The following is a 56,963-nucleotide window of genomic DNA, read 5'->3' as shown; positions in this document are numbered from 1 at the left end:
CTGACAGGGATTGATATGCGCGCGTTCTTCTGGGCTGCCTGGCTGGGCCTCTGCTCTACGCCCCTGCTGGCGGCTCCCCTGCAAGGTTTTTCCTTTGCACAAAAAGACTGGGAGCTCGCCTGCGATAATACCGGCGCCTGCCGGGCGGCGGGTTACGGCGTCCGCATGGGTGAGGTCAGCGTGCTGTTGACCCGCAACGCGGGCAGCGAACAGCACCTCACCGCCACGGTAACCTTTGCGCAAATCGAGCACGATATCCCCGCCGACTCCACCGCCAGCCTGCTGATCGACGACCGGGATTTTGGCGCGCTGGACGCTCTCGACGACAGCCACTTTCGCCTCGACAGCGATCAGACCACCGCCCTGCTACAGGCGTTAACGAATCAGCGCAAAATCGAATTCACCCTTAACGGCCAGCACCTGCCGCTTTCCAGCGCCGGCAGCCGCGAGGTGCTGGGTAAAATGGATGCGTTTCAGCGACGCACCGGCACCGCCGATGCGCTGCTGGATAAAGGCGATGCCGGCGACGATGCCATTTTGCCAGCCACTCCCGCCCCGGAAATTATCGCCGCCCCGGTTCTCCATAACGCGCAGCCAGTGCCGTTGAGTATGCTTCAGCGCCAGAAACTGCTGCCCATCCTGACGCCGCTGCTGAACCAGCGCTGCGACGACTGGCAGAATCAGGCCATTCCGGCGGCAGATCGCCAGATCACGCTGACCGCGCTGGATAAAACCCATTCTCTGGCGCAGGCGCTCTGCTGGCGAGCGCCCTATAACGACGGTTACGCTCTGTGGCTGGTCGATAACGCCCAGTTGAGCAAACCGCGGCTGCTCACTACCGAGGCCTCCAGCTACGCCGACGGCGCTATCGTCTTTTTGCACAAAGAACGGGGCATGGCCGACTGCGTCACCGGCGAGACGCGCGTTTGGGATGGTAAAACCTTTACCCCCAGCCTGAAGTACAGCACCGGTATGTGTCGGGAAATCACCCCGGGTGGCACCTGGATGCTGCCGACCTTTGTCAGCCAGGTGATCCCCAGGCAGCAGAAAGAGGCGGATAACCTGGCTCTGCGCACGTTGTATAACACAGTGTTGAAAGCGCAAAAAAGCGATCCAGAATTGTCGCTGAATAAGATCGCCGAGCAGTTTCCGTTAACCGGCCATATTACCGACTTCACGCTCACTTACGCCGACGATACGCTGATCACGACCAGTAAACCGTCCCCGGATATCAGCGATGATGAGTGGCAGGCGTTTCTGCGCTCCTCGATTAGCGCGGATTCAGAAAACGGCAAAGTCAGCTTTACCCTTATCGACCTCGACGGCGACGGCAAACGCGACCTGATCATCGACAGCTACGTGGGCGGCACCGGGCTCTTCAGCTACACCGGGGTGCTCAAGCGAGGTGATGATGATTTTGCCGCCGTCAACGGCAGCGACAGTGATAATGGTGATGATTTCGATGCCGGGGTGCCCGGCGCCCTCTTTTCCATTAATGGCCGCGGGGCTAACCAGTGGAACCACTGGGTCAAAATCAACGGCCAGGTGTATGCCCTGTGGTACAACGGCCAGTTTGGCGAAGATAACCTCTACCTGCTACGCCCGTTCAGCACCACCAGCCAGACGCCCGCGGTGACGGTTCGCTATCGCTATACGCTGAACAGCATCCGCTCCCCGGAGAAAGACCAGCCGCTGACCCCCAGCCTGAGCGACGGCGATAAAGCGGACCTGCTGCGCTCGCTGGAGGTAATGCAGGGCAGCCTGCTGAAAGACAGACCCGCCAGCGACAACGACGCGCCGATCTGCCCCATCCCGCCGGGCACCTCCGCTGACGAGGCGGATAACTACTACAGCGGCGTCGCCGTTAACTATATCTATGAGACGGTGGCCTATATTCCGGTCTGGCTGAACGGGAAGTGTTATATCGGCACCATTTTCAGCCATCATGGCGCCTATCGCCACGGCGTGGATGCGGAAATTACCCTGAGCTCGCCGCGTGAGGACGAGGAGGTCATTGGCGATTATCTCATCTCCGGACTACGCCACGTTATCGCCATTACCAGCGGCTGGAAAACCCGCGAGGGCGATAACGGCATGCAGTGAAGTTAAGCCAAAACGCGCCTTTGAACGCAGAATTGCCGCAAAGATAAGCAATCGATAAGTAATTTAAGAAATTTGGTTGACGGGGTGGGCGGATTACGGTTTAATGCGCCCCGTTGCCCGGATAGCTCAGTCGGTAGAGCAGGGGATTGAAAATCCCCGTGTCCTTGGTTCGATTCCGAGTCCGGGCACCACTATTTAAAGAACCCGCCCAAAAGGCGGGTTTTTGCTTTTCTTCATCCGGACTCTTCATCGCACTCCGTTCGATTATTCGCCGCACAGCGGCTCACCCCTTCGGGGCCAGCGCGGCAAGCGCGCTGTTCAACGCCTGCGGCGTTAGTCCGAGTCCGGGCACCACTATTTAAAGAACCCGCCCAAAAGGCGGGTTTTTGCTTTTCTGCATCCGGACTCTTCATCGAACTCCGTTCTATCACCCGCTGCCCGGCGGCGCTGCGCTTGCGCGGGCCTACGCTGTTTGAATCAGCAGAGGACTCGTAGGCCGGATAAGGCATTTATGCCGCCATCCGGCACAACCGCGGGTACGGTGTCTGATGTGTATCGCCCGGCGGCGCTGCGCTTGCACGGGCCTGCGCTGTTTGAATCAGCAGAGGACTCGTAGGCCGGATAAGGCATTTATGCCGCCATCCGGCACAACCGCGGGTACGGTATCTGATGTGTATCGCCCGGCGGCGCTGCGCTTGCGCGGGCCTACGCTGTTTGAACCTCTGGAGGACCCGTAGGCCGGATAAGGCATTTATGCCGCCATCCGCCACAACCGCGGGTACGGTGTCTGATGTGTATCGCCCGGCGGCGCTGCGCTTGCGCGGGCCGGCGCTGTTTGAATCAGCAGAGGACCCGTAGGCCGGATAAGGAATTTATGCCGCCATCCGGCACAACCGCGGGTACGGTGTCTGATGTGTATCGCCCGGCGGCGCTGCGCTTGCGCGGGCCTACGCTGTTTGAACCTGTGGAGGACCCGCAGGCCGGATAAGGCATTTATGCCGCCATCCGGCACAACCGCGGGTACGGCGTCTGATGTGTATCGCCCGGCGGCGCTGCGCTTGCGCGGGCCTACGCTGTTTGAACCAGCAGAGGACTCGTAGGCCGGATAAGGCGAAGCCGTCAGGCAAACGTCGTGAAGAAAGGCATTACTCGGCGGCCGTTTTCCCTTTGCCGGGCAGTCTGAATGCTTCGCCATAGGGCTTCGCAATGCCCATACGATATTGAGTCTCTTTCGCCGCCTGGTGGAGGTCGGCAAACTCCTCTTTCGGCGCCGGCGGACGTTGCGCCTTTTTCAGACACTGATTGCGATGGTGACGGATCCACTCTCGGTCCTCATCGTCCAGACAACGCTGCATCACCTCAATCCATCTGGATGCCGCCCGACGGTAGAGCCCGCATGCCTCTAACCGCTCAGCAATACTGTCCCTTATTCTCATCCACCTCGCTCCTCTGATGCTTTCACGATATCTCATGGTATTCCGACGCGTGAGTCGGAATACCATGGTAGTGTTAATTTATGACAAAACTATTCCTGTGCGGCGCAAGGAATATATTCATTATAATAATCGCTGTGCATAGCAAACCGCATTGGCGGTAAATACTTCCAAAGAGCTCCGGAATTATATGCCGAATGCCATCATCGATACCGCCGGGTATCGACGGTTGTACCTATCAATATCTATTTAATTTATTAGATTTTCGTCAACAAATACCTTGCGATAACATCCATTCTCTGTACAGCGAAGCTTCATAACGAACGTTCGGTCTGCTCCAGCAGCTTATTTCGAAAGATAAATAAGCAAGCTTCATTAAAATTATCTAACCCCAAACGCTCATAAAGCGCAGTACGCTTGCGGTAAAGGCTTTTTAGTGACGTATTGAGATTGACGGCCACCTCCTCCATGGTCATCCCCGCCATGAGTAAACGTAACATTAACTGTTCAGACAAACTTAAGCGCAGATCGTCAAACCACTCTTTGGTCAGACGCTTGCTATTCATCTCCAGAAAAAGGCCAAATAATGTCGCCATATCCGCGGGTGATAATGACATGTTTAAAAACGATTTCAGGCTCAGTAAATGCTCTTCCCGATGGCGCATATCGAGGACGATACAACATATTCGCTTTCTGGATTTCGCCGCTGCCAGCACGAGATAATCGTAATGGCAAAGCGGCGAGCGGCTATCAACCAGCAGAGAGACTTCATCAACCTCATTATCTAAAATCGCTTTTCCGCTAGAATCTAACTGAATGATATCAGGAAAAAAATTCTTAACACCTTGAAAAAGATAGTAATCTTGGGTAACCAATATCATTAAAGTTGCCACAAATCGTCCCTTTAACATTTAATCAACAAATTCTCGTCAACCAGACGTTTTCCCTCCCCCTATGGAACGCTTCGCATGGCGGTGAAAATAACGAGACCTGTGATTTATCATTAGCGCGGCATCTGAATCTGGCTGTGAAAACCCTCCTTGCGTTCTGACAGGAAATAAACAGATTGATTATAAATAAAAAAAATCCACAGAAAAGATGCTTTTTTTGCTATTGAGAATTTTTGTCAGAAATCATCTTAAATATTGCCTAAAAAACTCTAACCCCAACTAAATATAAGTCACACCGCCATTTTGAAACAAAATTCCACCTGACTTTCTTTTTTATTTATATCAGTAGGTTAAAGAAATCAACTTGAACACTTCCGTTCGAATGAAGTCGATTTTACAGAATTATCTTAAAACGCAGACCATAATTTATCCATATTTATCGGTTGCCGTATCGGGTATAAATTACCCATTCATTTATCAACAGGAGATATGTTTATTAGTTTGCAATAGGTCATTCACCTGCAGTGCCAGTCAGCTAAAGGGACCATCCTCATCCTTTAACTCACCGTCAAAGGACGGTCGTGTTGTGCAATGGATTCTTGATGAACATATGGCAAATAGAAATGGAAAGATCACCTTATTCAAATACGTTATTGTTTAATCGCAACACGAAACTCTCGCTATCAATCGGCTTGCTTTTGCTCTTCCCGGCGCTGGTTCAGGGAGCGGATTCGCTCTATGACCAGCAAATCTTGCAAGCGCGCCAAGGTCAGTACGCCCCCTTTCTCAGTTACCTTCAGCAGTACCAGCTGCGGCATGCCTTAACCCCTTCTCAGGTGGCGGACTGGCTGCAGGTGGCCCTCTGGGCCGGTCAGGACGATGAAGTGGTGAAAGTCTGGCGACGCTACCAGGTCTATATGCCGCTTCCCGCACGGGGCACCGCCGCCGCGGCGCAGGCCCTGCGCAACCAGAAGCAGTGGCAAACCTCGCTCACCCTCTGGCAGCAGGCGCTCAGCCAGGCCCCTGGCAGCGACGACTATCGTATCGGCTATATCAAAACGCTCGCCGATGCCCGCAAGGACGGCGAGGCGCTCAGCGAAGCGCGTCGCCTGGTGGCGGAGCAGGCGAGCGTTGCGCACCTGCAGACGCTCTCCTATGTCTACCTGCGGCTGGGCAAAAGCTGGGACCAGCTGTTGGTGGACACGCAGATCCTCGATCGTGAACCGCAAAACAAAACCGCGCTGGCCAGCCTGATGGCGACCCTGACCCGCAACCGGATTGATTCCCCTGCTCTCGGCCTGGCGAATAGCGTCGAACTGACGCCTGCGGAAAAGCGTAACTTGCAGCTGAACGCCGCCGCCGAACTGGTGCGCCTTGCCGATACCCCTTCCCGCGAAGAAAAGGCGCGTTACGCGCTGGCCCGCACGGCGCTCACGCAGTATGACGCGATGATCGCCGCCTGGCACCCCGACCCACAGGCTGCGCCCGACATCATCCGGGCGCGTATTGATCGTCTGGGCGCACTGTACGCCAGCGCCGAGTACGCGCAGGTCATCCGCGAATACCAAAGCCTGATCGCCCAGCAGCAGACCGTTCCCGACTGGGCCATCGGCTGGGTCATCTCCTCTTTTATCGCCCTTAAGCAAATTGAGCCTGCGCTGACGCTTATCCACCAGCATCCTTCGTGGCTGACAAGCCAACAGAATGAGGAACACGAGCTTTTCTACGCTCTGCTGGACACCGGTCAGTACCCGGCGGCGCAACGGTATGTTGCCCGCCTCACCAGGAATGCGCCCTACATCCGTCGTCTCTACGGCTCGCCAACGCCGCAGCCGAACGACGACTGGCTCACCGCACAGTCGCTTAACGTGCACTATTTAGCGGCTACCAACGACCTGCCGCAGGCCGAAGCCCGAATGCAGCGCCTGGCGGCGACGGCCCCTGGAAACCAGGGCCTGCAGATAGACTATGCCGCCCTTCTGCAGGAGAGAGGATTGCCACGGGCAGCCGAACGCCAGCTAAAAGCGGCGGAATCTCTGGAACCCACCAGCCTGCAGCTGGAGCGCCAGCAGGCCTGGGTCGCCCTCGATCTGCAGGAGTGGCGGCAAATGGATCTGCTGACTGACGACGTCGTCGCCCGCTCGCCACGGGATCTGAACACCCAGCGCCTGGCCAGAGCGCGCGAGCTCCATCATCTCTCCGAGCTGCGCCTGAGCGTTGGCAAAGGGCTGCATTCCGACAACCCGGTGAGCGGCACGCACGACCTCAGTTTTGAGACGGCGATCTACAGCCCGCCGCTAGCCGACAGCTGGCGGTTGTTCGGCGGGCACCGCTTCGCTGAAGGCAATTTTGAAGAGGGGAAAGGCAGCCGTCGCCAGCTGTTTGCCGGTATTGAATGGCGTCCGCGCGACTACTGGGGCGAGCTTGAGCTCTCCAGCGTCAATTTTCACGGCGAGAACAAGCCCGGCGTCCGCCTTTCCGCCGCCCATGACGTTAGCGATCGCTGGCAGCTGGGCGGCGAACTGGAGCGGATTTCGCAGCAGACGCCGCTGCGCGCGTTACGCAACGGCGTCAGCGCCAACCGCGGCGAAGGCTGGCTGCGCTGGTCTCCAAACGAACGCCGGGAGTACCGCTTCAGCGCGGCCGCCAGCCGGTTTACCGATCGCAACCGCCGCCAGGAGTACACCCTCTCCGGTAAAGAACGCCTCTGGCAAACCCCATGGTTAACGCTGGATTTGCAGCCCGGTCTGTCGGCCAGCGCCAATAGCCGCACCGACACCGCCTACTACAGTCCGGCACGGGACCTCGCCGCCACCGCGGCGCTGGCCGTCGATCACACGCTTTACCAGCGCTATGACACCGTCTGGAGCCAGCAGTTACTCGCCGGCGGCGGCAGCTACTGGCAAAAAAATCACGCCGCCGGGGCGATCACGGTGCTGGGTTACGGGCAGCGCCTGCGCTGGAACAACGTCGTCGACACCGGGCTGATGCTGAACTGGGATAAGCGCCCCTACGACGGCAAACGTGAAAACAACCTCGCCATCACTCTTGATGCAAATATACGGTTTTAAGGATGACCATGCTGAACACGACCCTGCGCAACGGCCTGATGCTTCTCATCTGGCTGTGCCTTATCTTCAGCGTGCGTGCTGAGGAAGTCCCCTTCCTCGCCCCGCAGCAGCGCCCCCAACTGGAGGCCAATCAACCCTGGCCGGCGGATCGCTTTCTGGTGCTGGCCTACCATGACGTCGAAGACGATGCCGCCGACCAGCGTTATCTTTCGGTGCGCACCAGCGCACTCAATGAGCAGATCGCCTGGCTGCTGCATAACGGCTACCATGCGATTAGCGTTCAGGACATTCTCGATGCGCATTATGGCTTAAAGTCGCTGCCGCCCAAGGCTTTTCTCCTCAGTTTTGACGATGGTTACAGCAGCTTTTACACCCGCGTATGGCCGCTGCTTAAAGCCTGGAACGTCCCGGCGCTGTGGGCGCCGGTGGGCAGTTGGGTGGACACTCCCGCTGGACAGCCCGTTAATTTTGGCGGCCTGATGACGCCGCGCGAGCGCTTCGCTACCTGGGAGATGGTGCGCGAGCTCAGCCGCTCGCCGCTGGTGGAGATCGGCGCTCACACCTGGGCCTCGCACTACGGTCTGCCGGCCAATCCGCAGGGCAGCCGCGAGCCTGCCGCCGCCAACCGCGGCTGGGATAAAACCACCGGCCGCTATGAAAGCGACGCGCAGTTTACCCGGCGAATGACCGATGACGTGCAGAAAGTGACGGCGAAAATCCATGAGGTTGCCGGGAAAACGCCGCGCGCCTGGGTGTGGCCCTACGGCGCCGCCAGCGGCAGCACCCTGACTATCGCCAAACAGCAAGGGTATCAGCTGGCGTTTACGCTGAACGACGGCCTGGGCAACGTGAAGGATCTGGACAATATTCCACGCCTGCTGATCGCCGGTAACCCGTCGCTCAAGGCCTTTGCCAGCGCCGTGACCCAGATTCAGGAAGCCGATCCTGTTCGGGTGATGCATGTGGATCTGGACTATGTCTATGACCCCAATCCCGTCCAGCAGGCAAAGAATATCGATAAGCTGGTGCAGCGCGTCTATGACATGAAAATCAGCCACGTCTTTCTGCAGGCCTTCTCCGACCCGCAGGGCGACGGCACGGTCAAGTCACTCTATTTCCCCAACCGCTGGCTGCCGATGCGCGCCGACCTGTTTAACTTCGTCTCCTGGCAGTTGCAGACCCGCGGCAATGTGAAGGTTTATGCCTGGATGCCGGTGCTGGCCTTCGATCTTGCCTCAGACCTGCCGCGCGTTCAGCGCTGGGATCCGCAAACCGGGAAGGCGTTACTTGCCCGCCAGCCGTACGTCCGTCTGTCGCCCTGGGATCCCCGGGTTCGCCAGCAGATCACCGACATCTACGAAGATCTGGCCCGACACGCCAGCTTCAGCGGGATCCTGTTTCACGACGACGCCGTGCTGACCGATTTTGAAGACGTGAGCCCGGAGGCGGTCGCCGCCTGGCGGCAGACGGGTATGGCGCACGATGCAGACCCGGTGCCCCAACGTCCGCAAGAGCGCCAGGCATGGATGCGTTTCAAAAGCCAAACCCTGACCCGCTTCACTCTGGATCTACGCCAGGCAGTGCAGGCCATCCGCGGCCCGCAGGTGAAAACGGCGCGTAATCTCTTCGCCCTGCCGATCCTGGAGCCGCAAAGCGAAGCCTGGTTTGCGCAGAATCTGGATGACTTCCTTGCCGCCTATGACTGGACGGTCCCCATGGCGATGCCGCTGATGGAGTCCGTGCCGATCGACGCCAGCCAGGCCTGGCTGACGCGGCTGGTTCAGGCCGTCGCCCGCCACCCGGGCGCGCTGAAGAAAACCATCTTTGAACTGCAGGCCAGAGACTGGAATCGACGCCAGCAAAACGCCATTCCCGACCAGCAGCTGGCGGACTGGATGCGTTTGCTGCGGCTGAACGGCGTCAAAAACTACGGCTACTACCCTGACGATTTTATTAACAACCAGCCTGATATCTCTCGTATCAGGCCGCAATTTTCTTCCTGGTGGTACCCTGACCATGACTGATCGCATTATCGCATTGTGCATTTTATGCCTCGTATTCGGGCTGCCGTTAGGTGTCGCAGCGGTATTTACCGGCGAGCTTATCCTCGACTTTGTCTTTTTCTGGCCGCTGTTTATGTCAGTGTTGTGGATCACCGGGGGTCTCTACTTCTGGTTTCAGCTGGAACGTCACTGGCCGTGGGGGGAGGATACCCCGCCGCCGACGCTGCCGGGCAATCCACTGATCTCGATCCTGATCCCCTGCTTTAACGAGGAGAAAAACGCCCGGGAAACCATCAGCGCAGCGCTGGCCCAGCGTTACGCCAATCTTGAAGTGATCGCGATTAACGACGGCTCTTCGGACAACACCGCCCAGGTGCTCCAGCAGCTGGCGCAGGAGGAGCCGAGGCTGCGGGTGATCCATCTGGCCGCCAATCAGGGAAAAGCGGTGGCGCTCAAAGCGGGCGCCGCCGCCGCCCGCGGCGATCTGCTGGTCTGCATCGATGGCGACGCCCTGCTGGACCGGGATACCGCGGCCTGGCTGGTCGCGCCGTTGATCCATTATCCGCACGTCGGGGCGGTCACCGGCAATCCGCGGATCCGCACCCGATCCACGCTGATCGGCCGCATTCAGGTTGGGGAGTTCTCGTCGATCATTGGGCTTATCAAACGGACGCAGCGGATCTATGGCCGGATCTTTACCGTCTCCGGCGTAATCGCCGCCTTCCGGCGCCAGGCGCTGGCGGACGTCGGCTACTGGAGCCCGGATATGATCACTGAAGATATTGATATCAGCTGGAAGCTTCAGCTCCGCCACTGGGACATCTTTTTCGAGCCGCGAGCGCTGTGCTGGATCCTGATGCCGGAGACCCTCAAAGGGTTATGGAAGCAGCGTCTGCGCTGGGCCCAGGGCGGCGCCGAAGTCTTTCTGGTCAATCTGCGCCGCCTGTTTCACTGGCAGCATCACCGGATGTGGCCGCTGTTTCTGGAGTATGCCTGCTCCACGCTGTGGGCCTTTGCCTACGCGATCACCATTCTGCTGTTTATCCTCAGCCGCCTGATGCCGCTGCCTGACAATCTGGCGGTGCATAGCCTGTTTCCACCGGAATTCACCGGCATGCTGCTCGGCCTGATGTGCCTGCTGCAGTTCGTCGCCAGCCTGTATATCGAGCGGCGCTATGAGAAAAAGGTCGCCAAATCGCTGTTCTGGGTGATCTGGTTCCCGATGGTCTACTGGATGATCGGCCTGCTGACCACGCTGGTCGCTTTTCCGAAAGTGATGGTGAAACGTCAACGTTCCCGCGCGCGCTGGGTGAGTCCGGACCGGGGAAAAGGAAGCCTGTGATGAATGAAAATACGCTCATCTTAACCGAACATCGGGTGCTGCCCCGGCTGGTCGACGCCGGCTTAACGCTGCTGGCCTGGCTCGGTTTTCTGTTCTTTCTGTACGCCAATTTGCTGATGCAGTTCATCGCGCCGCCCTCTCCGCGCTGGGAATCGCTGATGGACTCCCTGAATACGGCGCTGGTGTATCTGCTGATTGCCGCGCTGAACGGCTGGCTGTTGATCCTCTGGTATCACTACAACCGGCGCCGCGCCCATACCCGGCGTCATACCGCGGTGCTCGCTCTGCGCGACGATGAGCTGGCGAGCAGCTTTAACGTCGCGCCGCAGATTATCTCGGAGATGAGCCGCTATAATTTGCTCACCGTTTACCACGATCAAATCGGGCAGATTATTGATTTAAAAAGCCACGCGTTACCGCCGCCGCAGGAAGAGAGCGATGACGCATGAGAGCAAGGCCGCCGTCGGCGGCCTGGACAGGTAATACGCCGGGGATTAGCCGCCGGCTTTTTTGATGGCGGCTTCCAGCGAGGCTTTGTCTGCCAGCCCCGGGAAGACGGTGATGCTGGCTTCCGTGGCGCCGGTGGTCGGCATCACGATCACGCCCGGCGTGCCGCTCAGACCAATCTCCTGCGCCAGATCGTTAATGCTCTGCAGCACCGGTTCGACGTCGGCGGCCTTCTTCGCATCAAAGCCGGCTTTCTTCGCCTGCTGCTGGATATCCGCCGTCGTCAGCTTGCCTTCGTTATGGCCGGTAGCGTAAATCCCGTTATGGTAGGCCAGATAGGCATCCGCCCCTTTCTGTTGATAGATCTGCAGGCCGGTTTTTGCCGCCTCCAGCGAGCTTTCCCAGCGGCCGCCGAAAATCGGCCACTCTTTGAAGGCGAAGCGGGTCTGCGGGTGCGCTTTAATCACCTGCTCCATCACCGGCGCCAGACGGCTGCAGTAGACGCACTGGTAGTCGAAGAATTCGATCACCGTGACTTTGCCGTTGGCCGGGCCGTAGGTCGGGGTATTTTTATCCTGGGTCAACACGGCGGCGTTCTTCAGCACCGCCTGAGTGGCCGCGCTGGCCTGCTGCTCAGCCTGAATTTGCTGCAGTTTCTGGCTCGCCTGCAGCAGGACTTCCGGGTGGGCGACCAGATAGTCGGCGGCGATTTTGCCGATTTTCGCCTCCTGTTCCGGGGTGAAAGTCGCCGGCGCGTCAGCGGCAGAGGCCATCGCCGGCAGTAAGACAGCGCTCAGCAGGGCGACAGAGAGGTATTTCTTGTGGCCAGACATAGTGGGGATCCTTGCGATAAGTGAACGGCAGGTGAGTCTGGGTGACAAAATATCACCCTTTTTCGCCGAAGCCTTGCCCAACGGCACCTTGATTCGTAACTTTATTTTTCAGGCTCTCTCTTTCCCGCGCGATAGCGCAGGTCTGCGCCAGTGGTCAACGCGGCCCAGGCGGAGTACCCTGCGCAGCGGTTTTTCTTGCTCTTTTTTCAGGTGGTTTCTCTCGATATGTATGCATTTCTTCAACAATGGGACATGGCAGTGATTATGCTGCAGATTGTCGCCATCGACTTACTGCTGGGTGGCGACAATGCCGTGGTGATCGCCATGGCCTGCCGCAAACTGCCGCCGCAGAAACGCACCAAAGCGATCATCATCGGTACCGTGGGCGCCATCCTGGCGCGCGTTCTGCTGCTGGCGATCGCTTTGTATCTCCTGTCGCTGCCGTGGCTGAAAATAGTCGGCGCCCTGCTCCTGCTGTGGATTGGCATCAAGCTGGTCAGGAATGAGGAAGAAGAGAGCGAGGTTAGCAGCTCTGGCAGCCTGTGGCGCACCGCGATCACCATCACTGTTGCCGATGTGATTATGTCGCTGGATAACGTACTGGCGGTAGCTGCTGCGGGGAAAGGGCACATTGCGCTGGTCGCCCTCGGCGTGGCGATCAGCATTCCGGTTATTGTCGCCGGCAGCAAGCTGGTGCTGGTCCTGCTCACCCGCTTTCCCGCGGTGGTGCTGCTGGGCGGGATGCTCATCGGCTGGATTGCCGGGTCAATGCTGGTCAGCGACCCTACCATTCGCCAGCTGTTTCCCAGCGCCGGCGAGGGCACCGCGCGCCTGGCTGGCGCCGTCGGCGCGCTGCTGGTGCTATTCACCGGATGGCGCCGCCGCCCACGGCCGCAGGCGAAAGACTAATCTTATCCACGGCGCCGTCTACCCCGACGGCGTCAAGTTTCCGCCACTTTTCTTCCCCGTCAGGGCGCATTTGCCCTACGCTTTATACTGACGCCTGTTCCAGGGAATATGTAACCACCGCACTGAGCATAGATGAGATAAAATCATGGAATTGAAGGATTATTATGCCATTCTCGGGGTGCAGCCAACCGACGATCTGAAAACCATCAAGACCGCCTACCGCCGCCTGGCGCGCAAATATCACCCCGACGTCAGTAAAGAAAACGATGCCGAAGCCAAATTTAAGGATCTCGCCGAAGCCTGGGAAGTCCTGAAAGATGAGCAACGGCGCGCCGAATACGATCAGCTCTGGCAGCATCGCAACGATCCCGGCTTCGGTCGCCAGCGACAGACCCACGAGCAGAGCTACAGTCAGCAAGATTTCGACGACATCTTCTCCTCCATGTTTGGCCAGCAGGCGCATCAGCGTCGTCGTCAACACGCGGCGCGCGGCCACGATCTGGAGATCGAAGTGGCGGTGTTCCTTGAAGAGACGCTGGCCGAGCAGACGCGCACCATCAGCTATAACCTGCCGGTGTACAACGTGTTTGGCATGATCGAAAGCGAAACACCGAAAACGCTGAATGTGAAGATCCCCGCCGGGGTAGTCGATGGTCAGCGTATCCGCCTGAAAGGCCAGGGGACGCCGGGGGAGAATGGCGGCCCGAACGGCGATCTGTGGCTGGTTATCCACATCGCCCCGCATCCGCTATTCGATATTGTCGGTCATAACCTGGAGATCGTCCTGCCGCTGGCGCCATGGGAGGCCGCGCTGGGCGCGAAAGTGACGGTGCCCACCCTGAAAGAGAGCATTCTGCTGACGGTGCCGCCGGGCAGTAAGGCAGGGCAGCGACTGCGTATCAAAGGGAAAGGACTCGTGAGCAAAACCCACACCGGCGATTTGTTCGCCGTTATTAAAATAGTGATGCCGCCAAAACCAGATGAAAAAGCGCGTGAGCTCTGGCAACAATTGGCCGCCGCCGAAGCCAGCTTCGATCCGCGTAAGACATGGGGGAAAGCCTGATGGCTACAGTAACAGTGACGTTTACCATTACCGAATTGTGCCTGCGTACCGGGGTGTCGGAAGAGGAGCTGACGGAGATCGTCGGCTTAGGGATGATTGAGCCACACCAGCCGCAGGCGGACACCTGGCTGTTCGACGACAGCGCGGTGACGATCGTGCATCGCGCGGTACGCCTGCGTAACGAGCTGGAGCTGGACTGGCCGGGAATTGCGGTGGCGCTGACCCTGCTGGATGAGAACGCGCGGCTGACCCGCGAAAATCGCCTGCTGCAGCAGCGCCTGGCGCGCTTCCTCGCCCACGGATAGGGGTGCCATCCCGGGTCGTGGCGTTCCGTCTTCGCGCCGGGTGGCGGCTACGCCTTACCCGGCCTACAAATGACATCGAGCCCACCCATTGCACTGGATTTGTAGGCCCGCGCAAGCGTAGCGCCGCCGGGCATGGCTACAGCCAGGGAGCCGCCTGTTTGCCGAATGGCGGCTACGCCATACCCGGCATACAAACGGCACTGGGCCCACCATTGCACTGGATCCGTAGGCCCGCGCAAGCGTAGCGCCGCCGGGCATGGCCTCAGCCAGGGAGCCGCCTGTATGCCGGGTGGCGGCTACGGCTTACCCGGCCTACAAACGGCACTGGAGCCCACCATTGAACTGGATCCGTAGGCCCGCGCAAGCGTAGCGCCGCCGGGCATGGCTACAGCCAGGGAGCCGCCTGTTTGCCGAATGGCGGCTACGCCATACCCGGCATACAAACGGCACTGGAGCCCACCATTGCACTGGATCCGTAGGCCGCGCAAGCGTAGCGCCGCCGGGCATGGCCCCAGCCTGGGAGCCGTCTGTATGCCGGGTGGCGGCTACGCCTTACCCGGCCTACAAACTAAGCGCAGCGCAAGCCGGGGAGTTTCCCGGGTCGCGCAAACCGGGAATAGCGCTTAATCCGGTAACGAACCGGCGAGATTACGCGCGGAGACGCTCTCGCTCACCGGCGCGGGCGGCTCCGGCGCCTTAGCCGGAGCGGCCGCTGGCTCGGCTACCGGAGCGGGAGAGGCCGGCTGGATCTCAAGGAACGAGGCCAGCATCTTACGCAGCGTTTCCGGTTTAGTATCTTCCGCCAGCAGCGCCGCCAGCATCGACGGTAAGCGGCTATCGACTTCCCCTAACGCCAGCCCCGCCAGCAGCGCGGTACGCGACATATCGCCGCGGTCGCCACGGTGATGGGCCTCAATTTTTGCGTCCGCGAAGCGCTCGCTGGCGCTGATATCCGGGCGCAGGTAAATCAGCACTTTTCTGCGATCCAGAGTCATAGACGCTCCTTAACCAATAATTTTCAGACCACGCACCAGGGCAAACTGCGGCTCTTCAGCCACCACGAAACGATCCTCGCGCAGACCCATCCGTTCACGAATGGCGTCGGCAACCAGCGGCGCGCCGCCGCCAATGACGATCGCGTGCGAATAGCCTTTAAAGCTATCGATGGCCGTCAGGACACGCGTGGTCAGACGTTCGATACTGTTATTGATCACCTTCTTCACCTCAGAAACCGCATCCGGATCGTTGATGTTGTCGGTCAGGTATTCTTCGTCGTGGCGGTTGATGATTATCTGGTCGACGTTATAGCTAGAGGTGTCGGTATTCGCCCGGGCCAGCGCCAGCTTAACGGCGTCGGTCACCAGCGATACGCCCAGCTTCGGGTCGCCGTAAATGCGCGAAACCGAGGTCATCTGCCCGGCGACCATTGAAATATCCAGCGTGGTGCCGCCAAGGTCGATAATCAGCACCGAATGCGACGGTTTCAGCTCATCACACAGGCTAATGCCCGCCGGAATCGATTCCGGGCGCACGGTAACTTTAGTGATATTGAACACCACGCCTTTATTCAGTTTAACTTCGCGCAGCAGGCTCTTTTTCTTGCGCTCAATATTGTCGAGGCGATATTGCGCATCTTCATCATAAAATTCGGTCAGCGGCAGGGTGACCACAATTTCAACATCCTGTGGCTCAAGACCGCTGGTCAGCAGCGCATGATGGACAGCGATGGAGTTCAACGGGCTATATTGCCAGTCAATGTTATTGGTTGGGAGCGCATCGGGAGTGATCAGGTCGAATGAGTACTTTTCATCATCCACCGTGTAGTTAAAAGGCTTCCCCGAACCGAAGGTGGCAGACCAGCCGCGTTTAAAACTGTTGGGGCTGATATGGGTGAAAGTTTCGCCATCTTGCTCCCACAGCATTTTGATATTGGTTGAACCATCATCGATAAAAATGCGCATTGCATTGCTCCATCACTGAGACAAATAAGAGAAAAATGTAAGACCCAAAAAGAGTAGCAAGAGTTAAAAAGCAGCGCAAGAGCACGAAAAAGAGACAATTCTGAGTTTTATTTGAGAACAATCGGAGAAACAAACAGTCCAGAACGCTCAAAAAGAGAAATAATTGAGATAAAATAGAGAACTACAGTTTTCTCTTTCTGTCTTTTTAAGACACTGTTTTTTGCTCAAAAAGAGAGCATCCCTCCCCTCTTTCGTCAGCGGTTTTCGCACGCTTTTTACACCTGATTGGGTACCACAATCGGCCGTTCCGGCTCGACGTCATTTTCCGGTACCCGGCGATATTTATCCAGCAGGTGAATCTGAATCCGTCGCAGCATATCGCCATTCAGTTTGTAATAACGGAAATAGAGAAACAGCGTCAGAGCAAAAAAGAGCGTCGGCAGCGCAATCATAATCGCCTGCATCCCCAGCAGCGTGTGGGACGACTGCACAACATTCGGCACGTAACCGATGATACCCAGCACGATGGCGATAAACCAGGCCGCAAACGCCGAACCGGCTTTGACTACCAGCGTTTGAACGGAATAGGCGATGCTTTCGCAGCGGATATTCATCGTATATTCGCCATAGTCGACGGTATCGGCCACCATAATAACCTGCAGCACCCAGAACAGCGCGGTGCCGATATTCAACAGCACCCCGGCCAGCGAAATCAGCGCGATGTTGTAAACGCCGCCCAGCGCCATCAGCAACAGCACGCCGCAGCCCAGCACCGGCATGATCGAAGCACCCGCCCACAGAATGCGCCGCGATAGCCCTTTTACCAGTCGTGGGAACAGGATCAGCGTCAGCAAATTCGCCGCCCCGGCGTAGGACATGTAATACGGGAACATCTCCGCGCTGCCAATCACGTAGGTAAAGTAGTAAATCGCAAAGCCAGCGATAATGTTCGCCGCCGTGTTATAGGCCAGCGCCATGCCTAACAGGCAGGCCAGCTGATCGTTTTTATAGATCAGCGCCACCATCTGGCGCAGTGAGAGGTGGCTGGAGTCTTCGCTCACACCACTGTCGGAGGAGTAAACCTCATGCACGTTGCGCAGGGTGACGAGGGTGGAAACGACGAAGAAGGCGATCAGCACCAGAGTGAACATCTGAAAACCGAAACCGCGATCGGCGCCGCCGACGGCGTTGACGAACGGCAGCGTGACGCCGGCCGTGACAAATCCCGCCAGACTGGCGAAAAAGCGCGGGTAAGGCACCAGCTGCTCGCGTTCGCGTTTATCGAGGGTAATGGTCGGCACCAACGACCAGAACGGCACATCCATGATGGTGTAGGTGAAGCCCCACAGCAGGTAGGTTAGCCACACCCACGCCAGCAGCGCCCCGCCGCTGAAGTGGTGGGCGCTGAACAGCATATACAGCACCACCGAGTTGGTTATCGTGCCGATCAGGATCCACGGTTTGAACTTCCCCCATCGCGATCGCGTACAGTTAACGATCCATCCCATAATCGGATCGGCTATCGCATCGAGGATCCTTGCCACCAGGAACAAGGTGCCGACCACCCCAACCGATAAGCCAACAATATCGGTGTAGTAATACATCAGGTACATGTAGACGATACCGATAGCGAAATCTTTACCAAAGGCACCAAATCCGTAGCTGAGCTTTGTTGTCATTGAAATACTCATAGGGTCCAGGTCGCTGTCGCCAGCGCCTCCTTCAGCGTTTGATAGAGCGTGACAGGCACCGCCGGGTTCGTTGCCCCCGGCGGCATAAGAGGATTAACGGTGCAGCCAGGCCGGCAGCCAGTCGCCGTGGCTGGCGATCAGATCGTCCACCAGCGCGTAGATCTCTTCGATCCCCAACACCGCGGCGGTGTGCGGATCCATCATCGTGGCGTAATAGACGTAATCGCGATTTTCAGTGAGGATCGCCTCCGTGAGCAGCGTCTGCACGTTGATATTGGTCTGCATCAGCGCCGCCAGATGCGCCGGCAGCGCGCCCACTTTGGTCGGCTGGATGCCGTTGGCGTCCACCAGGCAGGCCACTTCCACACAGCAGCCCTGAGGCAGGTTGTCGATGAGATTATCGTTGCGCACGTTGCCGTACACCACGCTTGGCTCGCCGGTCCAGATGGCGTTCATGATGGTGCTGGCATATTCGCGGGAGGGTTTCACCTCAATGCGCTCCCCGCGCTTATAGCTCTCCAGCTCCTGATGCCAGTTGGCCAGTTGCTCGACGCAGCGTTTAGGGTATTCATCCAGCGGCACTTTATAGCGAGCGAGAAGGTCATCGCGGCCCGGCTTGATAAACCATGGCGTGTATTCCGCGAAATGCTCCGAGGACTCGGTGACGAAGTAGCCCAGCTTTTTGAGCATTTCATAGCGGACGATGTTTTCGCAGCGCGGGTTGCCGTGCAGGTTCGGTTTCGGCGCCCGCCCGTCGGCGTAGGCCTGTAGCAGGTCGGGGTAGATACTGACGTAGCTGCCGTCCGCGAGCTTTTTCTCCAGCGACAGATAGAACGCCATATGGTTAATCCCCGCGCAGCGGTAGCGTAAATCCGCCGGATCGAGATCGAGGTCGCGCGCCAGCTCTTCCGCTGTGCCTTGCACCGAGTGGCACAGGCCAACCTGCTTGATATGCGGGTAGCGGGCGTACATCGCCCAGGTGTTCATCGCCATCGGGTTGACGTAGTTAAGCATGGTGGCGTCCGGGCAGACCTCGCTCATATCGTCGCAGATAGCCCACAGGTGCGGGATGGTGCGCAGCGCGCGCATAATGCCTCCCGGCCCCAGCGTATCGGCAATGGTCTGCTCCAGGCCGTGGCGCTTGCAGACTGCAAAATCGGTGACGGTACAGGGCTCATAGCCGCCAATCTGGAAGGCAACGACGACAAAATCGGCGCCCTGCAGGGCGGTTTTCCGGTCGCGGTGGCAGCTGATTTCGCCGTTCGCGCCCACGGAATCCATCAGCTTGCGCACCACGATATGCGACTCTTCCAGCCGGGTTTCATCGATATCCATCAGCGCGATATGCGCCGATTTCAGCGCCGGGCGCTGGAAAACATCACCGAGAATATTTTTGACGAACACCGTCGAACCGGCGCCGATAAAAGTAATTTTTGGGGCAGACATCACGCACTCTCCATCAGGTCATTGAACACTTGCAGAGTGGCACGCCGCTCCCCGCTGCGCTGCCCTGTTCCCGCCGGAGCATTCCCGAAAGCTCAGATCGGCCATTAAGCGCCACAAAATCTGAGATTTCGGGAACAGATTGAGCAAAAAGGAGAGAAAATGGGCCGATTCTTCCGCTAAGCTGTCGTCAGCTCTGGCGAAAAATGCAGCCACTCTGACAATTCAGGAATACGCTAACGATGGAACACCGCTTCACCTCTCTGCCCCCCGATCCCTTTATGTGCAGCAGCGACGAAAAGCAGAGCCGCAGCCCGCTGGCGCTCTACTCCGAGTATCAGCGTATGGATATCGAACTGCGCCCGCCGCACGCCATGCCCACCAGCCACTGGCACGGCCAGGTAGAGGTTAACGTGCCGTTCGATGGCGACGTGGAGTATTTGATTAATAACGAAGTGGTGCGCATTGAGAAAGGCTATATCACTCTGTTCTGGGCCTGTACGCCGCATCAGCTGACCCGCCCCGGCGATTGCCAGCAGATGGCGATATTCAACCTGCCGATGCATCTGTTTCTCTCATGGCCGCTGGACCGGGAGCTTATCAACCACGTCACCCATGGGATGGTGATTAAATCCCTCGCCGCGCAGCAGTTGAGCGCCTTCGAAGTGCGCCGCTGGCAGCAGGAACTGAGCCACGAGAATGAACAGATACGCCAGCTGGCGATCGATGAAATCGCCCTGATGCTGAAGCGGCTGAGCCTCGCCGGCTGGCAGCCGATTCTGGTCAATAAAACCTCACGCACCCACAAGAACAGCGTCTCGCGCCACGCGCAGTTTTATGTCAGCCAGATGCTGGAGTTTATCGCTGCCCACTACGACCAGGCGCTGACCGTCAATGCCGTTGCCGAGCACGTGAAGCTCAACTCGAACTACGCGATGGGGGTCTTTCAGCGGGTGATGCAGCAGACCATGAAGCAGTACATTACCGCCATGCGTATCAATCATGTGCGGGCGCTGCTGAGCGATACCGACAAGACCATCCTGGATATTGCCCTTACCGCCGGTTTTCGCTCCAGCAGTCGCTTCTACAGCACTTTTACCCGCTACGTGGGCATGCCGCCGCAGCAGTACCGTAAACTCAGCCAGCAGCGGCGTCACGGCCTGGCCTTGCCGAAGGCATAAAAAATGCCGCCGGGGTTTCCCCAGGCGGCATGATTAACAGTGAAAACGGTTAGTCGTTGATACGCGGATGCTGCTGCACCAGACGCGACCGTTTTGCCTGCAGATCGGCGATCTCCTGATCGATATCTTCGATTTTTTGCTCGATGTTATCGTAGTGCTCGCCAAGGATTTCTTTCGCTTCCTGGATATCCGACGCCGCCGGGGTCGCCCCTTTCAGCGGACGGTTAGCCGTCTCTTTCATCGACAGGCCCGTCGCCATACCCACCACCGCGATAACCATCAGGTAGTACGCCGGCATCATCAGGTTTTGGGTGGTCTCCACCAGCCACGCCGCCAGGGTTGGCGTCAGACCGGCAATCAGCACCGAGATGTTAAAGGCGCTGGCCAGGGCGCTGAAGCGGATGTGCGTCGGGAACATCGCCGGCAGCGAGGAGGCCATCACCCCGATAAAGCAGTTCAGCACCACCGCCAGCAGCAGCAGGCCGGCGAAGATCAGGCTAGTCACGTTGCTGTTGATCATAATGAAGGCCGGGATCGACAGGGCAAACAGCGCCACGCTACCAATCAGGATAAACGGGCGACGGCCGAAACGGTCGCTGAGCATACCGATAACCGGCTGTACAAACAGCATCCCGACCATGATAGCGATGATGATCAGCACCCCATGATCTTCCGAGTAGTGCAGGTTATGCGACAGATAGCTCGGCATGTAGGTCAGCAGCATGTAGTAAGTCACGTTGGTGGAAATCACCAGACCGATACAGGTCAGCAGGCTACGCCAGTGCTTGGTGGCAATCTCTTTAAAAGAGACCTTCGGCCCGTCCTGCAGTCCTTCACGGTCGCCCTGCTCCATGGTGTCAACATGCTGCTGGAACGCCGGCGTCTCTTCCAGCGCATGGCGCAGGTAGAGACCAATGATACCTAACGGTAGCGCCAGGAAGAACGGGATACGCCAACCCCAGTCGAGAAAGTTCTGTTCACCCACCACGCTGGAGATGAGAACCACCACGCCGGCCCCCATCACAAACCCGGCGATGGAGCCAAAGTCCAGCCAGCTGCCCATAAAGCCGCGCTTGCGGTCAGGAGAGTATTCCGCGACGAAGATCGACGCCCCGGTATATTCACCGCCAACCGAGAAGCCTTGCGCCATTTTACACAGCAGCAGCAGGATCGGTGCCCAGATACCTATCGTGGCATACGACGGAATAAGGCCGATACAGAAAGTACTTATCGACATGATCACGATAGTTATCGCGAGAATTTTTTGCCGACCATATTTATCGCCCAGCATCCCGAAGAACAGGCCGCCTAACGGACGAATTAAAAATGGTACGGAGAAGGTACCCAGCGCGGCAATCATCTGCACGCTTGGGTTGGCATCGGGGAAGAAGACTTTACCTAAGGCGTAGGCCACAAAGCCGTAGACGCCGAAATCGAACCACTCCATCGCGTTGCCCAGGGAGGCCGCGGTGATCGCCTTTTTCAGTTTACCATCATCGATGATGGTCACATCCTTAAGGGTGATGGGCTTTATTTTTTTCCTTTTAAGCATATTTTTCCTCTGCTACTCCGCCTTGAGTGCACGCCTCTTCGCCGAATGGCAAGGCCATTCGCATCGTGCGTCAGGAGCGGTGAATTGCTGTGCTCCTCATTTCAAGCGTAGCAGGTTTGCCTGCACTGTCTGCTGACAGAATGTACAACCGAACCTGTTGACGCCTGCTCTGGCTACTGGTGAATAAATGGAGCGGCTCATCGTGATGCTTGATGAAATTGACCTGCTCCCCTTTTTTACCCTAACAGTGTTTATATCTGCGATCAACTTCACAGAAATTTACCGCCTCATTACAGAGTGTCGGAAAATAAATAAGTTCATTTCCTGCCGATCGCGCGGAAATTATTTCGTCGATTTTGCTCCACTTCGGGCGGTTAATTTCAGCGTTTATTCGCTTTTTCCCGGAATAATACCACGGCTACTTTTTAGCAAAAAAACACCCGACAAAAGTGGGTGATTGCGCTATAATCATACCCACTTTCGGCTCTCAGCCGCTGTTTAAAGGACCAACGTCCTGTTTTTCGACGACATCATGAGGAGCGTCATGCAACTGCCACACTGCCCAAAATGCGATTCGACTTACACTTATGAAGATAGCGGCATGTACATCTGCCCGGAATGTGCCCATGAGTGGAACCCTGCCGAGGCGACGGAAGAGAGCGACATTCTGATCGTTAAAGATGCCAATGGCAATTTACTGGCCGATGGCGACAGCGTTACCGTCGTGAAAGATCTGAAGGTTAAAGGCAGCTCTTCGATGCTGAAAATCGGCACCAAAGTGAAAAATATCCGTCTGGTCGAAGGCGATCACAATATTGACTGCAAAATTGACGGTTTTGGTCCGATGAAGCTCAAATCGGAATTTGTGAAAAAGAACTGATTTAATTTCGGGTAGGCGGCGCGATTATTTTTTCACATAACCGTCGCCGCTCCCGATATCCTGGTGGCCGTTTGTCCCCCGGCGCATCCTGTTATTTCCCTCGCCGGCAACCGCTATTTACACTGTCGCCTGCCGTCATATTTCAGCGCCCCTTTTCGCCCTACCGTCTGGCTCAATCGCCTGCCGGGCGACTACGCTTTACGGGTTACGGTCACTGAGGTATTCACCATGTCCTTAAGTCCCTACCTTGCCTTTGCGGGCAACTGCGCCGAGGCGATCGCCTTCTACCAGCAGACGCTGGGCGCGGAGCTGATGTTTAAAATGACCTTTGGCGAAATGCCGCCCGCGGCGCAGGAAGCGTCAGACGGCTGCCCGTCTGGCCAGAAGATGGCGGATGATGCTATCGCCCACGCCAGCCTGCGCATCAATAATGGCGAGCTGATGCTGAGCGACAGCGCCTTCGGGCCCGATGTGCATTACGCCGGCTTCACCCTCGTCCTCGATCCCAGCGATGTCGCTGAAGGCCAGCGCTGGTTCGACGCGCTGGCTGTCGGCGGGCGCATTGAGATGGCCTGGCAGGAAACCTTCTGGGCCCACGGCTTCGGCAAAGTCGTCGACCGCTTTGGCGTCCCCTGGATGATCAACGTGGTCAAACAAGGCTGACGCCCCCAGGGCGGCCCGGCCGCCCTGTCATCCGCCTGGCATCAACTCTTCATCCTTTGGTCATCGTCACTTAACCGAAATGCAACGTAAACCGGTCAGGATCGGCCCACAACGCGAGGAAGCTCCTCGCCTATGCTGTGTGAGGCTTGATGACCATGCACCTGTCCAGACATCCGACCAGTTACCCCACGCGCTATCAGGAAATCGCCGCCCGACTTGAGCAGGAGCTGCGCCACCACTATCGCTGCGGCGACTATCTGCCCGCCGAGCAGCAGCTGGCGACGCGCTTCGACGTTAACCGCCACACCCTGCGCCGGGCTATCGACCAGCTGGTTGAGCGCGGCTGGGTTCAGCGCCGTCAGGGCGTGGGTGTGCTGGTGCTGATGCGCCCCATCGACTACCCGCTTAACGCCCAGGCGCGCTTCAGCCAAAACCTGCTGGAACAAGGCAGCGATCCCACCAGCGAAAAGCTGCTGTCGGTGCTGCGCCCCGCCAGCGCCCATGTCGCCGAGGCCTTTGGCATCAATGAGGGCGAGAACGTGATCCACCTGCGTACCCTGCGCCGGGTCAATGGCGTCGCCCTGTGCCTGATCGACCACTACTTCGCTGACCTGCGCTTCTGGCCGGTGCTACAGACCTTCAGCCACGGCTCGCTGCACGATCTGCTACGCGATCGGCTCGACGTCGAACTGACCCGCGTACGCACCAAAATTAGCGCCCGCCGCGCGCAGGCAAAAGAGAGCAAGCTGCTGGAAATCCCCAATATGGCGCCGCTGCTCTGCGTCCGCACGCTCAATAGCCGCGAGGGCGAGTCGCTCACGGCGGAGTACTCCGTCAGCCTGACCCGCGCCGACATGATTGAATTTACCATGGAGCACTGAATGCACTTCGATACCGCCACCCGCCAGCGCTGGATGTCCGTGCTGGCCCACAGTGAACCGCAGGACCTTCTGGCGCGCATGCAGTCCCTGCAGCTGGCGCCGGAATATGAATTGATTCGCACCCCGGAAACCGGGCTGGTACAGCTCCAGGCCCGCATGGGCGGTATCGGCGACCGCTTCTTTGCCGGCGACGCCACCCTTACCCGCGCAGCGGTACGCCTGGCTGACGGTACCCTCGGTTACAGCTGGATCTTAGGCCGCGACCGCCCGCACGCTGAACGCTGCGCGGCGATCGACGCCCTGCTGCAGTCGCCCCGCCATTTTCACACCTTAATGGAAACTCTGATAACCCCGCTGGAAGCGCTACGCAGCGCGCGCATTGAAGCCCGACGCGCCGAAGTCAACGCCAGCCGGGTCGACTTCTTTACCCTGGTTCGCGGAGATAACGTATGACCTTACAACCCGCTTTTACCCTGGCTGTGCAGGATGCCCAACACAGTTTTCGTCGCCTGCTGAAAGCGATGAGCGAGCCGGGGGTGATTGTCTCCCTGCAGCAGCTTCAGCACGGCTGGCAGCCATTGAACGTAGCGTCCACCAGCCTGCTGTTGACCCTTGCCGATCGCGAAACCCCGGTCTGGCTCGCCAGCGCCCTGCGTAACGATCTGGTGGGACAGAATCTGCGCTTTCATACCGGCGCGCCGCTGGTGGACCAGCCGCAGCAGGCGGTCTTTGCCGTCGCCAATGACGGTATCAGCGCCGAGCAGCTCAACGTCCTTTCCGCTGGCACCGTCACCGCGCCGGAAACCGGCGTCACACTGATCGTTCAGCTTGCCAGCCTCAGCGGCGGACGCATGCTGCGCCTGACCGGGGCAGGCATTGCCGAAGAGCGAATGATCGCGCCGCAGCTGCCGGACTGCATCATCGACGAATTAACCGAACGCCCGCACCCGTTCCCGCTGGGCATCGACCTGATCCTCACCTGCGGCGAGCGCCTGCTGGCGATCCCGCGCACCACCCACGTGGAGGTGTGCTAAATGTACGTTGCCGTCAAGGGCGGCGAGAAGGCGATCCGCGCCGCTCACGCCTTACAGGAACAGAAACGACGGGGCGATGGACGGCTTCCCGAACTGAGCGTCGAACAGATAGGCGACCAGCTCAGCCTGGCGGTGGACCGGGTGATGACCGAGGGCGGCATCGCCGACCGCGAACTGGCGGCGCTGGCGCTGAAGCAGGCCAGCGGCGATAACGTCGAAGCAATATTTCTGCTGCGCGCCTACCGCACCACCCTGCCGCGGCTGGCGGTCAGCGAACCGATTAATACCGCGGAGATGCGCCTCGAACGCCGCATCTCCGCAGTGTATAAAGATATCCCCGGCGGCCAGCTGCTGGGCCCCACTTACGACTACACCCACCGCCTGCTCGATTTTACCCTGCTGGCCAACGGCGAAGCGCCGTCTGTGCAGCAAGCCGATGGCGAAGCAGAGCCGACGCCGCACGTCTTTAGCCTGCTCACGCAGCAGGGGCTGGCGAAGACCGAGGAAGATCGCGGCACGCCGCCCGACGATATCACCCGCACCCCGCCGGTCTACCCCTGCTCGCGTTCCTCGCGCCTGCAGCAGCTGATGCGCGGCGATGAAGGCTACCTGCTGGCGCTGGCCTATTCGACCCAGCGCGGCTATGGCCGCAACCATCCGTTTGCCGGCGAGATCCGCAGCGGCTACGTGCAGGTGGAAATCGTCCCGGAAGAGCTGGGCTTTAGCGTCAATATTGGCGAGCTGCTGCTGACCGAGTGCGAGATGGTTAATGGCTTCGTCGCCCCGCAGGAGGAGCCGCCGCACTTCACCCGTGGCTACGGCCTGACCTTCGGCATGAGCGAGCGCAAAGCGATGGCCATGGCGCTGGTCGACCGTGCGCTGCAGGCGCCGGACTATGACGAAGAGATTGCCGGCCCGGCGCAGGATGAAGAGTTTGTGCTGGCCCACGCCGATAACGTCGAAGCGGCCGGCTTCGTCTCGCATCTGAAGCTACCGCACTATGTCGATTTCCAGGCCGAACTGGCGCTGCTGAAACGCCTGCAACGGGAGAACGAACGTGGCTAACCCACTGACTGGCTATAACTTTGCTTACCTCGACGAGCAAACCAAGCGCATGATCCGCCGGGCTATTCTCAAAGCGGTAGCGATTCCCGGCTACCAGGTGCCGTTCGGCGGGCGCGAAATGCCAATGCCCTACGGCTGGGGCACCGGCGGCATCCAGCTGACCGCCAGCGTCATCGGTGAGAACGACGTGCTGAAGGTGATTGACCAGGGCGCGGATGACACCACCAACGCGGTGTCGATTCGTCAGTTCTTTAAGCGCGTCACCGGCGTCGCCACCACCGAGCGTACCGAAGACGCCACCCTGATCCAGACCCGCCACCGGATCCCGGAGACGCCGCTGGTGGAGGATCAGATCCTGATCTACCAGGTGCCGATCCCGGAGCCACTGCGCTTTATCGAGCCGCGTGAAACCGAAACCCGCACCATGCACGCCCTGGAAGAGTACGGCGTCATGCAGGTGAAACTGTATGAAGATATCGCACGCTTCGGCCATATCGCCACCACCTACGCCTATCCGGTGAAGGTCAATGGCCGCTACGTGATGGACCCTTCGCCGATCCCGAAATTCGATAACCCGAAAATGCACATGATGCCGGCGCTGCAGCTGTTCGGCGCCGGGCGCGAAAAGCGGATCTACGCCGTGCCGCCCTATACCCCGGTGGAGAGTCTCGATTTCGACGACCATCCCTTTACCGTGCAGGAGTGGGATGAGCCCTGCGCCATCTGCGGCTCGCGCCACAGCTACCTCGACGAAGTGGTACTGGATGACAGCGGCCAGCGGATGTTTGTCTGCTCCGATACCGACTATTGCCGCCAGCAGAGCGAGGGGCAGAAAAAATGAACCAGCCATTACTTGCTGTGAATAACCTGACTCATCTCTACGCCCCGGATAAAGGTTTTCGCGATGTCTCCCTCGAGCTGTGGCCGGGAGAAGTGCTCGGCATCGTCGGCGAGTCCGGCTCCGGTAAAACCACCCTGCTGAAGGCAATCTCCGCCCGCCTGACGCCGCAGCAGGGCGAGGTGCTGTACCAGCAGCGCTCGCTGTACGCCATGAGCGAAGCCGAACGCCGCCGCCTGTTGCGCACCGAATGGGGCGTAGTGCATCAGCACCCGATGGACGGTCTGCGTCGCCAAGTCTCCGCCGGGGGCAACATCGGCGAACGGCTCATGGCCACCGGCGCCCGCCACTACGGCAACATTCGCGCCACCGCCGAAAAGTGGCTGCAGGAGGTGGAGATTCCCCCCTCGCGCATCGACGACCTGCCCACCACCTTCTCCGGCGGCATGCAGCAGCGTCTGCAGATCGCCCGCAATCTGGTCACCCAGCCGAAGCTGGTGTTTATGGATGAACCCACCGGCGGGCTGGATGTGTCCGTGCAGGCGCGGCTGCTAGACCTGCTGCGCGGCCTGGCGGTGGAGCTGAATCTGGCGGTGGTGATTGTTACCCACGATCTCGGCGTCGCTCGCCTGCTGGCGAACCGTCTGCTGGTGATGAAGCAGGGCCAGGTGGTGGAGAGTGGCTTAACCGACCGGGTGCTCGACGATCCGCACCATCCTTACACCCAGCTGCTGGTGTCGTCGGTGTTGCAGAATTAATGCTGTTTTGCCGGGTGGCGGCTGCGCCTTACCCGGCCCACAGGTGCGTTATTCGTAGGCCGGGTAAGCGAAGCGCCACCCGGCAACTCAACCTCGTGAGAGCTAACATGATCCGCGTTGAAAACGTCCATAAAACCTTTGTTTTGCACCAGCAGCACGGCGTGCGTCTGCCGGTGCTGGCCGACGCCTCGCTGACCGTTAACGCCGGGGAGTGCGTGGTGCTCCACGGTCACTCCGGCAGCGGCAAATCGACCCTGCTGCGTTCGCTGTACGCCAATTATCTGCCGGACAGCGGCCATATCCATATCCGCCACGGCGACGAATGGGTGGACCTGGTCACCGCCACCCCACGCAAGGTGCTGGAAGTGCGCAAAACCACCATCGGCTGGGTCAGCCAGTTTCTGCGGGTGATCCCGCGCATTTCGGCGCTGGAGGTGGTGATGCAGCCGCTGCTCGATCTTGGGACGCCGCGCGAAGCGAGCGCCGCGAAAGCCGCCCAGCTCCTGACCCGCCTCAACGTTCCGGAACGCCTGTGGCACCTTGCGCCGTCCACCTTTTCCGGCGGCGAGCAGCAGCGGGTCAACATCGCCCGCGGTTTTGCGGTCGACTATCCGATTCTGCTCCTTGATGAACCCACCGCCTCACTGGATGACAAAAACAGTGCTGCCGTGGTCAACCTGATCCACGATGCCAAAGCGCGCGGCGCGGCCATCGTGGGGATTTTCCATGACGAAGGGGTACGCCGTCAGGTCGCCGACCGACTGCACTCTATGGGAATGACAGCATGATTATCAATAACGTAAAACTGGTTCTCGACGACGAGGTGGTCCACGGTTCGCTGGAAGTCCAGGACGGTCGCATCCTCGCCTTCGCCGAAAGCCAGAGCCGGCTGCCGCAGGCGCTGGATGGGGAGGACGGCTGGCTGCTGCCGGGCCTTATCGAGCTGCATACCGATAACCTCGACAAGTTCTTTACCCCGCGGCCGAAGGTAGACTGGCCGGCCCACTCGGCGATGAGCAGCCATGACGCCATGATGGTCGCCAGCGGCATCACCACCGTGCTGGACGCCGTGGCGATTGGCGACGTGCGCGATGGCGGCGATCGTCTTGAGAATCTGGAGAAGATGGTCAATGCCGTGGAGGAGACGCAAAAGCGCGGTCTCAACCGCGCCGAACACCGCCTGCACCTGCGCTGCGAGCTGCCGCATCACACCACGCTGCCGCTGTTTGAAAAGCTGATCGATCGCGAGTCGGTGAGCATGGTCTCTCTGATGGACCACTCGCCGGGCCAGCGTCAGTACGCCGATCGCAGCAAGTACCGCGATTATTATCAGGGCAAATATCATCTGACGCATGACGAAATGGACCGTTTTGAAGCCGAGCAGATGGCTCTGGCCGCCACCTGGTCGCAGCCCAATCGCCAGACCATCGCCGCCATGTGCCGCGCCCGCCGTATCGCCCTCGCCAGCCACGACGACGCCACCGAAGCGCATGTGGCCGAATCTCACCAGCTAGGGAGCGTGATCGCCGAGTTTCCCACCACGCTGGCCGCGGCGCAGGCTTCACGTCAGCACGGGATGCACGTCCTGATGGGGGCGCCGAATATCGTGCGCGGCGGTTCCCACTCCGGCAACGTCGCCGCCCACCAGCTGGCGAGCCACGGTTTGCTGGACATCCTCTCATCTGACTATTACCCCGCCAGCCTGCTGGATGCCGCTTTCCGCATCGCCGACGCCGAGGACAATGCCTTCACCCTGCCACAGGCGATCCGTCTGGTCAGTCAGCATCCGGCGCAGGCGCTGGGCCTTGACGATCGCGGCGTCATCGCCGAGGGGAAACGCGCCGACCTGGTGCTGGCGCACCGTCGCGGCGAACATATCCAGATCGACCATGTCTGGCGCCAGGGAAAGAGGGTCTTTTAATGCCAGGAAAACTGATTTGGCTGGTGGGCCCCTCCGGCTCCGGTAAAGATAGCCTGCTGGCGGCGCTGCGCCAGCGCGAGCACCCGCAGCTGCTGGTGGCCCATCGTTACATAACCCGCCCGTTTAACGCGGGCAGCGAGAATCATATCGCCCTCAGCGAACATGAGTTTTTTACCCGCGCCGAGCAGCATCTTTTTGCTCTCAGCTGGCACGCCAACAATACTTACTATGGCATTGGCGTGGAGATCGACCTCTGGCTGCACGCCGGCTTTGACGTGGTGGCCAACGGCTCCCGCGCCCATCTGGCGCTGGCCCGGGAACGCTACGGCGAGGTGCTGGTGCCGATCTGTCTCGCCGTCTCGCCGCCGGTGCTGCGCCAGCGGCTGGAGCAGCGCGGCCGGGAAAATGCGCTGGAAATCGCCCAGCGTCTGGACCGCGCCGCGCGCTATAAGCCGGACAACTGCCTGACATTGAATAACGACGGCAGTCTCCGACAATCGGTCGATGAATTTTTCCGCCTGCTGCGCAGCCACGCGGCGCGCGAAGCGGATCAACTGGTATAAACAAAAGGTGACACGATGAGCCTGACCCTCTGCTTAACCGGCACCGGCGGCGCTCAGCTGGTGCCGGTCTTCGGCTGCGACTGCGCGGCCTGCCGCCGCGCCCGCCGCGAGGAGAGCCACCGACGCCGCCCCTGTAGCGGAGTGGTCACGTTCAACAGCGCCGTGACGCTGCTTGATGCCGGACGACCGGATCTGATGGAGCATCATCCCGCCGGCAGCTTTCAACAGGTGCTGCTGACCCACTACCATCTGGATCATGTGCAGGGGCTGTTTCCGCTGCGCTGGGGAGTCGGCGCGTCGATTCCGGTCTATGGCCCGCCGGATGATGCCGGCTGCGACGATCTGCTCAAACACCCCGGTCTGCTTGACTTTAGCCATACCGTCACGCCGTTTGTGATGTTTAACCTGCAGGGGCTGCGGGTGACGCCCCTACCCCTTAATCACTCGAAGCTGACCTTTGGTTATCTGCTGGAGTCGGCCCACAGCCGGCTGGCCTGGCTCTCGGATACCGCCGGGCTGCCGGACAAGACGCTGAAGTTTTTGCTCAATAACCGCCCGCAGGCGATGATCATCGACTGCAGTCATGAGCCGCGCGCGCAGACCCCGCGTAACCATAACGATCTAAACACCGTCCGCAGCCTTAACCAGGTCATTGGCTGTCCGCGGGTGATCCTCACCCATATCAGCCACCAGTTTGACGTCTGGATGATGGATAACCCGCTGCCGACAGGTTTCGAAGCGGGCTATGACGGGATGGAAATAGCGCTGGATTAAGCGCTGGCCTGCGGGGGGCGATCAGTAGCTATCATCCAGACGACGCTGGTCGCTTTCTAACTGACGACGATCGCGGTCGAGCTGACGCTGGCGTTCATCCAGCTGGCGGCGGCGCTCGTCCAGCTGGCGTTGCCGCTCGTCATACTGGCGCTGACTGTCACGGCTCTGCTGACGGCTCCCCTGATAGCGCCCGTCATCATACCGGCCATCGTCATCGTATCTGTCGTCGTCATCGGAGCGACTGCTGCCCGGGTTATAGGCGTCGTTAATGGCTTGCTGAATATTGCCGATCGCGTCATCGATAATATCGGCGCGAGCGGCCAGGCTGGTCAGCGACAGAGTGCAAAAGAGCAGTGCGGTTGCGTAACGTTTCATCGGGGCCAATCTCATCAGAGTCCTGCCGCTACCTTAATCATCCGCATGAAACCCGGGTAGCGGAGGAATCTCAAATCCTCGCGTACGCCGCGCTCAGCGCCTGCGCCAGCTGGGCGCGGGTAAACGGCTTACGCAGCCACTCAACCTCCGGCAGGGCCGGGTTCTGCGCCGGACGCAAATCCTGGCCGCTGATCAGCAGCACCGGCAGCGCCGGAAAGCGGCGTCGGGCGGTATGGATCACATCGGCGCCGCTCAGGGCGCCGGGCAGCATCAGATCGCTAATCAGCAGGGCAATATCCGGCGAGGCCTCCAGCAGCTGCAGCGCCTCTTCACCGCTGGCGGTTTCCAGCGTCAGCCAGCCCAGCTGATGCAGCTGTTCACATAGCGTCTGGCGGACATCCTCTTCATCTTCCAGCACCAGCGCCAGCCGCTCGCCCGCCGGGGACGGCTCGTCCACCGCTGGCGCCACCTCCTTCTCAACCTCGGTCAACGCTCGCGGCAGCTGCAGCCGCACCGTCGTCCCCTGCCCCGGCGCGCTCTCCAGCGCCACCCGGCCGCCAGACTGGCGCACAAAGCCATACACCATCGACAGCCCCAGGCCGCTGCCGCTGCCGGTGGCTTTGGTGGTGAAGAAAGGTTCAAACACCCGGGCTTTCACCGCCTGCGACATCCCGCAGCCATGATCGATCACCTCCAGGGCCACCATATCCTGCCGCTGGCCGCTGCTGCGGGAGACCCGCTGATTCCAGGTGCGTATTTTGATGACCCCGTCGCGCCCCGCCATGGCGTCGCGGGCGTTCATCACCAGATTGATCAGGGCATTTTCCAGCTGGCCAACGTCTATCCATGCCGGCCACGCCGGCGACTGCGCCTCAATCTCCAGGCTTAAGGTCGCCGGCAGGGAATGACGCATCAGCTCGCTGAGGTTCTCCAGTAGCGGCGCCATCGCCACCGCCTGGGGATGCAGCGCCTGCTTGCGCGAAAAGGCCAGTAGCCGCTGGGTCAGAAGCGCCCCACGCTCCGCCGCCTTCAGCGCCCTGGAGAGGCGCGGCGCATCGCGCGCATCCGGCTCCACCAGCTCAAGACTGCCGATAATCACCGCCAGCAGGTTGTTAAAGTCATGCGCCAGACCTCCGGTCAGCTGGCCGACGGCCTTCATCTTCTGACTATGCAGCAGCGCCTCCTCCAGCTCCTGGCGCTTAATCCGATCGATCTCCATCTGGTTGGTCTTCTCTTTCAGCAGCCGGGTGGTGTGCTCCAGCGACGCCATATTGCGGGCGAAAACGTTAAAGGCCCGCGCCAGCTCCCCCAGCTCGTCGCGCCGCTGCAGGGCCGGCACCGAGACGTTCGGCTCTCCCTGAGCCAGCCGCGACATCGCCCGCGAGATGGCGGTCAGGTTCGAGCCGAGATTACGGTAGATGTACCACCCGGCGCAGCCGGTGATCGCCAGCGCCAGCAGCGCGGAAAGCAGAATAAACATACTGATGGAGCGCAGCTCCCGATGGCTCTGCGCCGCCCGCTGCTCTGAGGCTTCCGCCACCCGGGTCACGTACTGATTGATATCTTCGTTAAGCAACGCGACCAGCGCTTTGATGTGATACATGTACCAGCTGATCGTCAGGTCGCTCTCCTCCAGCTGGGCCGACAGCGGGGCCAGCGTCGCCAGCTCGCGGGTCACATCAGGGAGGACAAACGCCAGCGCGGGATCGGCGCTGCGTGTCGGCAGGGCGCCGCGCAGCTGGTCGAGTTGCAGGACGATCGACCGCGGCGTGACGGTATGGATCGCAGCCACGATCAGCCGGTCCATCTCGGCCAGCCGGCGCGGATCGATCGCCTTATCCCCGCCGCGATCGTTAAGATCGGCGAGATGGCGCAGGTTACTCTGATTCTGGTAAAGCGAACTCAGCAGCGCATTGCGCTGCAGATGGCGGCGCTGGCCGCGCTCCAGCATCTCCGCCACGCTCTGCTGCAGCGCGTTGCTGCGGCGAATAATATTGGCCACCCGCGCCTGCTCCTGCTGCGCCAGCGGGGCCGCCGCCAGCTGGGCCAGCGAGTGCTTCAGCGCCTGCTGCGTCGCCAGCAGCCGTTCCGCTTCGCTTTTGTACTCCAGCGCCCCCACCACCTGCGACAGGCGCACCGCCGCCGTGGCGACATTCGCCGTGTCCCGCGCCAGATCCATACTGCCGCGCATGTCGTTGAGAGTCTGGCGCTGCACCTGCTCCTGCAGCTGGCTGGCGTGGTGAAAGCCGAACACCGCCACGCCGCTGACCAACAGGGTGACCACGCCCATCAGCAGATTAAAGGAGAGCAGGCGGCCACGGGCGCTGGTGAAAAACGGGTGTCGGCGAGCGGTCATAACAACTCCGGTGAAGGATCGGTCGGCAGATAAGCGTGACGGTGCAGAAAATGACGCCGCGTAACTGTGATCGCGGTTAACTATTTATCACTATGACAAATATGAATGGATTCTGACATTCTGCATTTATTTTCCGGTGGTGGACTGCAGCTATTGTTCTTACAGACAGGAGCGCCGCGATGACCGCCACCCCGGTACTGGAAATGCGCCATATCGCCAAAGCTTTTGGCAAATTCTACGCGCTGAAGGGCGTCGACCTGACGGTCTGGCCCGGCGAGATCCATGCCCTGATGGGGGAGAACGGCGCCGGAAAAAGCACGCTAATGAAGATCCTCGCCGGCGCCTATACCGCCACCAGCGGCGAGATCCTGATCGACGGAAAACCGCAAACCATCCGCGGCCCCAAGGACGCGCTGGCCGCCGGGATCACATTGATCTACCAGGAGATGCAGCTGGCGCCGAACCTGACCGTCGCGGAAAACATTTTCCTCGGCAGCGAGCTGGCGCGCGGTGGTCTGGTGCAGCGCAAAGCCATGCTCAGCCAGGCGCAGGCGGTGATCGACCGTCTCGGCGCCCAGTTCAAAGCCAGCGACCGGGTGATGACCCTGACCATCGCCGAACAGCAGCAGGTGGAGATCGCTCGCGCCCTGCACCGTCAAAGCCGCATTCTGTTGATGGATGAACCCACCGCCGCCCTCTCCTCGCGGGAAACCCAGCGCCTGTTCGAGCTCATCCTGCGCCTGCGCGATGAGGGGATGGCGATCATCTATATCAGCCACCGCATGGCGGAAGTGTATGAGCTCTCCGACCGGGTCAGCGTCCTGCGCGATGGGCAGTATGTCGGCAGCCTGGTGCGCGACAAGCTCAACGCGCCGGAGCTGGTGCGCATGATGGTCGGTCGGCCGCTCAGCGATCTGTTCAATAAAGAACGGGACATTCCCCGCGGCCAGCCGCGCCTGCGGGTCGAGGATCTGACCGATGGCGGCAAGGTTAAGCCCAGCAGCCTGGTGGTGCATGCCGGCGAAATCGTCGGCCTCGCCGGGCTGGTCGGCGCCGGGCGTTCCGAACTGGCGCAGCTGATCTTCGGGGTGCGCAAAGCCACCGCCGGGGTGATTGAGATTGACGGCGAGCCGGTGGTGATCCACTCGCCGCGGGAAGCCATCGACCTCGGGATCGGCTTTCTGACCGAAAACCGCAAAGAACAGGGGTTGTTTCTCGAACTGGCAGCCCAGGAAAACATCACCATGGCGACGCTGGAGCGCGACGCGACCTGGGGGATGCTCAACCGCCGGAAGGCGCAAACCATCTCCGATGACGCCATCCAGTTGCTTAACATCCGCGTGCCGCACGCCCAGGTGCGCGCCGGCGGACTGTCCGGCGGCAACCAGCAGAAGCTGTTAATTTCGCGCTGGGTGGCGATTGGCCCGCGCATTCTAATCCTCGATGAACCCACCCGCGGCGTCGACGTCGGCGCGAAAAGCGAAATTTACCGCATCATGAACGACATGGCGCGCCAGGGCGTCGCCATTCTGATGATCTCCAGCGAGCTGCCCGAAGTGGTGGGCATGAGCGACCGGGTCTATGTGATGCGCGAGGGCGTTATCGCCGGCGAGCTACAGGCCGGTGATATTAGCCAGGAAAGTATCATGACGCTGGCCACCGGCGTGACCGATTCTCACCTTAAGGCAGGGCAACTATGAGCATACCGAAAGAGACCTCCGCGCCGGTCGCGAAATCCGCTTCGGCGAAAAAAATGTTGATGGGCGACCTGATGCAGACCGTCGGCATTCTGCCGATCCTCATCCTGATCGTCGCCGTTTTCGGCTTTATCGCCCCCAACTTTTTCACGGAAAGCAATCTGCTGAATATCACCCGCCAGGCCTCGATCAACATTGTGCTGGCGGCGGGAATGACCTTCATCATCCTCACCGGCGGCATTGACCTTTCCGTCGGCTCCATCCTTGGCACCACCGCAGTGGCCGCGATGGTGGTGTCGCTGATCCCGGCGTTTGCGTTGCTGTCGATTCCGGCGGCGCTGATGCTCGGCCTGCTGCTCGGCCTGTTCAACGGCGCGCTGGTCGCCTTCGCCGGGCTACCGCCGTTTATCGTCACCCTCGGCACCTACACGGCGCTGCGCGGCGCCGCCTATCTGCTGGCCGACGGCACCACGGTGATCAACTCCGATATCAGCTTCGAGTGGATCGGCAATGACTACCTCGGCCCAGTGCCCTGGCTGGTAGTCATCGCCCTGGCGGTGATCGCGGTGTGCTGGTTTATCCTGCGCCGCACCACCCTTGGGGTGCATATCTACGCGGTGGGCGGCAACATGCAGGCGGCGCGGCTGACCGGCATCAAAGTCTGGCTGGTGCTGCTGTTTGTCTATGGCATGAGCGGCCTGCTCTCCGGCCTTGGCGGGGTGATGAGCGCTTCGCGGCTGTACAGCGCCAACGGCAACCTCGGCGTCGGCTACGAGCTGGACGCCATCGCCGCGGTCATTCTCGGCGGCACCAGTTTCGTCGGCGGTATCGGCACCATCACCGGTACGCTGGTGGGGGCGCTAATTATCGCCACCCTCAATAACGGCATGACCCTGATGGGGGTCTCCTACTTCTGGCAACTGGTGATCAAAGGGGCGGTGATCATCATTGCGGTGCTGATCGACAAATACCGTACCCGACATCATCAAAGTGCATAACAACAACATTTTACCTGCGAGGAAAAGCGAATGCGTTTAAAACCGATAGTCACCGCGCTGTGTGCTGGCGCGCTGCTGGCCGCCTCCCCTTTTGCGTCGGCCAAAGAGCTGAAAGCGATTGGCGTGACGGTGGGCGACCTTGCCAACCCGTTCTTTGTACAGATCACCAAAGGGGCGGAGCTGGAGGCCCGCAAGCTGGCGGGGGATAACGTCAAAGTGACGCTGGTCTCCAGCGGCTACGATTTGGGCCAGCAGGTGGCGCAGATCGATAACTTTATCGCCGCCAAAGTCGATATGATCATCCTCAACGCCGCCGATTCGAAAGGCATTGGCCCGGCGGTGAAGCGGGCCAAAGAGGCCGGGATCGTGGTGGTGGCGGTTGACGTCGCCGCCGAAGGGGCCGACGCCACCATCACCTCCGATAACACCCAGGCGGGCGAGCTGGCCTGTAAATACATTAGCGACCGCCTGAACAACAAAGGCAACGTGGTGATCATCAACGGGCCGCCGGTCTCCGCCGTACAAAACCGCGTCGAAGGCTGCGAAACGGAGTTCAAAAAACACCCGGACATTAAAATCCTCTCCGCCAACCAGAACGCCAAAGGCAGCCGGGAAGGCGGCCTGGAGGTGATGACCTCCCTGCTGGCGGCCAATCCGAAGATTGACGGCGTGTTCGCGATCAACGATCCGACGGCGATTGGTGCCGATCTGGCAGCGAAACAGGCGCAGCGCAGCGAGTTCTTCATCGTCGGCGTCGACGGCAGCCCGGACGGCGAAGAGGCGCTGAAGCGTAAGAACTCGCTGTTCGTCGCCACCCCAGCGCAGGACCCACAGGTGATGGCAGCGAAGGCGGTGGAGATTGGCTACGACATCCTGCAGGGCAAACCTGCGCCGACCGCGCCGGTACTGATCCCGGTGACGATGATCGACAAAAATAACGTCAGCTCTTACAAAGGCTGGACCGTGAAATAAGCGCAACCAGGCGCACAATCGTTCCGCCGATTGTGCGCTACGCTTAACGAATATGACGGCGCGGAGTAGCGATCATGGAACGGAAAGGCATTATTGCCGCAGGCAACATGCTGGTCGATCATGTCCACCAGATCGGGCAGTGGCCGGAGCGCGGCTGGCTGGTGGAAATTGTCCATAGCGAACGCGCCACCGGCGGCGCGCCGCTGAATGTCCTGCTGACCCTAGCCAAAATGCACGCCGGGCTGCCGCTGCAGGCGGTCGGCCTGATTGGCGAGGATAACGATGGCGACTACATCACCGCCATGTTCGATCAGTACCATATCAATCGCCAGCTCGTACAGCGCACCAGCTCCGCCCCCACCTCGATGACCCAGGTGATGACCGACGCCGAAGGCCAGCGCACTTTCTTTCACTCTCCCGGCGCCAACCGCCTGCTTGATCTCCCGGCTTTTGAGCCGCTGGATGCGCCGCTGAAAATTTTCCATCTCGGCTATCTGCTGCTGCTCGAAAGCCTCGATCGCCCCGATGAAGTGTACGGCACCCGCAGCGCGCGACTGCTGGCGCAGATGCGCGAGCGAGGCTATGAGGTGTCCCTCGATCTGGTGTCGCGCAAGGGCGACCCGCGCTACCGGCCGCTGGTCCTGCCGGCGCTGAAGCATCTTGACTACCTGACCATCAATGAACTGGAAGCCAGCGAGTTTAGCGGGCTGGAGATTCGTCTACCCAACGGCGAGCCGCACGTCGCCAATATCGCCCGCGCCGCCAGCGCATTGCTTGACGCCGGCGTACGCCAGCGGGTAGTGATCCATTGTCCGGAGGGGGCATGGGGCGTCTCCCGTACCGAAGCCGGGCGCTGGGTACCGTCATGGCGGCTGCCGCCGGAGGAGATTATCGGCAGCGTCGGCGCGGGGGACGCCTTCTGCGCCGGCCTGCTGTACGGCAGCCACGAACGCTGGCCGTTAACCGCCAGTCTGCAGCTGGCCCACGCCTGCGCCCGCGCCAGCCTGCAGGCCGCCAACGCGATCGACGGCGCCAAAACGCTCCCTGAGCTGCAGGCGTTTATTCAGTTGCAGAATGTTTAGATCGAGTAGATCCCGCTATCAGGGCGATGCCACAGGAGAACGGCGTGTCATGGCGAGAAAAGGGATACGGTTTATTCAAATCACGCCTGTTTTACGCTGAGTTCAACAAGGGCGGGCCAGGTAACTAACTGCGCCACTCGGCCAGCACCTTTTCCAGTTTATCTAATGACTCAGCGCGTTTTATCGCTGGCATCTGATGAATATTGCGCAATTTCCACTGCACGGCAGGCAAATCCTGAATACGCATTTCCGGCGCTAAACGCCAGTCTGGTTCGCCTCGTTTAAATGACAGTAAAAAATCGACATCCTGTTGTGTGAAACAGGATTTTAACGCAGCAATCATCCTGTTGGGGACTGCTGTCAGTTCCTCCAGGGCTATCGTCTCAAATGTCATCCCGCTGAATTCACGGTAAAAAGGTTCAGCAATATCTTTCCAGCGAGGACTCAGCACTTCAGCCAGAGGCCGATTATGGCTCAGTAAATACGCGATAAACCCATTGAAAATGGGACGGTCAAGCTCCTGCGCATCAAGAAGTAATTTCACGTCATAAAAATCTCTGGGATGCTGGCGATCCAGCGCCGCGCATAATTTTCCACCGTAGAGGTCAGGCAACGAAACCACTGGAAGGCTGGCATAGCCAAAAACGTCCTCTACCGCCCCCACCACTTCTCGCTCCTGTGGTGGATATAATGTTCCCCGGGCGACCGGTGAAACCTCTATCTTTATTTGCGCGCTATCGGTAGTAACAATGACACGCATCTCATCTGAACGATTAGCTTGTAATACAGCGCTCATACCTGCCTGTTGTTGCAGATTGGCGGCAATACGTGCAAGCGCATCCCGTATATGAGGTAAAGCGATGGCTCTGCTTTCCAGGGGCACCCAGGCGAGGTCGATATCCACCGATAATCGAGGGAAATCGCGGATAAAGAGATTGATTGCAGTGCCACCTTTCAGCGCAAATTCCCGTTCGACAGCAACATAGGGTAAAACCTGCATTAGCAGAGCAACCTGCCGATAATAAGGCGCCTGTATATCCATATTTTTTATTCCTTTTGAAAGCGTTCAGGCACTGTGATTTGGTATTGAGCATTGAACTTTCCATTTTCCACGATTTGCCGCTTGCCCGCTCCCAGATCGATTTTTTGGCTATCGATTCGTTTGAGCCAGCCATGCTCGTAAAAACTGGCGAAGAAGAGATACAAACGCTTGGCCTGCACGGACTGGCTGACGGAAAGAAGATACTCTACTTTACGAGGATTAAGATTAACCAGCCCCTGGAAAAGCTCTGCAGCGTGGTTAAATGAGAGGGTCCCCGGCACCGCGCTCAGCAACTCGTAAGCAGCCAGTTCTGGCGCACTGCCGATGAGTTTTTTCCCTTTTATATCAAGCGTTACACGGTATCTATCATCCAGCACCGGCAGTTTTTTCCCCGATATGACTATCCACTCCACACCCGGGAATTCCCTGAACCATTTCGGCAGCAGCGCTTTATTTTCCACACTAAGCCAGCACTGGTTTTGTTTTAGCTGTAGATAGTGTGAACGGCCCTGCCAGACTAAGCTACTGAGCCCCGCAACATACACCGGAGCGGCAAGCTGATTTTGCAAACATGCTAATGCATCGTTCCACTCCGGCTCACGTCCCGCACGCGCATATACGCCGTTGCCTCTTTTTTTTAACCAGCCACTTTGCGCGTATTTAAAGGCCAGAGAGGGAGAGATGGCATGCTGGCTTAACCAGGACTGAAGGATCACATCTCCGGGAGCGCTGTTTTGCAGCAGCCAGTTTAATTTTGTTGCCATAGATTAACCCAGAGTGTCACTTTAATAAAAAAAGTAAACTCCCTGCGCCAAATAAAGTCAACAGCGGGTTGGCAGCAAACCCGCCCTACGCCGCCTTCTCGCTGTGGGTCACGTCGGCGGAAAAGACATAGCCCAGACCGCGCAGGGTTTTAATCAACGTCGGCTGATGCGGGTTGAGCTCAATTTTGCGCCGCAGGCGCATGATCAGCACATCGATGGTCCGGTCGAATACCTCGGTGCTTTCATTATGAGTCAGCGCCAGCAGCTGTTCGCGATTCAATACCCGGCGCGCGTTCTGCGCCAGCGCCAGCAGCAGGCCATATTCTCCCTGGGTCAGCGGGATCGCCTGCTGCTGCGGGTTATACAGTTCACAGCGCGTGGTATCCAGCCGCCAGCCGTTAAACGTCAGGCCAGCACCGGCGCCCGACGCCTCGCCGGCCAGCGCCCCACTGCGTCGCAGTACCGCTTTCACCCGGGCGACCACCACCCGCGAGCTGAACGGTTTGGCGATGTAATCATCGGCGCCCATCTCCAGACCCACCACCACATCAGACTCACTGCCCAGACCGGAGAGCATCACCACCGGCAGCTCAGGCCGCGTGCGCTGCAGCTGCTGGAGCACCTGCAGGCCATAGGTATCCGGCAGGATCATATCCAGTAAGACCAGCGCGATATCCGCCCGCTGCGCCACCGTCGCCAGCGCGTCGTTGCCGGTCTGGCTGACAAGCACTTCAAACGCGTGCGCGCCGAGCACATCGCTGAGCAGCTCGCCCATCGCCCTGTCATCATCCACCACTAAAATGACTGGTTTCATTTTTGCCTCTGCCCGCCGGGAATTAGTGTCAGTCTGATCGATTCTGCAAGCCTGCGCCGACAAATTCCTCCCCCGGTGACATTTTTTCAAGCGCCGTCACATCTCCAGGGTATCGACACGTCAAATCTGTCGACAGGCTGTTTTTCGTCAGCATTCCGCCCAAAAAACCCGCGTATCATCAAGGAATACCCACAATGAAAATATGGCATAGAAGATGCATAGTGACGGCGCGATAGCGCAAACGCGCCCATTGAATAACTGGAGCAAGACCGATGAAAAAAGTCGTCACGGTTTGCCCGTATTGCGCATCAGGTTGCAAAATCAACCTGGTGGTCGATAACGGCAAAATCGTTCGGGCTGAAGCGGCGCAGGGGAAAACCAACCAGGGAACCCTGTGCCTGAAGGGCTATTATGGCTGGGACTTCATTAACGATACCCAGATCCTAACGCCGCGCCTGAAAACCCCCATGATCCGCCGTCAACGCGGCGGCAAGCTGGAAGCCGTCTCCTGGGACGAGGCGCTGGATTACGTCGCCACCCGCCTCAGCGCCATTAAAGCCAAATATGGCCCGGATGCGATCCAAACCACCGGCTCCTCCCGCGGCACCGGTAATGAAACCAACTATGTGATGCAAAAATTCGCGCGCGCCGTTATTGGCACCAATAACGTCGACTGCTGCGCTCGCGTCTGACACGGCCCTTCGGTTGCAGGTCTGCACCAGTCGGTCGGTAACGGCGCCATGAGTAATGCCATCACGGAGATTGATAACACCGATCTGGTGTTTATCTTCGGTTACAACCCGGCGGATTCCCACCCTATCGTGGCGAATCACGTCATTAACGCTAAACGCAACGGGGCGAAAATTATCGTCTGCGACCCGCGCAAAATTGAAACCGCGCGCATCGCCGATATGCACATTGCGCTGAAGAACGGCTCGAACATCGCGCTGCTCAACGCCATTGGCCACGTGATTATTGAAGAGGATCTGTACGATAAATCCTTCGTCGCCAGCCGTTCCGAAGGCTTCGAGGAGTATCGCAAAATCGTTGAAGGCTATACGCCGGAGTCGGTGGAGGAGATCACCGGGGTCAGCGCCCAGGAGATCCGCGCCTGCGCCCGGATGTATGCCAGCGCCAAATCCGCCGCCATTCTGTGGGGCATGGGCGTCACCCAGTTCTACCAGGGCGTGGAGACGGTGCGGTCGCTGACCAGCCTCGCGATCCTCACCGGCAACCTCGGCAAGCCGAGCGTCGGCGTCAACCCGGTACGCGGCCAGAACAACGTTCAGGGCGCCTGCGATATGGGTGCGCTACCGGATACCTATCCGGGCTATCAGTACGTCAAGTTCCCGGAGAACCGCGAGAAATTCGCCAAAGCCTGGGGCGTGGAAAGCCTGCCTGCGCATACCGGCTATCGCATCAGCGAATTGCCGCACCGCGCGGCGCACGGTGAAGTGCGGGCGGCGTACATTATGGGTGAGGATCCGCTGCAGACCGACGCCGAACTCTCGGCGGTCCGCAAAGCGTTCGACGATCTGGAACTGGTTATCGTCCAGGACATTTTCATGACCAAAACCGCCTCCGCGGCTGACGTCATCCTGCCGTCCACCTCGTGGGGCGAGCACGAAGGCGTGTATACCGCAGCGGACCGCGGTTTCCAGCGCTTCTTTAAAGCGGTGGAGCCGAAGTGGGACCTGAAAACCGACTGGCAGATCATCAGCGAAATCGCCACCCGGATGGGCTATCCGATGCATTACAATAACACCCAGGAGATCTGGGACGAGTTGCGGCATCTGTGCCCGGACTTCTACGGCGCCACCTACGAGAAAATGGGTGAGCTCGGCTATGTCATGTGGCCGTGCCGCGATGAGTCCGACGCCGATCAGGGAACGTCGTATCTGTTTAAAGAGAAGTTCGATACCCCGAACGGACTGGCGCAGTTCTTCACCTGCGACTGGGTCGCGCCGATCGATAAGCTTACCGATGAGTACCCGATGGTATTGTCGACGGTGCGCGAGGTCGGCCATTACTCGTGCCGTTCAATGACCGGTAACTGCGCGGCGCTGGCGGCGCTGGCGGATGAACCAGGCTATGCGCAAATCAACACCGCCGACGCCGAACGGCTAGGCATCGAAGATGAAGAGCTGGTATGGGTCAATTCGCGTAAGGGGCGCATCATCACCCGCGCGCAGGTCAGCGATCGGCCGAATAAAGGCGCGGTGTACATGACCTACCAGTGGTGGATCGGCGCCTGTAACGAACTGGTCTCAGAGAACCTGAGTCCGATAACCAAAACGCCGGAGTACAAGTACTGCGCGGTCAACGTTGAGCGGATTGCCGATCAGCGCGCCGCGGAACAGTACGTGATCGACGAGTACAACAAGCTGAAATCCCGCCTGCGCGAAAGCGCGATGGGTTAAGGTTCGGCGGTCTGACCCGGCTCGCGCGATGCGTAGGCCGGGTCAGGCGCAGCCGCCACCCGGCACATAAACGGCTCCGTGTCCGCAGTCTGTCGCCCGGCGGCGCTGCGCTTGCGCGGGCCTACGGTCAGGTAGCGCAAATCGGCCCTACCTACCGATACCCGCCATTTTCTTCTTTTTCGCCTCCCTTTATACTGCGCGCTATGTTCCTTACTGATAATAAATACAAATGAAATACCTCTTTTTATTTCTACTGGTTTTCACCAGCGGCACAGCGGTGGCCACCGAACCTGGCAGTCAGTATCAACAGCAGGCCGAAGCCGGCGATCGACGCGCGCAATATTACCTTGCCGATACCTGGGTCAGCTCCGGCGATTATCAAAAAGCCGAATACTGGGCGCAGAAGGCGGCCGCCCAGGGCGATGGCGATGCGCTGGCGCTGCTGGCGCAGCTCAAAATCCGTAACCCCCAACAGGCGGACTATCCGCAGGCCCGCCAGCTGGCGGAAAAAGCCGTCGAGGCCGGCAGTAAATCCGGAGAGATCGTCCTCGCGCGGGTGCTGGTCAACCGTCAGGCTGGCGCCACCGACGTAGCGCACGCCATCACGCTGCTGCAGGATGCTGCCCGGGATAGCGAAAGCGATGCGGCGGTAGATGCCCAGATGCTGCTGGGGCTGATCTACGCCAGCGGCGTACACGGCCCGGAGGATGATGTGAAAGCAAGTGAATACTTTAAAGGCAGTTCATCACTTTCCCGCACCGGCTATGCCGAATACTGGGCCGGGATGATGTTCCAGCAGGGAGAGAAAGGCTTTATCGAACCGAATAAGCAGAAGGCGCTGCACTGGCTCAACGTCAGTTGCCTGGAGGGGTTTGATACCGGCTGCGAAGAGTTTGACCGGATCAGTAAAGGATAAGAAAAAGCCCGGCGCTATCGCGCCGGGCTTTGTGTTTTATTGGGCGGTTTTATCAAACTTGCCCAGCACTTCGCGTTCATAGGCCAGCGCTTTTTTGCGATCGAACTTATGCTCCCACTTGGCGATAACCAGCACCGCCAGCGCATTACCCACCACGTTCAGCGCGGTACGCGCCATATCGAGGATACGGTCGACGCCGGCAATAAAGGCAAGCCCTTCCAGCGGGATCCCGACGCTACCCAGGGTGGCCAGCAGCACCACGAAGGAGACGCCCGGCACGCCGGCGATCCCTTTCGAGGTCACCATCAGGGTCAGCACCAGGGTAATCTCCTGCCAGATAGAGAGGTCAATACCGTACAGCTGGGCGATAAAGATCGCCGCGATGCTCTGATACAGCGTTGAACCATCGAGGTTGAAGGAGTAACCGGTCGGCACCACAAAGCTGGTGATCGACGCCGGCGCGCCGTAGGCTTCCATCTTCTCAATAATGCGCGGCAGTACGCTCTCCGAACTGGCGGTAGAATAAGCCAGAATCAGCTCATCTTTCAGGATGCGGATCAGGATCCAGATGCTCAGACCACACAGGCGCGCGACAATCCCCAGCACCACCAGCGCGAAGAACAGGATCGCAAAGTAAACCAGCAACACTAGCTTGGCCAGCGGCCACAGCGAGGCGAAACCGAAGGTGGCGACGGTTACCGAAATCAGGGCGAATACCCCGACCGGCGCATAGCGCATCACCATATGGGTGACTTTAAACATGGTCTCGGAGATAGAGCGGAAGACCGTCACCAGCGGCTCACGGTGGGTCGCCGGCAGCGAGGAGAGCCCCAGGCCAAACAGCACCGAGAAGAAGATAATCGGCAGCATATCGCCTTTCGCCATCGATGCCACGATATTGGTCGGCACCAGCGACAGGATGGTGCCCATCAGGCCGTGCGCATGGCTCTGCACTTCGGCGGTGGTGTTCTGATATTTCGAAATATCAACTGCCGCCAGCTGCGACATATCAATGCCCGTCCCCGGCTGGAAGACGTTGGCCAGGGTGATACCCAGCACAATCGCCACCGTGGTGATCACTTCGAAATAGATAATGGTTTTGGCACCGATCCGCCCTAACTGTTTGGCGTCACCCACGCCGGCAATCCCGACCACCAGGGTCGAAATGACAATCGGGACCACGATCATTTTAATCAGATGGATAAAGATATCGCCCGCCGGCGTCAGCAAATTGCTAATTAACCAATCGCGACTTTCAGCGTGGTAATGCAGATAACTGCCCAGAAGGATACCCAGCACCAGGGCTAGCAAAATTTGCCAGGCCAGACTGACTTTTTTTGTTTTCTTCACTACTGACTTCCTCAATGAAAGGCACCATTCCTTTTCGTCATGGTACCCACTGCAGGGGGTATGAATTGTGTTGCGTTGCTTTGTGGGGTTATTTAACGCGCAATATCAGTATCATTTGCACGGCATGCTGCGCAAGCCTTTAAGAACAGGGCTTTCCTCTGCTTTTATGCATAAAGCAGCGAATTTCCCCCAGTTATATTGCATAAGTATTTGTAATAAAAAAAATTTCACAGCTTCCGTTTCTATAAATTCATTTGCGTAATTATTTCGCTTCAAAGTTTCATTTGATGAAATTTCACCCAGTTTAATCATTGCGTGATCTGCCCCCCAATTAACAAACAAAGCTGTCAAAACCCCTACTCTTAACGTTTGTTTGACATATATTTAACAAGTTCAAAGGAGAAAAAAAGCCATGAGCCAAATTCACAAACACCCTATTCCCGCTAATATTGCGGAACGTTGCCTGATTAACCCGGATCAGTACAAGGCGCAGTACCAACAATCCATAACCGACCCTGATACATTTTGGGGCGAGCAGGGCAAGATCCTTGACTGGATGCGGCCCTATACCCGTGTAAAGAACACCTCCTTCGCACCGGGTAATATTTCCATCAAATGGTATGAAGATGGTACCCTGAACCTCGCCGCTAACTGTCTCGACCGCCACCTAGCCGAACGCGGCGATCAAACCGCCATCATCTGGGAAGGCGACGACGCCAGCCAAAGCAAGCACATCACCTACCGTGAACTGCATGCCGACGTGTGCCGTTTCGCCAATGTGCTGCTCGACCTCGGGATTAAAAAAGGCGACGTGGTCGCTATCTATATGCCGATGGTGCCGGAGGCCGCGGTGGCGATGCTGGCCTGCGCCCGCATCGGGGCAATCCACTCGGTCATTTTCGGCGGCTTCTCGCCGGAGGCGGTGGCCGGACGCATTATCGACTCCAGCTCACGCCTGGTGATCACCGCTGACGAAGGGCTGCGCGCCGGTCGCGCCATCCCGCTAAAGAAAAACGTCGATGACGCGCTGAAAAACCCGAACGTGAAAAGCATTGAGCACGTGGTGGTCCTGAAACGCACCGGCGGCAATATCGACTGGCAGGAAGGCCGCGATCTGTGGTGGAGCGACCTGATTGCGAACGCCAGCGCCGAACACCGGCCCGTCGAAATGAACGCCGAAGATCCGCTGTTCATCCTCTATACCTCCGGCTCCACCGGTAAACCGAAAGGGGTGCTGCACACCACCGGCGGCTATCTGGTCTATGCGGCCACCACCTTTAAATACGTTTTCGACTACCATCCGGGCGATATTTATTGGTGCACCGCCGACGTGGGCTGGGTCACCGGCCATAGCTATCTGCTGTACGGCCCACTGGCCTGCGGCGCCACCACCCTGATGTTCGAAGGGGTGCCGAACTGGCCTACGCCGGCGCGCATGTGCCAGGTCGTCGATAAGCATAAGGTCAGCATTCTCTATACCGCCCCGACGGCTATTCGCGCCCTGATGGCGGAAGGCGACAAAGCTATCGAAGGCACAGACCGCTCCTCGCTGCGCATTCTTGGCTCGGTCGGCGAACCGATTAACCCGGAAGCCTGGGAGTGGTACTGGAAGAAGATCGGTAACGAGAAGTGCCCGGTGATGGACACCTGGTGGCAGACCGAAACCGGCGGCTTTATGATCACTCCGCTGCCGGGTGCGATTGAGCTGAAGGCCGGCTCCGCGACGCGTCCGTTCTTCGGCGTCCAGCCGGTGCTGGTGGATAACGAAGGCCTGCCGCTGGATGGCGCCACCGAGGGCAACCTCGCCATCGCCGACTCCTGGCCCGGCCAGGCGCGTACCCTGTTCGGCGACCATGAGCGCTTTGAGCAAACTTACTTCTCCACCTTCAAAAATATGTACTTTAGCGGCGACGGCGCGCGTCGTGATGAAGATGGCTATTACTGGATCACCGGCCGGGTGGATGACGTCCTGAACGTCTCCGGACACCGTCTGGGGACCGCCGAGATCGAATCGGCGCTGGTGTCGCACCCAAAAATCGCCGAAGCGGCGGTGGTGGGGATCCCGCATAACATCAAAGGCCAGGCCATCTATGCCTACGTGACGCTCAATCACGGCGAAGAACCGACGCCGGAGCTGTATGCCGAAGTGCGTAACTGGGTACGCAAAGAGATCGGTCCGCTGGCGACGCCGGATGTGCTGCACTGGACCGATTCGCTGCCGAAAACCCGCTCGGGCAAAATCATGCGCCGCATTCTGCGTAAGATTGCCGCAGGCGACACCAGCAACCTCGGCGATACCTCGACCCTCGCCGATCCTGGCGTCGTGGAAAAACTGCTCGAAGAGAAGCAGGCCATTACCATGCCATCGTAAGTAAGGACCGATTCCCTACACCCTCTCCCCTTCCGGGGAGAGGATAAAAATAAGTCCCTCCCCCAGGATTTCACTCGCAGGAACGCCGTCAGCAACACCTGTCCCGGCTCCGTCGCCGGAGGGGTTGCTGTCGCCAGCGTCCGCCGAGTGGATGACGAAAGGGAGACCTCTGGAGACGCTAAGATGAATGAACAACTTTGTCAGCGGATAGAAAATAGTGCGCATTTCAGGGAGTTAGTTGCATCACGGCAACGGTTTGCCGCCATTCTGTCAGTGATTATGTTAGTGATCTACGTGGGCTTTATTTTGCTTATCGCCTTTGCACCCGGCTGGCTCGGCACCCCGCTGCACGCCGGAACCAGCGTCACCCGCGGGATCCCGCTCGGCATTGGCGTGATCGTCATTTCGTTTATCCTGACCGGTATTTATGTCTGGCGAGCTAACGGTGAATTCGACCGTTTGACCAAAAGCGTTCTCAACGAGGTAAAAGCATGATCAAGAGAGTCCTGACGGCGCTCGCCGCCACGCTGCTGCCCCTCGGCGCTCACGCCGCAGACGCTATTACCGGCGCGGTACAGCGCCAGCCGACCAACTGGCAGGCGATTGTCATGTTCCTGATTTTCGTCGCCCTGACGCTGTACATCACCTACTGGGCCTCAAAACGGGTGCGTTCGCGCAGCGATTACTACACTGCCGGCGGCAATATTACCGGCTTCCAGAACGGGCTGGCGATTGCCGGCGACTTTATGTCAGCGGCGTCGTTCCTCGGTATCTCCGCGCTGGTGTATACCTCCGGCTACGATGGGCTGATCTACTCGCTGGGCTTTCTCGTCGGCTGGCCGATTATCCTGTTTCTAATTGCTGAACGTCTGCGCAATCTTGGCCGCTATACTTTTGCCGATGTCGCCTCTTACCGCCTGAAGCAGGGGCCGATCCGCACCCTCTCCGCCTGCGGTTCGCTGGTGGTGGTGGCCCTGTATCTGATTGCCCAGATGGTGGGCGCCGGCAAGCTAATCCAGCTGCTGTTCGGCCTTAATTACCATGTCGCCGTAGTGCTGGTTGGCGTGCTGATGGTGCTCTATGTCCTGTTCGGCGGCATGCTGGCGACTACCTGGGTGCAGATTATTAAAGCGGTTCTGTTGCTGTGCGGCGCCAGCTTTATGGCCTTTATGGTCATGAAGCACGTCGGCTTCAGCTTCAATAACCTGTTTACCGAGGCGATGGCGGTCCACCCGAAAGGGGCGGCGATTATGAGTCCCGGCGGACTGGTAAAAGATCCGATATCTGCGCTCTCTCTGGGTCTGGGTCTGATGTTCGGTACCGCTGGCCTGCCGCATATTCTGATGCGCTTCTTTACCGTGAGCGACGCCAAAGAAGCGCGTAAAAGCGTCTTCTACGCCACCGGTTTTATGGGCTATTTCTATATCCTGACCTTTATCATCGGCTTCGGCGCCATCATGCTGGTCGGCGCGAACCCGGCGTTTAAAGACGCGGCCGGACAGCTTATCGGCGGCAATAACATGGCGGCGGTGCACCTGGCGGATGCGGTTGGCGGCAACCTGTTCCTCGGCTTTATCTCTGCGGTAGCCTTCGCCACTATCCTGGCGGTGGTGGCGGGCCTGACCCTCGCCGGCGCGTCAGCGGTGTCGCACGACCTGTACGCCAACGTCTTCCGCAAGGGCGCGACCGAGCGTCAGGAGCTGAAGGTCTCCAAGATCACCGTGCTGATCCTTGGGGTGGTGGCCATTCTGCTGGGTATTCTGTTTGAAAATCAGAACATTGCTTTCATGGTCGGCCTGGCCTTCTCCATCGCCGCCAGCTGTAACTTCCCGATTATTCTGCTGTCGATGTACTGGTCGAAGCTGACCACCCGCGGCGCGATGGTCGGCGGCTGGCTGGGCCTGCTGACTGCGGTCATTCTGATGATCCTCGGCCCCACCATTTGGGTGCAGATCCTCGGCCATGAGAAAGCGCTGTTCCCGTATGAATATCCGGCGCTGTTCTCCATTGCCATCGCGTTCATTGGCATCTGGGTCTTCTCCGCCACCGATAACTCACCGGAAGGGATGCGCGAGCGCGAGCAGTTCCGCGCCCAGTTTATCCGTTCACAAACCGGGATCGGTATCGAACGCGGCCAGGCGCATTAATCGTCTTCTCCCTTCCCCGGCATCGTTCGGGGAAGGGATTCTCCCCCTCAGTTATAAGTAAAGGTGATCACCCCGGTGGCGTTGGCTGTCCCCGCGGTCACCGCGCTCCCCGTCCTGTAATAGTTAGTGGATAAGGCGAGCGTCTGCATGGCCGCTGCGCCTCCGGGGCTGTCGGGGTTGGTGAAATAGCTGTAGCTGGCATCCGCGCCGCTGTTGGTCACCGTCGCGCGGCTCGAAGTATAGAGGCTGATATCGGTATTTAACGGCAGTGCTTTGCCATTCAAATTTAACTGCACTCCCACGCCAGTGGCGGTATTCTGTTCCGCCGTGAGGGCCATCACCGTATTGTCAGGGTTATCCCCGCTTGCAGAAGCAGCCGCCACACGCATCGAAACGTTAGTTCCCGGCTCGCAGGAGAGGCTCAGAGACTGCCGCGCGCTACCCACCTTCGTCGCGGTATTAAACTCACTGGCATTGATGCTGCCCATGGAAAAACTGAGATTATTGCTACCGACAATACACCCCATCGGGATTAGCTGGATGCTGGTGGTGCCGCTGATGTGCAGTTGTGAAATAGCGATGGTCCCCTTTTTATCCTTGGCCGATACCGTGGCCACCGGGTCGCTGAACGATAATTGACTCTTGCTGGCGATGGCGCCGCCGGTGGCCACCAGCTGCAGCTGATACGCCGGGGTATAATGAGTCGACGCGAAAGAGTCGAAAAGACCTGTCGGCTTTCCGAGGTAATAATTCACATCACCAATATAATGCACCTGCGAGTCGGGGCTGAAATCATCGGTGTCATCGCCATATTCACCGCTGATATTGAGCCACACCTTGACGCGGATACCGATCCCCTGCACCGAGGTGGCATAGATATTATCCCCTATCAGTGCCCCGGCATTGTTCGAGGACCAGGCAAAAACCGCGTAGGTGCTCCCCTCACAGTTAAGCAATTCCGTTTGCGAGCGCGTAATCTTCCCCGAGTCATACAGTACCGTCCCTGCGGTATAGCTCCCGGCATTGACCAGGATCTTTTCCGGCAGGTTGGTCATCGAGACATCGCCATAGTTGGTTCCCGTGCAAGCCGCCCAGCTATAGACGGGACACAGTGCCAATATGAGCAATAAGATCAGTTTTTTCATACCCATCCCTGTCGAAACGTTATTTGTAGGCCACATCGAACGTGGCGGTAAACCCGACCATCCCGGACCTTACCTGGCCATAAGGCGAAAACATACGTGCCACCATATTAAAGGTATGGATATCCGCATCGTCCCCAAAGGTATAGAGATACTGGTCGCCGGGGCCAAGGGGCTGCTGGTCGGCCATGCTCTGCAGCTGCAAACCGACGCCGCTGGCACCGTTGCTGCCAGTCTGGAAGTTTTTATAGATTGAAGCGTGGGTGCTATCGAAGCTGGTGCCGCTAAACGCGATGGTCACCGCCGACGCATCGGCGGAACAGCTGGAAAAGACCAGCTTAACCGGCACGCTGGCGCTGCTCGCCCCGGCATGTCCGGAGAACGTCTGCGAGGAGACGGTGCCTAAATCGATACTGTTCGACGGCTCCACGGCCACCTCACAGGAAGGCGCTTCGATGGTGCCCGTGACGTTAAAATTGACCGTGCTGCTGCCCTCATAAGCCAGCGCCGGAAGGGAGAGCAGCAAAATGGCCACCAGGAGGCCCCTTGTGCTGCCGTCTCGCATATTCATATCAGCCCCTCTTCCATGTTGAAAACCTGCATCCATTACCGACATTCGGCCTGATAGAACAGAATATCGTCGCCAAGGGCCATGCCGGAGAAGTCATAATGAACGGTGCACTGCTCACTGCTTTTCTCCCCCCAGCGCGCTAACAGCTGGCCTTTTTTCTGCAGCCCCGTTAGATACACCTGCCCCTCATCGCCAACGATATTGCTGCGCGACGCGCTACCGTGATCATTATCGAGGGTCACCAGCGCGCCGAAAGGCACCACGCCATTGCGGGTACGCAGGGTGAGCATCGCCTTATAGCCAATTCGCGTGTCGTACTTCACTTTGACGATCGCATTGCGCGTCGGAACCACCGTTCTGGCGACGTTATCCACTTCAGCGCCAGGTATTTCCTGTTCATCCAGCGCCAGACTGTTACGATGGTACGGACGGACGTAAGGCACCACCGCATATCCGGCGGCATCCGTCGTCACGTTTGTCTGACCGCGCACTGTCACATCGCTGACGCCAGGCGTTTCGACCAGCGCAGAACTCTCGCCCAGAAAGCGTGATAGCGTGAGTCCGCCCGCATGGGCGACCATGCCCCCGCGCAGCGAATAGTTGTAGTGATTGCTGTAGCGGTCGTAGCCATAGCCGCCAGCTACATCCTCTTTCGAGCCCTGGTAGTTGACGCTGAGGTTGCCGGAGGTGCTTTTATCCTGCGTGTTGTACCCTTCCAGTACGCTCCAGTTCAGGGAACGATCCTCAAACGCCGAGCCGTTGAGCCCCACGCTGTGCGTGGTATCGTTATGTCGACCATGGTTCATGGTGTAATTTGCCGAGAGCGTCTCGCCAAGCGGAATACTTAACGTCAGGGAGATGACGGTATCGCTGGCCGGCCGGTTATTGTCGCTGTCATCGGTGCTTTGCACATTGCGGTTATAGGAATAGTTAATAAAGTAGGAGGCCTTGCCAATCGACCCGCTATAGCCCACGCCCACCGATTCCATACGCGAACTGTCCCAGTAGGTCTCATTGACCAACGAAAGCGAGAGCGAACCATAGCCAAACAGCGTCTGCGACAGCGATGCGTCAAATCGGCCTTTCGTTCTGCCGCTCTGCGTACAGCAGTCGCGCTGTGTGGAAGAGTTATCGACAAAGTCCTGAAACGAATAATATCCCGAGGTGGAGTAGCGATAACCAGCCACGGAAAAGCTGGTGCCCGTCTGCAGAAAGCTTTTACTGAAGCGGACGCGATACGATTGCCCTTGCTCTTTACTGGTTGACGAGGCCGTATCGCTGGTTTTCACGTCGGCCCACGACTGAGAGCCATCAAACGACAGCGCACCGATAGTACCGAGGTTAAAGCCAGCGCCTAACAACAGGTTGGTGTATTTATCTTCCGCCTGCTGGAAACCAGTATAAAGAGTGATGTTGCTGGTGGCGCCATAGGCCAGGGAAGACTGAATAAAGTTATATTCTTTATCGTCAGAGCTACCCGATCGCGTCCTGCCGCTGCTCAGCGCATAGTCCAGCTGGCCCTCACGTTGCAGGATCGCCAGCGACGCGAAAGGCACCACAAAGTTTTGCTCGCTGCCGTCAGACTCTTTAATGTTGACGTACAGGTCGCCGGCGCTGCCGGTGGCGTACAGATCGTTAATTTCAAAGGCGCCGGGAGCGACGGTGGTTTTATAAATGCTGTAACCATTCTGATAAACCGAGACCTCCGCGGTGGTGCGCGCGATCCCTCGAATCGTCGGCGCAAAGCCATGCAGGCTATCCGGCAGCATCTCTTTGTCCGAACTGAGCTGCAGACCGGTAAAACTCAAACTGTCGAAAATGCCGGAAGAGGTATACGTATTACCGACCACCAGCTGGCTGCGTAGGGTGTGAATATCGCGGGCAAGATAGGAGTAAACCGACTCCCAGCGGCTGTTGTTATCGCTGTGGCTATAGGTGCTGTAGTTGCGCAGGCGCCATGGTCCCAGATTCAGCCCTGGCTGCAGGCTGACGAACTGACTGTCGATAGTGGCGCCGTTATGCCGCGGCGCATTACGCTGCCCGGTGACGCTATAGTTGAGAAGACCGGCATTGATCCCCTGTTGCCACTGGCTCTCGGGAATATAGTCTCTGGGGCGATTCAGCATGGCGGCCTGCGGCACGGTAAAATCAATGCGCTGCTGGGCAAGAGATACCGAGAACGTCATCCCGGGGATCGCCGACAGCCGGGCGCAGGTTTCCCCTGCCTCGAACAGCTGCGGATAGGCGGTGGTATTAATCAACCATGAATTCAGATACTCCGCGGACAGGCAGGGAGAAGCAGTCGCGCCTGCGTCATGGCTAATTTCCTGAAAAGTCAGCGAGTCTGAACTGACGTACTTATCGTTGATGTAAACATCCAGGTGATAGGTGCCCGGCGGTATGCCATCTTGCGAAAAATAGGATAGATCAACCGAAGCCGCAGGACTCTCGGCGACTTCGAGTAAATTTGGGTTGAAATATTCGCCGGCCTCCGCGCGAGAGGGCAGAGTACTTAGGCACAGAATAATAGCGACGCAGATACTTTTAGTTGAAAATAGCAGCTCAACGCTACTGAATGATAGCGGTATATTTCTTCCCTGACATACCATAATCATTAATCACGCTCCATGTGATCTCTTTTTTTCCTGTCGCCGACAGGCTACTCTGCACGGGTATTTTTAAGGTGGAAAACGGGGCAGCAAACCATGCGCCAGAAATATTTTTACCGTTAAGGCTAACCTGTGAGAAATTCATATACAGCGGTGAGTTATTTTTTACCGTCACCGACGACCTCTCTTTCCCCCACTGTAATTTTTCAGCGTACGATTCCGGTGTATTACCTTTTAACGCAGCGGGTCGATAAATCAATTTTATTTTCGAATTAATCGCAAACTGTACGACATTTTTATCAGGTACATACTCTGTTGCCGGGATCCCTTTAATATTGAGCCAAAACATCGACTCGCGATCGTCGGGTAATTTCTTTCCTGATCGAACTACGCGGACAAATCCTTTCTCCCCGGCTTTGAGACGAAACAGCGGCGGCGTAATAATAAATGCGTCTTTGGCGGGTGAGGCTGCATCAACCACCGAGAGCCAGGACTGAACGATATTGCTGTTCTGATCTTTATTCTCAACCGTTATTACAGCGTTATTTTTCGTACCATCAAAAACCAGACGCGTACCGCCAACGACCACGCTGGCCTGCGCGAAGGAAGAAGACAGCAATAAACCGATCGCAAAAAAAGGATATCTCATATGTTTAATTTAAGGGGAATAGCAGGCGATTCCCCTTTCTCCATTCAACAAGAAGCCGAATTAATGATAGGTCACGTTATAAGTCACGGTTGTCTGAACGGTACCTTTCGTCGGATCAGCATCACCCGATTTCACCATTTTTACGGTGAACGGAATGGTTGCTGCACCCGAAGAGATATCAACATCAGAACCCTCTTCGTTATTCTTCATCACATTGCCCGCTTCGTCGAAAAGGGCCACAGCGACGCCGGTTGCCGGCTCATCAGTTGCCTGGTTTTTAAAATAATCGCTGTTCGCGGTATCGGAAACACCGCCAAAAGTGACGCGGGCGATACTGTTGCCACCTTCTTCCGCGGTCGGGCAATCAGCTAAGCTAAAGGAGAAGTTCTTGGCAGCGCCGAAGGTATACGCTTTCAGATCCGCCACTGAGGTGGTGCCCATATCAATAGCCGTTACACCGCCATCAATGGTCGCCGTACAGGTGGTATCGGAAACAATACCATTAAAGGTAATGGTGTTATCAGCCTGCGCAACGGTAGACAGCGCGCTGCAGGCAGAGAAAATCAGGGCACCCGCCAGAAATTTTTTACTCATCTTCATATTTATTCCCATATCCATTATAAACGACAATCAGTCCGTCAATTGTTTTATGCAGCGATATTAGAGAATGAAATTCAAGCAGCGCGGCGTCATGCATGTATTTACATGACATATGGTTTATGACAATTAATATTATTCATAAATAAACGACCAGCATTTGAATCCATTCAATAATACAAGCTAGCGTAAAAATAATAACTAGCATGAGGTAAGAACTCAATTATTAATGTAAAAATTGATTTTTTGCGACATAACATCGCAACGCATGAGTGGCCATACTCAAAACCATAAAGATCAAATAGTTATAAAGTTATAAAATTCGCAAAGATAATTGGATATTTGTATAATATTTACCCCATAATTAAATACGGGCATACAGAGAAACATTTAGTTACAAAGTCAGTGCTGATATAAGAATTGGCTTAATCTTTTATGATGAACCGTTAAATGCATCAATAACAAAAACAGGGAATAGCCGATAGCT

54 protein-coding genes and 1 tRNA gene are annotated in these 56,963 nt (G+C 58.3%); 33 read left to right on the top strand and 22 right to left on the bottom strand.

Annotated elements, in window-relative coordinates:
• Positions 1-15: 15 nt before the first annotated feature.
• The gene (locus KHQ23_RS25335) at positions 16-2,103 is read left to right on the top strand and encodes a DUF1176 domain-containing protein (RefSeq protein ID WP_004177767.1); all 2,088 of its coding nucleotides are present in this window, start codon (positions 16-18) and stop codon (positions 2,101-2,103) included.
• Positions 2,104-2,218: 115 nt separating this feature from the next.
• Positions 2,219-2,294: transfer RNA gene (locus KHQ23_RS25330), tRNA-Phe, on the top strand.
• Between the two features lie 954 nt (positions 2,295-3,248).
• Here the strand turns inward: KHQ23_RS25330 and KHQ23_RS25325 are convergent.
• Positions 3,249-3,539: a PerC family transcriptional regulator gene (locus KHQ23_RS25325; protein ID WP_004153693.1), complete on the bottom strand. Its 291-nt coding sequence runs from the start codon at positions 3,537-3,539 to the stop codon at positions 3,249-3,251.
• 194 nt (positions 3,540-3,733) lie between these two features.
• Between KHQ23_RS25325 and KHQ23_RS25320 the strand changes: the two genes are divergently transcribed.
• Complete coding sequence (locus KHQ23_RS25320; RefSeq protein WP_004146686.1) at positions 3,734-3,856, top strand: hypothetical protein; 123 nt, start codon at positions 3,734-3,736, stop codon at positions 3,854-3,856.
• Here the strand turns inward: KHQ23_RS25320 and KHQ23_RS25315 are convergent.
• The gene (locus KHQ23_RS25315) at positions 3,851-4,417 is read right to left on the bottom strand and encodes a LuxR C-terminal-related transcriptional regulator (RefSeq protein ID WP_002885396.1); all 567 of its coding nucleotides are present in this window, start codon (positions 4,415-4,417) and stop codon (positions 3,851-3,853) included. The genes KHQ23_RS25320 and KHQ23_RS25315 overlap by 6 nt on opposite strands.
• A 632-nt stretch (positions 4,418-5,049) precedes the next feature.
• Between KHQ23_RS25315 and pgaA the strand changes: the two genes are divergently transcribed.
• From pgaA to pgaD, 4 genes are read left to right on the top strand one after another with little or no spacing between them, the layout of a single operon-like run.
• Positions 5,050-7,497, top strand: a complete 2,448-nt coding sequence (gene pgaA, locus KHQ23_RS25310; protein WP_074182947.1) for a poly-beta-1,6 N-acetyl-D-glucosamine export porin PgaA — start codon at positions 5,050-5,052, stop codon at positions 7,495-7,497.
• Positions 7,498-7,505: 8 nt separating this feature from the next.
• Positions 7,506-9,521 (top strand): poly-beta-1,6-N-acetyl-D-glucosamine N-deacetylase PgaB, encoded by a 2,016-nt coding sequence (gene pgaB, locus KHQ23_RS25305; protein WP_032413070.1) that lies wholly within the window; start codon positions 7,506-7,508, stop codon positions 9,519-9,521.
• Positions 9,514-10,842, top strand: a complete 1,329-nt coding sequence (gene pgaC, locus KHQ23_RS25300) for a poly-beta-1,6-N-acetyl-D-glucosamine synthase (RefSeq protein ID WP_047694049.1) — start codon at positions 9,514-9,516, stop codon at positions 10,840-10,842. Before pgaB ends, pgaC begins: the two co-directional genes overlap by 8 nt.
• On the top strand, positions 10,842-11,291 hold the full coding sequence (gene pgaD / locus KHQ23_RS25295; protein WP_002885392.1) for a poly-beta-1,6-N-acetyl-D-glucosamine biosynthesis protein PgaD: 450 nt from the start codon (positions 10,842-10,844) through the stop codon (positions 11,289-11,291). Before pgaC ends, pgaD begins: the two co-directional genes overlap by 1 nt.
• Before the next feature lie 45 nt (positions 11,292-11,336).
• Here the strand turns inward: pgaD and KHQ23_RS25290 are convergent, their stop codons facing one another.
• The gene (locus tag KHQ23_RS25290; RefSeq protein ID WP_002885391.1) at positions 11,337-12,122 is read right to left on the bottom strand and encodes a DsbA family protein; all 786 of its coding nucleotides are present in this window, start codon (positions 12,120-12,122) and stop codon (positions 11,337-11,339) included.
• 225 nt (positions 12,123-12,347) lie between these two features.
• Here KHQ23_RS25290 and KHQ23_RS25285 point away from each other — a divergent pair, with 225 nt between their 5' ends.
• On the top strand, positions 12,348-13,031 hold the full coding sequence (locus KHQ23_RS25285) for a TerC family protein (protein WP_004221988.1): 684 nt from the start codon (positions 12,348-12,350) through the stop codon (positions 13,029-13,031).
• On the opposite strand, the gene KHQ23_RS25280 is transcribed toward KHQ23_RS25285, so the two are convergent.
• Positions 12,988-13,101, bottom strand: coding sequence for a hypothetical protein (locus KHQ23_RS25280; RefSeq protein WP_020316611.1), 114 nt, complete (start codon positions 13,099-13,101; stop codon positions 12,988-12,990). The genes KHQ23_RS25285 and KHQ23_RS25280 overlap by 44 nt on opposite strands.
• A 75-nt stretch (positions 13,102-13,176) precedes the next feature.
• Between KHQ23_RS25280 and cbpA the strand changes: the two genes are divergently transcribed.
• Positions 13,177-14,094: a curved DNA-binding protein gene (gene cbpA, locus KHQ23_RS25275; RefSeq protein WP_025368538.1), complete on the top strand. Its 918-nt coding sequence runs from the start codon at positions 13,177-13,179 to the stop codon at positions 14,092-14,094.
• Positions 14,094-14,399 carry a chaperone modulator CbpM gene (gene cbpM / locus KHQ23_RS25270; RefSeq protein WP_002885324.1) on the top strand — a complete coding sequence of 102 codons (306 nt, stop codon included), beginning with the start codon at positions 14,094-14,096 and terminating at the stop codon, positions 14,397-14,399. Before cbpA ends, cbpM begins: the two co-directional genes overlap by 1 nt.
• 623 nt (positions 14,400-15,022) lie before the next feature.
• On the opposite strand, the gene KHQ23_RS25265 is transcribed toward cbpM, so the two are convergent.
• From KHQ23_RS25265 to KHQ23_RS25245, 5 genes are all read right to left on the bottom strand, one after another.
• Positions 15,023-15,394 carry a plasmid partitioning/stability family protein gene (locus KHQ23_RS25265; RefSeq protein WP_032421943.1) on the bottom strand — a complete coding sequence of 124 codons (372 nt, stop codon included), beginning with the start codon at positions 15,392-15,394 and terminating at the stop codon, positions 15,023-15,025.
• 9 nt (positions 15,395-15,403) lie between these two features.
• Positions 15,404-16,360, bottom strand: a complete 957-nt coding sequence (gene parM / locus KHQ23_RS25260; RefSeq protein ID WP_004177778.1) for a plasmid segregation protein ParM domain-containing protein — start codon at positions 16,358-16,360, stop codon at positions 15,404-15,406.
• 147 nt (positions 16,361-16,507) lie between these two features.
• Positions 16,508-16,630: a hypothetical protein gene (locus KHQ23_RS25255; protein ID WP_004146677.1), complete on the bottom strand. Its 123-nt coding sequence runs from the start codon at positions 16,628-16,630 to the stop codon at positions 16,508-16,510.
• A 5-nt stretch (positions 16,631-16,635) separates the two neighbouring features.
• A complete protein-coding gene (melB, locus tag KHQ23_RS25250; RefSeq protein ID WP_019724884.1) occupies positions 16,636-18,051 on the bottom strand; it encodes a melibiose:sodium transporter MelB in 1,416 nt (471 codons plus the stop codon).
• Between the two features lie 93 nt (positions 18,052-18,144).
• The gene (locus KHQ23_RS25245; protein WP_004186565.1) at positions 18,145-19,497 is read right to left on the bottom strand and encodes an alpha-glucosidase/alpha-galactosidase; all 1,353 of its coding nucleotides are present in this window, start codon (positions 19,495-19,497) and stop codon (positions 18,145-18,147) included.
• 239 nt (positions 19,498-19,736) lie between these two features.
• On the opposite strand from KHQ23_RS25245, the gene melR reads away from it, so the two are divergent.
• Positions 19,737-20,675, top strand: a complete 939-nt coding sequence (melR, locus tag KHQ23_RS25240; RefSeq protein WP_023328811.1) for a transcriptional regulator MelR — start codon at positions 19,737-19,739, stop codon at positions 20,673-20,675.
• 49 nt (positions 20,676-20,724) lie between these two features.
• Here melR and proP read toward each other — a convergent pair whose 3' ends face one another.
• Complete coding sequence (proP, locus tag KHQ23_RS25235; protein ID WP_002885227.1) at positions 20,725-22,227, bottom strand: glycine betaine/L-proline transporter ProP; 1,503 nt, start codon at positions 22,225-22,227, stop codon at positions 20,725-20,727.
• A gap of 187 nt (positions 22,228-22,414) precedes the next feature.
• On the opposite strand from proP, the gene KHQ23_RS26585 reads away from it, so the two are divergent.
• From KHQ23_RS26585 to phnP, 13 genes are all read left to right on the top strand, one after another.
• Positions 22,415-22,684, top strand: a complete 270-nt coding sequence (locus KHQ23_RS26585; protein ID WP_021314560.1) for a hypothetical protein — start codon at positions 22,415-22,417, stop codon at positions 22,682-22,684.
• An 87-nt stretch (positions 22,685-22,771) separates the two neighbouring features.
• Positions 22,772-23,107 (top strand): zinc ribbon domain-containing protein YjdM, encoded by a 336-nt coding sequence (locus tag KHQ23_RS25230; RefSeq protein ID WP_004177783.1) that lies wholly within the window; start codon positions 22,772-22,774, stop codon positions 23,105-23,107.
• Positions 23,108-23,335: 228 nt separating this feature from the next.
• Positions 23,336-23,770: a VOC family metalloprotein YjdN gene (gene yjdN, locus KHQ23_RS25225; RefSeq protein ID WP_004177784.1), complete on the top strand. Its 435-nt coding sequence runs from the start codon at positions 23,336-23,338 to the stop codon at positions 23,768-23,770.
• A gap of 155 nt (positions 23,771-23,925) precedes the next feature.
• Positions 23,926-24,651: a phosphonate metabolism transcriptional regulator PhnF gene (gene phnF / locus KHQ23_RS25220; protein ID WP_004177785.1), complete on the top strand. Its 726-nt coding sequence runs from the start codon at positions 23,926-23,928 to the stop codon at positions 24,649-24,651.
• A complete protein-coding gene (phnG, locus tag KHQ23_RS25215) occupies positions 24,652-25,104 on the top strand; it encodes a phosphonate C-P lyase system protein PhnG (RefSeq protein ID WP_002885214.1) in 453 nt (150 codons plus the stop codon).
• Positions 25,101-25,685: a phosphonate C-P lyase system protein PhnH gene (phnH, locus tag KHQ23_RS25210; protein WP_004210034.1), complete on the top strand. Its 585-nt coding sequence runs from the start codon at positions 25,101-25,103 to the stop codon at positions 25,683-25,685. The genes phnG and phnH overlap by 4 nt, the downstream gene beginning before the upstream one ends.
• A complete protein-coding gene (locus tag KHQ23_RS25205) occupies positions 25,686-26,750 on the top strand; it encodes a carbon-phosphorus lyase complex subunit PhnI (RefSeq protein WP_004177786.1) in 1,065 nt (354 codons plus the stop codon).
• The gene (locus KHQ23_RS25200; protein ID WP_002885202.1) at positions 26,743-27,591 is read left to right on the top strand and encodes an alpha-D-ribose 1-methylphosphonate 5-phosphate C-P-lyase PhnJ; all 849 of its coding nucleotides are present in this window, start codon (positions 26,743-26,745) and stop codon (positions 27,589-27,591) included. Before KHQ23_RS25205 ends, KHQ23_RS25200 begins: the two co-directional genes overlap by 8 nt.
• Positions 27,588-28,346 (top strand): phosphonate C-P lyase system protein PhnK, encoded by a 759-nt coding sequence (gene phnK, locus KHQ23_RS25195; protein WP_002885198.1) that lies wholly within the window; start codon positions 27,588-27,590, stop codon positions 28,344-28,346. Before KHQ23_RS25200 ends, phnK begins: the two co-directional genes overlap by 4 nt.
• A gap of 107 nt (positions 28,347-28,453) precedes the next feature.
• Entirely contained in the window at positions 28,454-29,134 is a 681-nt protein-coding gene (gene phnL, locus KHQ23_RS25190) for a phosphonate C-P lyase system protein PhnL (protein ID WP_004221959.1), read from the top strand.
• Positions 29,131-30,267, top strand: coding sequence for an alpha-D-ribose 1-methylphosphonate 5-triphosphate diphosphatase (gene phnM, locus KHQ23_RS25185; protein WP_021314563.1), 1,137 nt, complete (start codon positions 29,131-29,133; stop codon positions 30,265-30,267). Before phnL ends, phnM begins: the two co-directional genes overlap by 4 nt.
• Positions 30,267-30,830, top strand: a complete 564-nt coding sequence (gene phnN / locus KHQ23_RS25180) for a ribose 1,5-bisphosphokinase (protein ID WP_015959271.1) — start codon at positions 30,267-30,269, stop codon at positions 30,828-30,830. The genes phnM and phnN overlap by 1 nt, the downstream gene beginning before the upstream one ends.
• A gap of 15 nt (positions 30,831-30,845) precedes the next feature.
• Positions 30,846-31,604, top strand: a complete 759-nt coding sequence (phnP, locus tag KHQ23_RS25175) for a phosphonate metabolism protein PhnP (protein ID WP_032421942.1) — start codon at positions 30,846-30,848, stop codon at positions 31,602-31,604.
• Between the two features lie 21 nt (positions 31,605-31,625).
• Here phnP and yjdP read toward each other — a convergent pair whose 3' ends face one another.
• Both yjdP and KHQ23_RS25165 read right to left on the bottom strand, forming a co-directional pair.
• The gene (gene yjdP / locus KHQ23_RS25170) at positions 31,626-31,979 is read right to left on the bottom strand and encodes a DDRRRQL repeat protein YjdP (RefSeq protein ID WP_004151729.1); all 354 of its coding nucleotides are present in this window, start codon (positions 31,977-31,979) and stop codon (positions 31,626-31,628) included.
• Positions 31,980-32,049: 70 nt separating this feature from the next.
• Positions 32,050-34,335: an ATP-binding protein gene (locus KHQ23_RS25165; RefSeq protein WP_032421941.1), complete on the bottom strand. Its 2,286-nt coding sequence runs from the start codon at positions 34,333-34,335 to the stop codon at positions 32,050-32,052.
• A gap of 179 nt (positions 34,336-34,514) precedes the next feature.
• On the opposite strand from KHQ23_RS25165, the gene KHQ23_RS25160 reads away from it, so the two are divergent.
• The 4 genes from KHQ23_RS25160 (at position 34,515) to KHQ23_RS25145 (ending at position 39,084) form a co-directional block, all read left to right on the top strand.
• Positions 34,515-36,035 carry a sugar ABC transporter ATP-binding protein gene (locus KHQ23_RS25160; RefSeq protein ID WP_073553324.1) on the top strand — a complete coding sequence of 507 codons (1,521 nt, stop codon included), beginning with the start codon at positions 34,515-34,517 and terminating at the stop codon, positions 36,033-36,035.
• Positions 36,032-37,030, top strand: a complete 999-nt coding sequence (locus tag KHQ23_RS25155) for a ribose ABC transporter permease (RefSeq protein ID WP_002885172.1) — start codon at positions 36,032-36,034, stop codon at positions 37,028-37,030. Before KHQ23_RS25160 ends, KHQ23_RS25155 begins: the two co-directional genes overlap by 4 nt.
• Before the next feature lie 30 nt (positions 37,031-37,060).
• Positions 37,061-38,002 carry an ABC transporter substrate-binding protein gene (locus KHQ23_RS25150; RefSeq protein ID WP_002885156.1) on the top strand — a complete coding sequence of 314 codons (942 nt, stop codon included), beginning with the start codon at positions 37,061-37,063 and terminating at the stop codon, positions 38,000-38,002.
• A 74-nt stretch (positions 38,003-38,076) separates the two neighbouring features.
• Positions 38,077-39,084 carry a carbohydrate kinase family protein gene (locus KHQ23_RS25145; RefSeq protein ID WP_009484222.1) on the top strand — a complete coding sequence of 336 codons (1,008 nt, stop codon included), beginning with the start codon at positions 38,077-38,079 and terminating at the stop codon, positions 39,082-39,084.
• 124 nt (positions 39,085-39,208) lie between these two features.
• Here the strand turns inward: KHQ23_RS25145 and KHQ23_RS25140 are convergent, their stop codons facing one another.
• The 3 genes from KHQ23_RS25140 to KHQ23_RS25130 form a co-directional block, all read right to left on the bottom strand.
• Entirely contained in the window at positions 39,209-40,126 is a 918-nt protein-coding gene (locus tag KHQ23_RS25140; protein ID WP_019704723.1) for a nucleotidyl transferase AbiEii/AbiGii toxin family protein, read from the bottom strand.
• Between the two features lie 5 nt (positions 40,127-40,131).
• Positions 40,132-40,890 (bottom strand): type IV toxin-antitoxin system AbiEi family antitoxin, encoded by a 759-nt coding sequence (locus KHQ23_RS25135; RefSeq protein ID WP_004177809.1) that lies wholly within the window; start codon positions 40,888-40,890, stop codon positions 40,132-40,134.
• Between the two features lie 85 nt (positions 40,891-40,975).
• The gene (locus tag KHQ23_RS25130; RefSeq protein ID WP_004177810.1) at positions 40,976-41,704 is read right to left on the bottom strand and encodes a response regulator transcription factor; all 729 of its coding nucleotides are present in this window, start codon (positions 41,702-41,704) and stop codon (positions 40,976-40,978) included.
• Between the two features lie 272 nt (positions 41,705-41,976).
• On the opposite strand from KHQ23_RS25130, the gene KHQ23_RS25125 reads away from it, so the two are divergent.
• Together KHQ23_RS25125 and KHQ23_RS25120 are read left to right on the top strand one after the other, a co-directional pair.
• Positions 41,977-44,124, top strand: a complete 2,148-nt coding sequence (locus KHQ23_RS25125; protein ID WP_012737173.1) for a formate dehydrogenase H subunit alpha, selenocysteine-containing — start codon at positions 41,977-41,979, stop codon at positions 44,122-44,124.
• Between the two features lie 229 nt (positions 44,125-44,353).
• The gene (locus KHQ23_RS25120; protein WP_032421940.1) at positions 44,354-45,040 is read left to right on the top strand and encodes a tetratricopeptide repeat protein; all 687 of its coding nucleotides are present in this window, start codon (positions 44,354-44,356) and stop codon (positions 45,038-45,040) included.
• A gap of 36 nt (positions 45,041-45,076) precedes the next feature.
• Here the strand turns inward: KHQ23_RS25120 and gltP are convergent, their stop codons facing one another.
• A complete protein-coding gene (gene gltP / locus KHQ23_RS25115; RefSeq protein ID WP_004146659.1) occupies positions 45,077-46,390 on the bottom strand; it encodes a glutamate/aspartate:proton symporter GltP in 1,314 nt (437 codons plus the stop codon).
• A gap of 111 nt (positions 46,391-46,501) precedes the next feature.
• On the bottom strand, positions 46,502-46,702 hold the full coding sequence (locus KHQ23_RS25110) for a hypothetical protein (RefSeq protein ID WP_004146658.1): 201 nt from the start codon (positions 46,700-46,702) through the stop codon (positions 46,502-46,504).
• 100 nt (positions 46,703-46,802) lie between these two features.
• Between KHQ23_RS25110 and acs the strand changes: the two genes are divergently transcribed.
• From acs to actP, 3 genes are all read left to right on the top strand, one after another.
• Complete coding sequence (gene acs, locus KHQ23_RS25105; RefSeq protein WP_002885145.1) at positions 46,803-48,761, top strand: acetate--CoA ligase; 1,959 nt, start codon at positions 46,803-46,805, stop codon at positions 48,759-48,761.
• 183 nt (positions 48,762-48,944) lie between these two features.
• Positions 48,945-49,256 carry a DUF485 domain-containing protein gene (locus tag KHQ23_RS25100; RefSeq protein WP_004177812.1) on the top strand — a complete coding sequence of 104 codons (312 nt, stop codon included), beginning with the start codon at positions 48,945-48,947 and terminating at the stop codon, positions 49,254-49,256.
• Positions 49,256-50,908, top strand: coding sequence for a cation/acetate symporter ActP (gene actP, locus KHQ23_RS25095; protein WP_024623073.1), 1,653 nt, complete (start codon positions 49,256-49,258; stop codon positions 50,906-50,908). Before KHQ23_RS25100 ends, actP begins: the two co-directional genes overlap by 1 nt.
• Before the next feature lie 47 nt (positions 50,909-50,955).
• On the opposite strand, the gene KHQ23_RS25090 is transcribed toward actP, so the two are convergent.
• Genes KHQ23_RS25090 through KHQ23_RS25070 form a run of 5 tightly spaced genes read right to left on the bottom strand, consistent with a single transcriptional unit; the run spans position 50,956 to position 56,497 of the window.
• Positions 50,956-52,053: a type 1 fimbrial protein gene (locus KHQ23_RS25090; RefSeq protein ID WP_021464885.1), complete on the bottom strand. Its 1,098-nt coding sequence runs from the start codon at positions 52,051-52,053 to the stop codon at positions 50,956-50,958.
• A gap of 19 nt (positions 52,054-52,072) precedes the next feature.
• Positions 52,073-52,621, bottom strand: a complete 549-nt coding sequence (locus KHQ23_RS25085) for a fimbrial protein (RefSeq protein ID WP_050484961.1) — start codon at positions 52,619-52,621, stop codon at positions 52,073-52,075.
• 35 nt (positions 52,622-52,656) lie between these two features.
• Positions 52,657-55,236: a fimbria/pilus outer membrane usher protein gene (locus KHQ23_RS25080; RefSeq protein ID WP_211776945.1), complete on the bottom strand. Its 2,580-nt coding sequence runs from the start codon at positions 55,234-55,236 to the stop codon at positions 52,657-52,659.
• Positions 55,190-55,879: a fimbrial assembly chaperone gene (locus tag KHQ23_RS25075; RefSeq protein WP_032435448.1), complete on the bottom strand. Its 690-nt coding sequence runs from the start codon at positions 55,877-55,879 to the stop codon at positions 55,190-55,192. Before KHQ23_RS25075 ends, KHQ23_RS25080 begins: the two co-directional genes overlap by 47 nt.
• Before the next feature lie 60 nt (positions 55,880-55,939).
• Positions 55,940-56,497 (bottom strand): fimbrial protein, encoded by a 558-nt coding sequence (locus KHQ23_RS25070; protein WP_004192602.1) that lies wholly within the window; start codon positions 56,495-56,497, stop codon positions 55,940-55,942.
• Between the last annotated feature and the right edge of the window lie 466 nt (positions 56,498-56,963).

The organism is Klebsiella sp. 64 (assembly GCF_018223915.1).
Lineage (GTDB): Bacteria > Pseudomonadota > Gammaproteobacteria > Enterobacterales > Enterobacteriaceae > Klebsiella > Klebsiella pneumoniae.
The sequence above is the reverse complement of the archived record's forward strand: the minus strand, read 5'-3'. Positions and strand labels throughout refer to the sequence as shown.

Bases quoted from the DNA above. Each gene is read 5' to 3' on its own strand.
- KHQ23_RS25335 (WP_004177767.1), top strand. From the start codon at position 16: ATGCGCGCGTTCTTCTGGGCTGCCTGGCTGGGCCTCTGCTCTACGCCC.
- KHQ23_RS25325 (WP_004153693.1), bottom strand. From the start codon at position 3,539: ATGAGAATAAGGGACAGTATTGCTGAGCGGTTAGAGGCATGCGGGCTC.
- KHQ23_RS25320 (WP_004146686.1), top strand. From the start codon at position 3,734: ATGCCATCATCGATACCGCCGGGTATCGACGGTTGTACCTATCAATAT.
- KHQ23_RS25315 (WP_002885396.1), bottom strand. From the start codon at position 4,417: ATGATATTGGTTACCCAAGATTACTATCTTTTTCAAGGTGTTAAGAAT.
- pgaA (WP_074182947.1), top strand. From the start codon at position 5,050: ATGGAAAGATCACCTTATTCAAATACGTTATTGTTTAATCGCAACACG.
- pgaB (WP_032413070.1), top strand. From the start codon at position 7,506: ATGCTGAACACGACCCTGCGCAACGGCCTGATGCTTCTCATCTGGCTG.
- pgaC (WP_047694049.1), top strand. From the start codon at position 9,514: ATGACTGATCGCATTATCGCATTGTGCATTTTATGCCTCGTATTCGGG.
- pgaD (WP_002885392.1), top strand. From the start codon at position 10,842: ATGAATGAAAATACGCTCATCTTAACCGAACATCGGGTGCTGCCCCGG.
- KHQ23_RS25290 (WP_002885391.1), bottom strand. From the start codon at position 12,122: ATGTCTGGCCACAAGAAATACCTCTCTGTCGCCCTGCTGAGCGCTGTC.
- KHQ23_RS25285 (WP_004221988.1), top strand. From the start codon at position 12,348: ATGTATGCATTTCTTCAACAATGGGACATGGCAGTGATTATGCTGCAG.
- KHQ23_RS25280 (WP_020316611.1), bottom strand. From the start codon at position 13,101: ATGCGCCCTGACGGGGAAGAAAAGTGGCGGAAACTTGACGCCGTCGGG.
- cbpA (WP_025368538.1), top strand. From the start codon at position 13,177: ATGGAATTGAAGGATTATTATGCCATTCTCGGGGTGCAGCCAACCGAC.
- cbpM (WP_002885324.1), top strand. From the start codon at position 14,094: ATGGCTACAGTAACAGTGACGTTTACCATTACCGAATTGTGCCTGCGT.
- KHQ23_RS25265 (WP_032421943.1), bottom strand. From the start codon at position 15,394: ATGACTCTGGATCGCAGAAAAGTGCTGATTTACCTGCGCCCGGATATC.
- parM (WP_004177778.1), bottom strand. From the start codon at position 16,360: ATGCGCATTTTTATCGATGATGGTTCAACCAATATCAAAATGCTGTGG.
- melB (WP_019724884.1), bottom strand. From the start codon at position 18,051: ATGAGTATTTCAATGACAACAAAGCTCAGCTACGGATTTGGTGCCTTT.
- KHQ23_RS25245 (WP_004186565.1), bottom strand. From the start codon at position 19,497: ATGTCTGCCCCAAAAATTACTTTTATCGGCGCCGGTTCGACGGTGTTC.
- melR (WP_023328811.1), top strand. From the start codon at position 19,737: ATGGAACACCGCTTCACCTCTCTGCCCCCCGATCCCTTTATGTGCAGC.
- proP (WP_002885227.1), bottom strand. From the start codon at position 22,227: ATGCTTAAAAGGAAAAAAATAAAGCCCATCACCCTTAAGGATGTGACC.
- KHQ23_RS26585 (WP_021314560.1), top strand. From the start codon at position 22,415: ATGGAGCGGCTCATCGTGATGCTTGATGAAATTGACCTGCTCCCCTTT.
- KHQ23_RS25230 (WP_004177783.1), top strand. From the start codon at position 22,772: ATGCAACTGCCACACTGCCCAAAATGCGATTCGACTTACACTTATGAA.
- yjdN (WP_004177784.1), top strand. From the start codon at position 23,336: ATGTCCTTAAGTCCCTACCTTGCCTTTGCGGGCAACTGCGCCGAGGCG.
- phnF (WP_004177785.1), top strand. From the start codon at position 23,926: ATGCACCTGTCCAGACATCCGACCAGTTACCCCACGCGCTATCAGGAA.
- phnG (WP_002885214.1), top strand. From the start codon at position 24,652: ATGCACTTCGATACCGCCACCCGCCAGCGCTGGATGTCCGTGCTGGCC.
- phnH (WP_004210034.1), top strand. From the start codon at position 25,101: ATGACCTTACAACCCGCTTTTACCCTGGCTGTGCAGGATGCCCAACAC.
- KHQ23_RS25205 (WP_004177786.1), top strand. From the start codon at position 25,686: ATGTACGTTGCCGTCAAGGGCGGCGAGAAGGCGATCCGCGCCGCTCAC.
- phnK (WP_002885198.1), top strand. From the start codon at position 27,588: ATGAACCAGCCATTACTTGCTGTGAATAACCTGACTCATCTCTACGCC.
- phnL (WP_004221959.1), top strand. From the start codon at position 28,454: ATGATCCGCGTTGAAAACGTCCATAAAACCTTTGTTTTGCACCAGCAG.
- phnM (WP_021314563.1), top strand. From the start codon at position 29,131: ATGATTATCAATAACGTAAAACTGGTTCTCGACGACGAGGTGGTCCAC.
- phnN (WP_015959271.1), top strand. From the start codon at position 30,267: ATGCCAGGAAAACTGATTTGGCTGGTGGGCCCCTCCGGCTCCGGTAAA.
- phnP (WP_032421942.1), top strand. From the start codon at position 30,846: ATGAGCCTGACCCTCTGCTTAACCGGCACCGGCGGCGCTCAGCTGGTG.
- yjdP (WP_004151729.1), bottom strand. From the start codon at position 31,979: ATGAAACGTTACGCAACCGCACTGCTCTTTTGCACTCTGTCGCTGACC.
- KHQ23_RS25165 (WP_032421941.1), bottom strand. From the start codon at position 34,335: ATGACCGCTCGCCGACACCCGTTTTTCACCAGCGCCCGTGGCCGCCTG.
- KHQ23_RS25160 (WP_073553324.1), top strand. From the start codon at position 34,515: ATGACCGCCACCCCGGTACTGGAAATGCGCCATATCGCCAAAGCTTTT.
- KHQ23_RS25155 (WP_002885172.1), top strand. From the start codon at position 36,032: ATGAGCATACCGAAAGAGACCTCCGCGCCGGTCGCGAAATCCGCTTCG.
- KHQ23_RS25150 (WP_002885156.1), top strand. From the start codon at position 37,061: ATGCGTTTAAAACCGATAGTCACCGCGCTGTGTGCTGGCGCGCTGCTG.
- KHQ23_RS25145 (WP_009484222.1), top strand. From the start codon at position 38,077: ATGGAACGGAAAGGCATTATTGCCGCAGGCAACATGCTGGTCGATCAT.
- KHQ23_RS25140 (WP_019704723.1), bottom strand. From the start codon at position 40,126: ATGGATATACAGGCGCCTTATTATCGGCAGGTTGCTCTGCTAATGCAG.
- KHQ23_RS25135 (WP_004177809.1), bottom strand. From the start codon at position 40,890: ATGGCAACAAAATTAAACTGGCTGCTGCAAAACAGCGCTCCCGGAGAT.
- KHQ23_RS25130 (WP_004177810.1), bottom strand. From the start codon at position 41,704: ATGAAACCAGTCATTTTAGTGGTGGATGATGACAGGGCGATGGGCGAG.
- KHQ23_RS25120 (WP_032421940.1), top strand. From the start codon at position 44,354: ATGAAATACCTCTTTTTATTTCTACTGGTTTTCACCAGCGGCACAGCG.
- KHQ23_RS25110 (WP_004146658.1), bottom strand. From the start codon at position 46,702: ATGATTAAACTGGGTGAAATTTCATCAAATGAAACTTTGAAGCGAAAT.
- acs (WP_002885145.1), top strand. From the start codon at position 46,803: ATGAGCCAAATTCACAAACACCCTATTCCCGCTAATATTGCGGAACGT.
- KHQ23_RS25100 (WP_004177812.1), top strand. From the start codon at position 48,945: ATGAATGAACAACTTTGTCAGCGGATAGAAAATAGTGCGCATTTCAGG.
- KHQ23_RS25090 (WP_021464885.1), bottom strand. From the start codon at position 52,053: ATGAAAAAACTGATCTTATTGCTCATATTGGCACTGTGTCCCGTCTAT.
- KHQ23_RS25085 (WP_050484961.1), bottom strand. From the start codon at position 52,621: ATGAATATGCGAGACGGCAGCACAAGGGGCCTCCTGGTGGCCATTTTG.
- KHQ23_RS25080 (WP_211776945.1), bottom strand. From the start codon at position 55,236: ATGATTATGGTATGTCAGGGAAGAAATATACCGCTATCATTCAGTAGC.
- KHQ23_RS25075 (WP_032435448.1), bottom strand. From the start codon at position 55,879: ATGAGATATCCTTTTTTTGCGATCGGTTTATTGCTGTCTTCTTCCTTC.
- KHQ23_RS25070 (WP_004192602.1), bottom strand. From the start codon at position 56,497: ATGGATATGGGAATAAATATGAAGATGAGTAAAAAATTTCTGGCGGGT.